Source organism: Pseudonocardia sp. NPDC046786, from assembly GCF_040645415.1.
Taxonomy (GTDB): domain Bacteria; phylum Actinomycetota; class Actinomycetes; order Mycobacteriales; family Pseudonocardiaceae; genus Pseudonocardia; species Pseudonocardia kongjuensis.
The window spans coordinates 1-51046 of record NZ_JBEYYF010000034.1; the positions used below are offsets into that span (position 1 = coordinate 1).

Sequence of the window (51046 nt, forward strand, 5' to 3'; positions counted from 1 at the left end):
GGGTCTCCCCCACCTCGCGCGCGGCTGGGCTCGCGGGGCGCGCGGGGGCCCCCGCCCCCGGCGCCCCCGGGGCCCCCCCCGCCACCGGGCCCCGCCTCGTCGGTGGTCCGGGCGGTCAGGCCGGCCCGGACGGTCAGGGTGCGGGCGGCGGGTCCACCGGGGCCGGATCGACCGGGGCCGCCGGATCGACCGGGGCCTCGCCCGGCCCCGCCCCGCCGGTCGCCGCGTCCGCCGGCGCGGTCAGCTCGGCCTCCCCGTTGACCAGCAGGTCGACCAGCGTGAGCCCGCCGTTCAGGGTGAGCAGCACGACCAGCACGACCACCGACCCGGCCACCGCCGCGGTCAGGCCGCGCTGCGCGGACCCGGCCGTGGTCAACCGGCCGCGGTTGGTCTCGACCACCCAGGCGCGCGCGGCGAACAGGGCCAGCATCACGCCGAACGCGATCCAGGTCAGGACGAATCCGTTCACGGTGCGGGCACCTCCTCCGCGCCCGGTGCGGGCGCCGGCGCGGGCGCGCCCGGCAGCGGGGCCGGCTCGTTCCGGACCAGGATCGCGTTGAAGCCGTTCTCGTAGGTCGCGCGGTACTGGCCGGACGCGATCAGCTGCTCGCGGATCGCCAGCGTCCAGCCCTCCGGCTCCTCGTTCAGCACGGTGCCCTGCTTCTCGATCGACTGGTAGAACAGCAGCGTGTCCGGCTGCACCAGGTCGATGCAGCGGAACGGATCGGCGGCCAGGATCGCGCAGCCGTCCCCGCCGGAGGCCATGTTGTTGTGCTCCCCGACGCCCTCCACCGCGTACGGGCCGACCGTCGACAGCGGTTGCACCGTCGAGCCGGGTGCCGCCTCGGCGTAGGCCTGCCGGGTCATCTGGACGTCCTCGGTGGTGACGTCGAGATAGGCGTCGTTGCCGCCGCGGATCAGGATCAGCAGCGGGAACAGCAGCACCATGCCCGCCGCGAGCGCGTACTCGCGCCTGCGGTCCACCCTGGCGAACGCGCGCAGCGCGTCCACCGACAGGATCGTCAGGATCGGCAGGCCGTAGAGGATGACCCGGAACAGCAGCTCGCCGCCGTAGCTCTGCACGACGGCCATCGCCATCGGGATGCCGGCCAGCGCGATCGGCACCAGGTCGCGGCGCCGCTTCCAGTACACCCAGGCACCGGCGATCGCGAGCAGCCAGGTCAGGCCCGGCATGATCGCGCGCAGCAGCTTGACCGCCAGCTGGCCCTGGTCACCCTGCAGCCGCTCGAAGAAGCCGGCCTCGATCGCGCCGGCGTCGCCGGACGCACCGGTGATCATCGTGATCTGGGTGAGCCAGAAGTCCCGGGCGGAGATCAGCACGAACACGATCACCGCGAACGTCGCGACGAGCACCAGGCCGCGGCCGCGGAACCGGCCGACGATCGCGAGCACCACCAGCTGGCCGATGATCGCGAACGGGGTGAGCTGGTGCGTCGGGGCCAGCGCGATCAGGCACAGCGACGCGCAGAAGTAGATCAGCAGCAGCTGCCGGGCGGGCAGCGTCGGCGCGTTCGGCGGCGTCATCGCGCTGATCAGCCAGCGCCGCCACCGGGGCAGCGGGGTCGCCCCCCGGTGCGGCCGTGGCCAGGGCGTCGTGCCCGCGTTGTCGACCCGGCGGGTCGCCAGCGGGCCGAGCGCGAAGGTCAGCACGGTCAGCAGCAGCACGATCGCGGTGGCCTGCGGCGAGAAGTAGTCCTGCTCGATCCAGTTCAGCCCGACGAACAGCCAGGCCGCGACCCACGGCGCGCGGGTGCCGCCGAGCATCGAGCGGGCGAGCGCGTAGACGCCGATCGCCCACACCGCGACGACCGCCGGCGGGTACCAGCGCAGGATGACGTCGAGCTGGTCGGCGCCCGCGGCGTCCCGGAACCAGGCCCACTGGGCGAAGAACGCGGGCCAGTAGAACCGGGCGTCCACGCCGGTCGGCGGCACGCCGTTGCCGGCGACCGCGTCGACGAAGCCGGAGATCAGCCAGGCGGTGGTGAACCGGGCCTGCGGCTGGACGACCGACGGCATCCCGGTCGTGCACAGGATGAGCACGGCGGTGGCCGCGCCGAGCATCGGGATCCGCGGCCGGGGCGACCACAGCTCGACCACGCAGCAGGCCACCGCCAGCACGACGGCGACCCAGCCGAACGGGCTGAGCACCGCGGCCAGGCCCCAGCCGTCCATGTCGGAGAGGTCGGTGGTCGCCGCGGCCAGCGGCAGCATCAGCACCGCGAGGATCGCGAGCACCGGTGCGCCCCACACCCACAGCGGCGACAGCGGCTCCGACGGGCCGGGCGCCGGTGGCGGCGGGGGCGGCGGGCCGTCGCCGGCGGGGCGCGGGACCGGCCCGCGGACCGCGGTCGTCGGCGAGTCGGGTCCGGGTGCGCGCAGGTACTGGGTCCGCTCGCTCGGGCTCGCCTCGGCGGACCGGGCCGACGCGGCCACGGTCGCCTCGGCTCCGGCGCCCCGGGACCGGGCCGACGGGTCGGGTTCGCCCGTCCGGCGGGTCTCCGACGTCACGACTTCACCTCCGAGGTGCTCCGGCGGTTCCACGCCGGGACGAATCTGAGCGCGAGGGCGCACAGCAGCTGCGCACCGACGTATCCCAGGACCATCGGCAGCATCATCATGCTGACGGATACGGTGCCCGCTTCGGGAAGCGGGACCAGTCCGGCGAACACGACGACCATGCCGGTGTTCAAGAGCTGAATCTTCGCGTAGCCCATGCCGTCGCCGTCGGCCTGCCTGCGGGCCAGCTCGAAGACGACGATCAGCCGGAACAGCAGGCCGACCATCAGCACGGCCAGCGCAGGGGCGCCCGCGGCGTAGCCCTCGCCGAGCAGCGAGAGCACCGGATAGCCGAGCGCGGCGCCGAGCCCGAGGACCGGGACGAACAGGATGATCATCCGGCGGCGGGCGAGCCGGGCGAACTCCTCGGCCCGGTGCGGCTCGCGGGCGGTCTGCACGGCCAGTGAGTTCGTGAAGAACGTCGCCGCCAGGTCGATCACGGTGACCGCCTGCCAGCAGATGAAGAAGACCGCGCCGACCTCGTTGCCCATCCGGATGTTCGCGAACAGCGGCACCTGGTTGTAGAGCAGGGCGTTGCCGCACTGGGCGAGCGCGGTCGGCGCGAGGAAGGCGATCGCCTCGGCCCGGCTCGGGACGATCCCCGGCCCACCGGCCGCGGCGAAGCGCCGGGTCATGTACCAGAGCATCGCGGTGCCGGCGGCCACCCACAGCATCACCGGGATCGCCCAGGACAGCACCATCGCCTGCGAGTGCAGCGAGGCGCCGAGGGCGAGCAGCAGCACGATCCGGACGACCGCGAAGGTGCCGTTGCGCCAGACCGCGACCCACGGTTTCCCGATCGCGACCATCACGAAGTCGTGTACGACGAACACGCCCCAGCCGGCGCAGGTGAGCACCAGCACGAGCAGGCCGAGCCCGATGCTGCCGCCGCCGGCGGTCTCCGCGATCCGCGGCACGATCACGCCGTAGACCAGGCCGATCAGCCCGGACAGCGGCATGATCAGCAGCAGCGCGCCGAAGGTCAGCCGGACCGACTTGCGCCCGGCGCCGGGCAGCCAGCGCATCAGGCCCAGGCCCAGGTTGAGCTGGGCGATCCCGCCGATCAGCTGGAACGCGGAGACGAACTCCGACGCCCGGCCGACCTCGGCCTGCGGCATGATCCGGGCCGCGATCAGCACGCCGAGCAGGCCGGCGACCGAGCCGAACGCCGAGCACAGGGTCAGCGCGATGCCGTCGCCGATGCCGCCGTTGCGGGAGTGGCCGCCGGGGCCGTCACCGTCCCCGTCCCCGCCGTCGCCCGGGCCGCCGGTGCGGTCGGTGGGCGGCGGGGGCGGGTTCTCCCCCGGGCCGCGCAGGCCGACCACCGGCAGGTACTCGGTGCGCTGCTCGGCGAGCTGGCGGGAGCGCACGCGGGCGTGCGCGATCTCCAGCCGCTGGGTGGGCGCGTCCGGCCCGGTGTCCGGTCCCGGCGGCGTGCCGGCCCCGGGACCGCGGTCGGCGTGCCGGCCGGTGGGCGGTGCTGCCGGGGGTACTGCCGGGGGGGCTGCCGGCGGCGGTGCTGCCGAGGGTGCTGCCGAGGGGGGCGCCGGGGGCAGGGCGGCCGTCGCCGGGTCGGCGTAGGGATCGCGGGTGTCGACACCGGACCGGGTACGACGGGCGGGCAGCGCCCGGGTCCCGTCGCCGTCCGGCGCCTGCGGGCCGGGGGGCTGGCCGGGACCGGGGGCGCCCGCACCGCGGCGGGAGCGCGCCGGCCCGACCTGGCTCACTGTGCGACCACCGCGTGCCGGAGCAGGAACGGGACGCTGATCAGGGTGACGATGAACAGGGCGACGCCGGGGTACCAGAGCCCGAGGCTCACCATGAGCTGGCCGCCGATCAGGGTGACCGCGGTGCCGACGCCGAGGGTGAGCAGCCACACGTGTGCCGCGGGGGCCCGGCGGAGGAAGCCCGCGGCGGCCCAGCCCGGGCCGAGCAGCAGGAAACCGATGGTGACGAGCAGCCGGAACTCGCCGAGCGCGCCCCCGCTGACGTCCAGCAGGTTCAGCACGCACGCGACGACGCCGGCCAGCACCAGCAGGATCGCCACGTAACGACGCGCGGTCCTGGCCCGGGTCAGCTCTGCTGCGGACGGCACGCTCACCGCGGTACTCCCCTTCTTCCGATCACCGGCGCCCGTCCGATCGGACGGGCGCCGGTGGCTGTCTCGGCGACCCCGGGGGTCGCGGTGGGTCGGTCAGGACGCCTCTTCACCCCATGCGTACCGCACGCCGACCTGGTCGGGACGCCCGGTCCCGTCCTGGGCGGACGCGGTCGCGGCACGGGGGGACGCGGCGGCGGCGCCTGCGCTCCCGACCTCCTGACCACGGCGGTCGTGCCCGGCGGACTGCGGGGCCTGCTGCGGCCGGTACGGCGGCACGGCCGGCACGTCCCCCGCCGGACGGCGCGGAGCCGGGCGCGGACGCTCCGCCGGAGCGGTGGACGGGCCGCTGCCGGAGACGGACGGTGCCGGGTTGATCCCGCCCGTCCGGTTCACCGGGAGGGTGCCGCGGTCCGCGCCGGGCGCCACGACGGCGGCCGGGGCCGGCGCGGTGGCCCGGTCCTCCCGGGAGGCCCGGCGGCGCTCGGCGGCCAGCGTGCGCAGCACCCGGGTGCCGTCGGCGAAGGTCCGCAGGTTCGTCTCGCCGAACATCCGCTCCCGCTCCACCGAGGGGACCTCGGTGATGCTGAAGCCGGCCGCGGCGACCCGGCAGTTGAGGACGGTCTCGATCTCGAACCCGTCGCCCCAGTACATCCCGCCGTCCGGGTGCGGCGGCATGTCCACCGCGGGCAGGTCGAGCACCGGCAGGATGTCCGCCCAGAACGCGTTGTAGCCGTAGCAGAGGTCGGTGTAGCGGGTGCCGAACAGCGTGTTCGCGACCAGGTTCAGCCCGGCGTTGCCGCTCTTGCGCAGCAGCGTGATGTCGTCGCTGCCACCGCCCTTGGTGAAGCGGCTGCCCTTGGCGAAGTCGGCCCCCTCGACCAGCGCCCGGACGAACCGCGGGATCTCCTGGGGATCGGCCGAGCCGTCGGCGTCGAACATGACCAGGACGTCGCCGGTCGCGGCGGCGAACCCGCAGGCCATCGCGTTGCCCTTGCCCTTGCGGGTCTGGCGCACGATGCGCACGCCGGGCAGCACGCGCTGCGCGGTCTCGACGGTGCCGTCCTTCGAGTTGCCGTCGACGACGATCACCTCGTGCACGGCGGGCCGCACCGCGGCGATGGCCGGCAGCACGACCTCCAGGTTGCGGGCCTCGTTGCGGGTCGGCACGATCACCGACACTCTCGGTTCACCCGGACGGCGTGGTCCGTGGTCAGGGCGCTGGTTCACCGGTCTCTCCCCCGAATCGATCGGTAGTGGGCGCACGCGGATGGCGAGCTTGCTCTCTGTGCCCGACGGCGACGACGGCGCCGGAACCTGTCGCCCCCACAACGGGGGGCATACGGCTTATCTCCGCCGCCGACGCTCGCGTTACGTGACCTCGACCGCATCGGGTATCACCCGGGCGGAGCAACCCCTTGCTGGTAACGCCGGTTCCGCAGCTGCGAGACCACGCGAGCACGCCTCGAATACTACGGACGGTGCACCGTTCGGTGGGCCGCGGGACCGCCCGAACAGCCCCTGGGCGGGCGGCACGCACCGAATTTCCGACGAGCGGCGAGCCGATCACGACGAACGGAGGAATCCTGGATCGACCTTCGTCCACCGGTCCCGGCCGCCCGGACCGCGGGCGGGTGTCCGGCCGCCGCCGGGGAGCGCCGGGAGCGGGAGGGGTAGCGTCACGTGCCGCCCGCACGACACTCCCGACCCCACGAGGTACCCGATGAGGCCCGGCGGCTTCCTGCCCAGCGTGTCCGTCTGCATCCCGGTCTACAACGGCGAGGCGTTCCTGGCGGAGACCATCCGCAGCATCCTGGAGCAGACGCTGGGGGACTTCGAGCTGGTCGTCCTCGACAACAACAGCACCGACGCGACCTGGCAGATCGCCACGTCGTTCCGGGACCGGCGGATCCGGGTCGAGCACAACCGGGAGACGCTGCCGCAGGGCGACAACTGGAACCGCGCCGTGCACCTGTGCCGGGCGCCACTGGTGAAGCTGGTGTGCGCCGACGACCTGCTGCACCCGCGCTGCCTGGAGCTCCAGGTGCCGCCGATGCGCGACGACCCCTCGCTGGCCGTGGTCGCCGCGCGCCGGCACATGATCGACGAGCAGAGCCGGGTGCTGGTGCCGCGGCGCGGTCTCGGCGGCGGGCTGGTCGGCCTGCACTCGGGTAGCGAGGTCGCCCGCCGGGTGATCCGCAACGGGGCGAACCCGATCGGCGAGCCGGGCAACGTGCTGTTCCGCCGCGAGCAGTTCGTGACGGCCGGCGGCTGGCGCGGCGACCGCCGGTTCATCATGGACCTCGATCTCTGGATGCGGCTGCTCCAGTACGGCGACTTCCTCGGCCTGCCGGAGACCCTGGCCGCGTTCCGGATCTCCCGCGGCTCGGTCTCGGCCGAGTTCGAGCAGCAGATCTCCGACGAGCAGCAGCTGCTGCTCGACGAGCTGGGCGGCTCCGGCGCGTTCGACGTGCGGCCGCTGGACGTGCGGATCGGCCGGCTGGCGCTGCCGCTGGGCCGGGCCCGCCGCAAGGCCCTGTTCAAGGTCTCCCGGATCGCCGCCCGCAAGGACGACCGGGTGCTGGCCGAGCAGCAGGAGGCGCACGAGGCGGAGGCCCGCTAGGACCCGCCGGGTTCGCGCCGGTCGCTGCGCGACGACCGAGGGGCCGTGGCCCGGTGCGTGTGCACCGGACCACGGCCCCTCGTCGTCGGACGGGAACGGACTGCTCAGCCGCGCTGCTCCTGGGAGCCGTTCGGCAGCGGCGTGCTGTCCAGGCCGGGCACCTCACGCGAGCTCTCCAGCTGCGCGGGCGCCGAGCCGCCGCCGTTGCCACCGGCCGGGGTGCGGTCCCCCACCGGCGGCACCTCCTTCTGCGCGGCCGCGGTGGCCTCGGCGACCTGGCGGGCGATCTCCGGGTCGGTGGAGGTGTCGAACCAGTCCTTCAGCGCCTCGTCGTCGTCGGCCGGCCGGGAGACCGTGCCGTCGTCGGGGCTGGGGGTGAACCGGTAGACGCCGTCCTCCCCGGGGGCACCGAGCATCCGGGTGAAGCCCTCCAGGGCCTTCCCGAAGTCCGACGGCACCACCCAGAGCTTGCTGGCGTCGCCCTTGGCCATCTCGGGCAGCGTCTGCAGGTACTCGTAGGCGAGCAGCTCGGGCGTCGGGCGCCCGGCCTTGATCGCGGCGAACTTCTTCTCGATCGCCTTCGACTCGCCCTGCGCCTCGAGGTACAGCGCGGCCCGGCGACCCTGCGCGCGCAGGATCTCGGACTGCCGCTCGGCCTCGGCGGAGAGGATGGCCGCCTGCTTGGCGCCCTCCGCGGTGAGGATCTGCGACTGCTTGTTGCCCTCGGCGCTGCGGATGGCCGACTCGCGCTGGCCCTCCGCGGTGAGGATCATGGCCCGCTTCTCGCGGTCCGCCTTCATCTGCTGTTCCATCGAGTTCTGGATCGACGGCGGCGGGTCGATCGCCTTGATCTCGACCCGGGCGACCCGGATGCCCCAGCGCTCGGTGGCCTCGTCCAGCTCCCCGCGCAGCGCCGTGTTGATCCGGTCCCGCGAGGTCAGCGTCTGCTCCAGGGTCATCCCGCCGACGACGTTGCGCAGCGTCGTGGTGGTGATCTGCTCCACGCCGGCGATGTAGTTCGCGATCTCGTAGACCGCCGCCTTGGCGTCGTTGACCTTGAAGTAGACGACCGTGTCGATGTTGACCGTCAGGTTGTCCTGCGTGATGACCGGCTGCGGCGGGAAGGACACGACCTGCTCACGCAGGTCCACCCGCTCCCGGGTCCGGTCGACGAACGGCACGAGGATCGCCGGGCCACCCTCGCGGGTGCTGTGGTAGCGCCCGAGTCGCTCGATGATGTACGCCCACTCCTGCGGGACGATGACGATCGACTTCACGACGACGGTCACGACCAGCACCAGCAGTACTGCTGCGATGATCAAACCGGCATCCATCCGGTCTCCCCTCGATGCGCGCCGGACAACCGGCGCTCATGTCCGCCCCGGAGTCCCCGGGGCTGCTCGCCGGTGCCCTTCCGCCGCGCGGCGGTTCAGGGCTCCGGCAGTTCGTCCCGGCCGGTGACGAGCACCGCCGCGCCGGTGACCTGCAGGACGGTGACGCTGGCGCCCGCCTCGATGACCTCGTGGCCGTCGAAGGAGCGGGCCGACCAGAGTTCCTTGCCGATCCGCACCTGGCCACGCTGACCGTCCACCCGTTCGACGACCTGGGCCGCCGATCCGATGAACCGGTCCTGGTGGCTCTCCAGGGTGCCCATCCGTTCCTGCAGTTTCCGCTTCGCGGCCGGTCGCACGGCCAGTAACAACAGCACGGACACGATCGCGAACACGCCTGCGCTCCCGACCGCGCCCAGTCCGAGCGCGGCACCTCCGGCCGCGGCGAGCGCGCCTCCGCCGAGCATCACCAGGAACAGCTCGCCGGACACGAACTCGGCCCCGACCAGTACCGCCCCGATGAGCAGCCAGATCAGTGCCGTCATGCCCCCAGGGTGCCAGAACCGGACATACCGCGACGTCGATTCGCGCCGAACACCGCCTGCGGTGGCCTGATCGTTATTGCACCGCAGGGTTTCGGCGGCGTTTCAGCCCTGGTCGTCCGGTTCCCCCGACCCGGCGGCGGTGACGAAGTCGATCAGCCGCTCGACGGCGCCGATCATCGGCGTCTCGAGGTCGCGGTAGCTGCGGACGGCGCCGAGCACCCGGCGGGCGCCGTCGGCGGGTTCGCCCCAGCCGAGCCGGGCGCAGATCCCGGTCTTCCAGTCGGTGCCGCGCGGGATCGTCGGCCACTCCCGGATGCCGACCACCGAGGGCTTCACGGCCTGCCACACGTCGACGTAGGGATGGCCGGTGACCAGCACGTCGTGCTGCGCGCGCGGGGTCGCCCGGTAGGCGTCGCGGGCCTGCCGGGTCTCCTTGGAGCCGTCCACGAGGTGATCGACCAGGATGCCGAGGCGCCGGTGCGGCGCCGGGTCGAACCCGCGGACGGCGGCGGCCAGGTCGTCGACGCCGTGCAGCGGTTCGACGACGATGCCCTCCACCCGCAGGTCGTGCCCCCACACGCGTTCCACCAGCTCGGCGTCGTGCAGGCCCTCGACCCAGATCCGGGCGGCCCGGGCGGTGCGCGCCGTCAGGTTCGCGACGTGCACCGAGCCGGACGCGGACAGCGTGCGCCCGGCCGGCCGGGCGGCGGGCCGGACCAGGGTGGCCGGTGCGCCCTCGTGCAGGAACGCGGCCGGGCGGAGCGGGAACACCCGGCGCCCGCCGAACCGGTCCTCCAGGGTCACCTCGGAGCCGGAGATCGAGACCACCGCGCCGCAGAACCCGCTCGCCGGGTCCTCCACGACGAGCCCCGGCTCGGCCGGCACCTCGGGGACCTGCCTGCGTCGGACGGTCCGGGTGCCGGCGGCGTCGAACATGCCGCGGTAGTCGTGGGTCCGGCTCATGGGGTCGAGTATCGGACGGCCGCCCGCGGTGACCGCGGCGCGACACGCCCACCCGGCCGTGGTGACACCGTGCAGGCGGCGCGACACGCAGCGTCACCCACGTGCCGGGGTGTGCGGACGGTGATCGACGGTTAGCCTGACCGCCGTGTCCTGTGCCTCCGCGACCCTGGCCGTGTGGGCCTCGGCCTGGCTGGCCGGGGCCGCGGCTCCCGATGACGTCCTCGACGCGCTCGCCCCGTGGTCCGACGCGCACGACGTGCTGGCCGCCGACTCCGCGTCGTCCGCGCTCACCGGCATGCCCGCGCCGGGCGAGCGGCCCACCTCGCTCGCGCTGCTGCTGGCCGCCGTGCGCCGCGGCGGTCCGCGCGGGCACGCCCGGCTGGTGCTCGCCGCGCCCGGGGACGTCCGCGGGCTGCCCGGTCCGGGCGGGTTCTCCCGGGAGGCGACGACCACCGGTGAGGGCGTGCTGTTCACCGACGCCGGCTTCGGCGTGGTCCCCTCGCCGATCGCCGACGGCGTGGTCCGCTGGACCGTCTACGCGGTGCCCGACAGCGGACCGGTGCCCGAGTACGTCGCCCTGAACGAGGCCGAGCGCGAGCTGCGCGGGCAGGTCCGCAACGCCGCCGCGGCGATCGCCGATCTCGGCGTGGCCCGGCACCGCCCGGGGGTGCGCGAGGAGATCGCGGCGTCGCTGCGCCGGCGCCCGCGGGCGCTGTGGCCGGACGGCATGCCGCCGCAGGCGCTGCGGGTGCTGCAGCAGGCCGACGAGGTCGACGCCATCCTTTCCGCGGCCGCCGGCGACGATCCGGGCGGCGCGCTGTCGGCGTCCGCGGCGGTGGCCCGCTCGGACGCGCTGCGGCCGATCGCCACCGCGGTGCGGGTGGCCCGCCGGGCCGCGGTCGGCGAGGCGGTGCGGGTGCTCGTCTCGGTCCCGCGGACCTGAGCGGGCGGATCGCTCACCGGCGCGCGCGGCCGAACCGGTGCCGCACGAACGCGGCACTCACCCGGTGTCCAGGTTCTCCAGCAGGGCACGGGCCGCGGGGCCGGCCGGTCCCCCGGCGCGCCAGGCCGAGCCGGAGCCCCCGCACGCCTATCTGGGCGACGACCTGCTGCTCTCCGACGTCGAGGGCGCCGGGCTCGACCGGGTGGCCGCCCGTACCGGCCCGATGGTGGTCACCGGCACCCGGCATCTCGGCGGGGCCGCCGGCCGGGCGGCCGTGGTGCCCGATTCGGTGCCGGGCCGGGACGCGTCGTACCTGGTGGGTGCACTCGCGCCGTTCGGGTCCGGAACCGGGCCGGAGGTGGTCGGTGCCGGGCCCGCCCGGAGTGAGGTGGACGGGGTGCCGGCGGGGTTCGCCCGGCACGCGACGGGCAGGCACCCGTCGTTCCGGTTCGGACCGACGGCTCCCGGGACCGATGGTAGCGTTTCTGGATAGTCTCACTATCCATCGGAGGAGTCATGTCCGTCGCAGCTCCCGGCCGGCTCGCGCTCGCGGTCGTCTGGTTCGCGCTGTCCGCGGCCGGCCTCGTCGGCACCTGGGCGTTCAACATCGCGTTCTTCGCCGATCCGGGCGGCCTCAGCTATCTCGAGGGCTGGTTCGCGAACGCGGCGAGCTCGTCGGCGGCGGTGGACGTGATCGTCGTCGCGCTCGCGGCCTGTGTGTTCATGATGGCCGAGGGCGCCCGGCTCGGCTGGATCCGCTGGGTCTGGGTGCTGGTGCCGCTGAGCTTCGCGATCGCGATCGCGTTCACCTTCCCGCTGTTCCTCGGGCTGCGTGAGCTGGCGCTGCGCCGCCGGGCCGGGACGCGCGACACCCGTCCGGCCGGCGCGACCCCGGCCCGGGGGTCATCCGCCGCGTAGCGCGGCGACCAGCGCCGCCAGGTCGTCGGCGTGCAGCCGGCGCTCCGCGGCGCCGGACTCCAGCTCGCGGATCCGGTCCCGCGCGGCCCGTTCGGCGCCGGCGAGCGCGTCCCGCTCGCGACCCGCCTGCTCGGCCGCCGCCGCGTGGCGGTCGCGATCGGCCGTAGCCGCCTGCGCGGCCTCGGCCAGCCGGTCCCGCTCCGCGGTGATCGTCGCCAGCTCCTCCGCGTGGCGGTCCCGCTCGGCGGCCGACCGCTCCCCCGCGGCGCGCAGCCGGTCCCGCTCGGCACGCAGCTCGTCGCGTTCGGCGGCCGCGGCCGCCGCGGTGTCGCGCCAGGTGTCCCGGTCCTCGCGCACCGCGCCGGACTCCGCCCGGGCCACGGCGAGCGCATCGCGCAGCACGGCCGTCTCGGCGCGTGCCCCGTCGCGCTCGCGTTCCCCCGCGGCGGCACGGTCGGCGGCCGCGTCCCGCTCCTGCCCGGCCCGGGCCGCGTCGAGCGCCGCCTGCTCCCGGTCCCGCTGCGCGGCGGCCGCCTCGGCCCGGGCCGCATCCGCGTCGGTGATCGCCCGGTCCCGCGCGGCGACCGCGTCGGCCGCCTCCTGCCGGGCCGCACCCCATCCCTCGGTGGCCTGCAGCGCGGTGGCCGCGGCCTCCTCCGCGCGGGTCACCGCCTCGGCGCGCTCCCGGCGGGCGGTGGCGGCGACCTTCTCTGCCTCCCGCGCGCGGCCCAGCGCCGCGTCCCGCGCGGTCTCGGCCTCCTGGCGGGCCCGGTCGGCCTCGGCCGCCGCGGTGCGGGCCCGCTCGGTGGCGGCGAGCGCGTCGCGCTGCACCTCGTCGAGCCGGTCCTGCACGGCGGTCAGCGCCGCGGCGAGCTCGGCGACCGGCCCGGCGACCGCGGCGACCTGCTCGCGGAGCCGGTCGGCGTCCAGCGCGAACGCCCCGGCCCCGGTGTCCAGGCCGAGCGCGCCCAGCGCCTCCCGCTCGGCCCGCGCCATCTGCGAGCAGGTGCGCCCGCCCTCCCAGCGGGTGTCCCGGCAGAACGACCGGGGGCGGCCGCCCTGCGGCCCGGGAGGCGGCAGCTCGGCCCGGCAGCGGCTGTATGCGCAGCGTACGGCGGTGTCAACCACGCCGAACACCGTATCAGTTCGTTGCTTACAAACTCAGTAACCGGTTCTCGGTTACGAGAAACTGATCCATCGACCAACAGAACCATCGTTTCGTTGGTGTGTTCGTCCGGAAACCTCCGCGCCCCCCGACGCGGCGCGGACTTGACTGTGCCGTCGCGGCCGGGTGTCGGATGGGGCACGACCGACAGCGGCGAGCGAACGGAGCGAACGCATGACCGACACCCCCGGCGGGCCACCACCCCTGATCGACATCGAGGACTTCTTCGCCGATCCGGCGTTCGCCGTGCCGACGGTCTCGCCGGACGGCACCCGGATCGCCTACCTGGCCCCGGCGCACGGCCGTCGCAACGTCTGGGTACGCGGGATCGACGAGACCCACGACGACGCCGTCTGCGTGACGCACGACAGCCGGCGCGGGATCACCACCTACCACTGGACCGACGACCCGCGCTGGCTGCTCTACCTGCAGGACACCGACGGCAACGAGGACTGGCACCTGCACCGCGTCGATCTCGACGCCCCGGACGAGCCCGCGGTCGACCTGACCCCGATGGCCCCCGGTTCACGGGTGGCCGGCGTGGACCCGCTGCCCGCGGTGCCCGGCAGCGTGCTGGTCGTCATGAACGAGCGCCCGCTGTACTTCGACATGTTCCGGATCGACGTCGCGACCGGCGCGACGACCCTCGTCCACGAGCAGGACGATCCGGCCGCGACCCTGCACCTCGACGATGGGGGTGAGCCCGTCTTCCACACCACGCTGGCGGACGACGGCACGCTCGAGGTGTCGGCGTGGGACGCGGCGACCGGGCAGAAGCGGCTGCTGCACCGTATGGGTGGAGCGCAGCACCCGATGGGCATCCAGCCCCAGCAGGTCACCGCGGACGGGAAGGGGTTGCTCGTCGGTTCCTACCAGGGCTCCGACGACCTGCGCCTGGTCCGGATCGACCGGGAGACCGGCGAGGAGAGCGTCGTCGCTGCCGTGCCGGGCCGGAGCCTCGACATCACCGGACTGATGATGCCCGGTGTCCTTCCGCCGGCCGTGTACACGCGCCGCCGCACGGGCGAGGTGCTCGCGGCCAGGTTCGTCGGTGACCGCCCGCACGTCGAGGTCGTCGACCCGGGCTTCGCCGAGGTGTACGCCGCGCTGGCCGCGCTGTCCGACGGCGTGCTCGGGACGGTCTCCTCCGACGACGCCGGTCGCCGCTGGATCGCCACCTTCGTGCACGACCGCGATCCTGGCGTGGCCTGGCTCTACGACCACGCCACCGGGGAGAGCCGCGAGCTGTTCCGGCCCTACCCGCAGCTCGATCCGGCGGCGCTGGCCCCGATGACGCCGGTCGCCTTCCCGGCCCGCGACGGCCTGCCGCTGCACGGTTTCCTCACGCTGCCGGTCGGGATCGAACCGCGCGGGCTGCCGCTGGTGCTGCAGGTGCACGGTGGCCCCTGGTTCAACGACGTCTGGGGCTACAACTCGGCCGCCCAGTTCCTCGCCAACCGGGGCCTCGCCGTCCTGCAGGTCAACTTCCGCGGCTCCACCGGCTACGGGCGCCGGCACGTCACCGCCGCCATCGGCGAGTTCGCCGGGGCCATGCACGACGACCTGATCGACGCCGTCGACTGGGCGATCGAGCAGGGCTACGCCGATCCGGCGCGGATCGGCATCCACGGCGGCTCCTACGGCGGCTACGCCGCGCTCGTCGGGGTCACCGTCACACCCGACCGCTTCGCCGCGGCGGTGGACTACGTCGGCATCTCCGACCTGGCGAACTTCATGCGGACGCTGCCGCCGTTCACCCGCGCGTTCACCGTGAACAACTGGTTCCGCTACGTCGGTGACCCGGACGACCCGGCCGCCGAGGCCGACATGCTGGCCCGCTCCCCCATCACGATGGTCGACCGGATCCGGACGCCGCTGCTGGTCGCGCAGGGCGCCAACGACGCCCGCGTCGTGCAGGCCGAGTCGGACAACATCGTCGGGTCGCTGCGGGAACGCGGCGTGCCCGTCGAGTACCTGCTCGCCGAGGACGAGGGGCACGGCTTCGAGAACCCGGAGAACCGGACCCGGCTCTTCCGCGCGATGGAGCGGCACTTCGCCGAGCACCTCGGCGCCCGCAGCGCCGACCGGCCGGGCTGAACCTGGCTGCGCTGCGCTGGTCAGGGGCAGTCGCCCGGGCCGCCGGACGCCGCGTCGATCACACCGTCCAGCACGTCCCGGGAGACGTGCAGGTCGCGGATCGACCGGTCGATCCGGTCGCGCTCGGCCCGCAACGTCTCGGTCAGCCGGGCGGTCGCGCCGGCGCTCGGCCCGCCGTCGTCGTCGCGCATGCAGGGCAGCAGCCCGGCGATCCGGCGGCTGCCCAGCCCGGCCGCGTACAGCTCCTGGATGCGGAGAACCCGGTCGACCGCGGCGCCCGGATAATCACGGTGCCCGCCCGCGGTCCGGGCCGGGGCGAGCAGTCCCTGCTCCTCGTAGTAGCGCAGCGACCGTTCGCTGACGCCCGTCCGCCGGGCCAGCTCGCCGATCCGCATCGCGTCCCCCTCCGGGCTTGAACCTCACACCGGTGTCAGGCCCCACCATCCCGCCATGACCGACGCCACCGTCCCCTTCCGCTATTCCCCGATCGTCGACCGACCGCCGCTGAGCTGGCCCGGCGGCGCCCGGGTCGCCGTGCACGTCGGGCTCAACATCGAGTACTTCGTGCCGGGGCTGCCCTCCACCAGCATCTGGCCGGGCACCGCCGACCTGGTGCCGGACGCGCTCAACCACGGCTGGCGCGACTACGGCGCCCGGGTCGGGATCTGGCGCACGATCGACGTGCTCGACCGGCACGGTGTCCGGCCGAGTGCCCTGCTGAACTCGCTGGTCGTCGAGCACAACCCACAGATCGTCGCGGCCGGCCGGGACCGTGGCTGGGCCTGGCTGGCGCACGGGAGCACCAACTCGGCGTTGCACACCGGGCTGGACGCCGACACCGAACGGGCGGTGCTCCGGGAGATCGTCGACACGATCGAGGGCGGCACCGGGACCCGCCCGCGCGGATGGATGGGACCGGGTCTGACCGAGACCGCGCGGACCCCGGAGCTGCTCGCCGAGCTCGGGTTCGATCACGTGCTCGACTGGACCAACGACGACCAGCCCTACCCGCTGACCGTCCCCGGGATGCTCAGCGTGCCCTACACCCTGGAGCTCAACGACCTGCTGCTGTTCGCCCGCGGCAGCACCGGGCCGGAGTTCGTGCGGATGGTGCGCGACCAGTACGAGCAGCTGCGCGCCGACGCCGCGGACGGATCCGGGCGGGTGCTCGCGCTCGCGCTGCACCCGTTCGTCATCGGGCAGGCGTTCCGGACCCGCTACCTCGACGAGGTGCTCGGCTGGCTCACCGCCCAGCCGGACGCCTGGATGACCACCACCGACGCCATCGCCGACCACTACCGGGCGGTGGGATGATCGGCCCGAGTTGGAGGTGGGCCGGTGGCACGCTCGGCGGTGGTGATCGGGCACGACCACGTCGCCGGGCTCGGGCTGCTGGAGCCGGTGCTCACCGCGCACGGGTACCGGCCGGAGTGGCTGACGGTCGTCCCGGCCGACCGGTACACCACCCCGGACGTCGACGTCACCTTCCCCGACCCGCGGTCCCGGGATCTCGTGGTGACCCTCGGCGCACCGTCGCCCCGGGGCCGGATCCGCGGCTGGGCGGCGGCCGAGACCCGCTTCCTGCGGCGCGCGCACGACACCCGGGTGCCGGTGCTGGCGATCTGCTTCGGCGCCCAGCTGCTCGCCGAGGCACTCGGCGGCCACACCCTCCGCTGGGCCGGACCCGGATCGGCTGGCAGTCCGTCCGGCCGCTCCGCGACGCCGTCCCGGCGGGCCCGTGGTTCCGGTGGAACGCCGAGCAGCTCGTACCGCCGCCCGGCGCGACCATCCTGGCCGACGGCGACGACGGCTGCGCGGGTTTCCGGCTCGGTCGCAACGCCGGGCTGCAGTTCCATCCCGAGATGGATCCCGCGCCGCCGGGCGGACCGGTCAGGACCCGCTGATCTCGACCGGCACCGCCCCGGCCGGGCGCGGCTCGTCGCCGCGCCGCAGCGCCTCGGCGACCTCGTCGCGGACCCGGCCGCTCTCCGCCCAGCCGGTGACCTCCCAGGCGTGGATCAGCGGCGCCGCCCGGTTCTCCCGGGCCTCCACCACCCACGGCCGACCGGTCATCGCCCGCCAGGCGATCAGCACCCCGATCAGCAGGAACTGCAAGCCGAGCAGGATCCCGGGGATCACCACGAAGATCGCCAGGAACAGCGCGGCACCGATCGCGGCCGCGATCAGCACCCACCACAGGACCTTGACCAGCATCGCGCCGGCGCCGCCGGCCCCGGCCAGCAGCGCGCCCGCACCGCCGGCGGCCCCGCCGCCGCCACCACCGCGGTTGCCGCCACCGCTGCCGCCCCGGTTGCCGCCGCCGATCCCACCGCGGTTGCCGCCGCCGGAGGAGCCGCGGTCGCCGCCCCCGACGGATCCGCCGGAGCCACCCCAGCCACCGCCCCAGCCACCGCTGCTGCGGCCGGTCGGGATGATGATCGGCGTCGAGCGGCGGCGCGGCCGGTGCCAGTGGCTGTCGACGTCGCGGTACCGGGCGGGCGGCTCGCGGCGGACCGTGTGGTCGGGCACCGGCCGGTCCCGCACCACCCGCGGACGCTCCGCTCCGGGCTCCTCCGCGGCGGCGTCGCCGGTCGCGGGCCGGGCGGCCGGCTCGAAGAAGCGGTCGCCGCCGCCGAGTCCGAACCGGAACCCGCGGTAGCGCGGCGGACCGAGCAGGAACTTGCGCCCGACCACCCACTTCATGCCGTCAGGCGCGCTGACGTACCGTTCCCGCACCCGCTCCCCCTCCGCTCACGAGCCCGTCATGAGGACCACATGATGCCCGGTCGGACACCGTTGCACGGCGTGCAGTCCCTGCAGCCACAGGACGCCGACGCAATCCTCGACGATCTCGCCGACAACGGCGTGGCCGCCCCCGGCGACCAGAGCGAGCTCGCCGCCGTCGTGCAGTCCGCCGCCGCGGACCACGATCTCGCGCTGTCCGTGGTCGTGGTCCCGCAGGCGGACAGCCAGGCAGAGCTGGTCCAGCTGGCCCAGACCGTCCGGTCCGAGCGCGGCGGGACCGTCCTGGTGCTCAGCCCGGAGTACACCGCGGCCGCCAGCGACAGTTATGACGACGTCGACGCCTACATCGACGGCCTGCCCGGCAGCGACGTCGCCGCGGCCGAGCAGTTCGTCGGCGAGCTCACCGATCCCGGCCCGCCGTGGCTGGGCATCGGGATCGTCGCGGTGCTGCTGGTCGCCCTCGTCGCGGGCGGCGGGCGGTGGTGGGAGCTGCGGCGCAGGCGCCGCCGGGACGCCGCCGCGCTCGCCGCGGAGGGTGAGCGGCTGCGCGCGGAGGTCGCCGAGATGGCCGACGAGATGCTGTCCATCGAATCCCGCACCGCGCTGCTCGAGGACACCGGACTGGGCACCGAGTACAGCACCGTCGCCGTCGAGTACCGGGACGTGGTGCACCAGGTGGAACGCGATCCGCGCGACCGCCGGGTGGCGAACGCGCTCGCCACCCGGGTGCGCGCGCTGCACGACCGGGTCCAGGCGCTGGACCTCGCGACCCGCCCCTGACCGACGCGGCTCGACCGGCCGACCCAGCGCCACCCGACCCGGCGCCACCGACCGGATCTCACCGGCCCGGCGCCAACCGGGCCGGCCCGACCCGTCCGGCTCCGGATCGCGCCCGGCCCTCACCCGCCCCCGACGCCCAGCTCGTGCAGCGCGAGCGCCAGCACCAGCGCGCTGTGCCGCTCCGCGGCGTGCACGTCACCCACCAGCCCGGCGATCCGGTCGAGCCGGACGTGCAGCGTCTGCCGCCGGATCCCCAGCCCGTCCGCCGCCCGGACCTTCGACGACGAGTGCGCGAGATAGCAGCGCAACGTCCCCACCAGGTCCGAGCCGGTCTCCCGGTCGTGCGCCACCAGCGGCCCGATCTCCTCCTCGACCAGGCGCGCGGCCAGCGGCTCCGGGCCCAGACCGGTCAGCAGGGCGGGCGCGGTCAGCCGGGCGGCGGGCAGCACCCGCTCGGTCAGCCCGAGGGTGTCCGCGAGGTCGAGGGCCTGCCGGGCCCTGGCCAGCGACTGCCCGGCCAGGTCCAGCCGGGGCACCACCGGGCCCGCCACCACCCGCACCGATCCGGCCGACGCCGGATCGGCGACCTCCACCGCGGCGAGCACCGCCCGGGCCGCGGCGGTGGCCGCGGACGTCCGCGCGACGACGACCACGCCGTCGCCGTTCGCGGCGACCAGCGCCGTCCCCGCGGCGAGCGTCCCGCCCGCCGCGCGGGCGGCCGTCACCGGATCGGCGCCGCGCAGGGCCAGGCAGGTGTAGCGGGCCTGCACCGGGAACGACAGCCCGAGCATCCGGGCCCGGCCGACCAGCTCGCCCGGGCCGTCGAAGTCGCCGGCCAGCAGGTCCTCGACGAGCAGCCTGCGCCGGTCGTCGAGATCGCCGGACGCCGCCGAGCGCAGCAGGGCCAGCTCCAGTGCCTCGGCGCCGAAGGTGCACGCGGCGACCACGGCCGGATCGTCGGCGCGGGCCGGCGCGAGCACCGACAGGTGCCCCCAGTGCCGGTCCAGCAGCACGATGTCGCGGCGTGCGGCCGGCCGGCCGCGGCGCCGGTCGCCCGCCGGGAGCCCGGCCGAGGCGACCAGCGCACCCTCTCCCGTCGTCAGCACGACCGGCGCCCCGGTCAGCCCGGCGAGCACCGCCGCCAGCTCCTGCGGTCCCGCACCGCCGAGCAGCGCGTCGGTCAGCTGCTCGCGCACGTCCCGGTCCCGGCGCACCCCGGCCCGCTCCCGCTCCAGCAGCGCGCGCTGGACCTGCTCGGTGACCTCGACGAACGGGACGATCTCGCGGAGCACCAGCAGCGGCAGCCCGTGCCTGCGGGCCGCGTCGACCATCGCCGCGGTCGGCTCCGGGTAGGTCCAGCCCACCTCCAGCGCCAGTGCCGCGGCCCCGCGCTCGGCCAGCTCGGTGACGTAGGCGGTCTCGCCGACCGGCCCGCGCCCGGCCACGCCGAGCCCGGTCGTCAGCAGCAGCTCACCGCCCTTGAGCAGCAGCGCGGCCTCGGCGAGCTCGCTGGTGTGCACCCAGCGGACCGGCCGGTCCAGCCAGTCGGCGCCGACGACCACCTCCGGCGCGGCCCGCGCGACGGCGTCGAGCTCGAGCACCTCCCGCAGGGTCAACGTCATCCGCCGAGCGCACCACCGGCCGGACGTCCTGTCCAGTCACCATCGCCGCAACATGACGTTACGACCGTGGTGCATGCCGGGCTCCCGGTCCCAGGATGGGCACCGAACGTCGAGCAGGACCCGATCGGAGCCCGCGATGAAACCACCACACTTCGAGTACCGGCGGCCCAGCACCGTCCCCGAGGCACTCGCCGACCTGGCCGCCCCCGGGGCCCGGGTGCTGGCCGGCGGGCAGAGCCTGCTGCCGCTGCTCAACCAGCGGCTGGTCGACGTCGGGCGGCTGGTGGACGTCAACCGGATCACCGGGCTGGACCGGCTGACCGTCGACGACGACCGGCTGCACGTCGGCGCGACGGTCCGGCAGGCCACCGCACTGCGCTCCCCCGTCGTCGCGGCCGCCGCCCCGCTGCTGGTCGCGGCGCTCGCCCGCACCGGGCACCCGCAGGTGCGCAGCCGCGGCACCGTCCTCGGGTCGCTGTGCCATCACGACCCGGCCGCCGAGCTGCCCGCCGTGGCGCTCGCCCTGGACGCCGGGATCGTGGTCGCCGACGGGCCGACCGTCCCGGCCGCGGAGTTCTTCGGCGCGGCCTTCGAGACCGCCGTCCCGGCCGGCGGACTGGCGGTCGCCGTGACCTTCCCGGTCGCCCCGCCCGGCACCCGGGCCGGGTTCGCCGAGATCGGCCGCAAGGCCAAGGACCTGCCGCTGGTCGCGGTGGGGGCGCAGATCACCGTCGCGGACGGCCGGATCGTCGCGGCCCGGGTGGCCGCGACCGGCCTCGCCGCGCACCCGCAGCGGATGACCGCCACCGAGCAGGCGCTGCTCGGCAACCCGGCCGACGGGCCGGCGATCGCGGCCGCCGCCCGCGCCGCCACCGGGGAGATCGATCCCGACCTCACGCTCCGGGCGAGCGCCGGATACCGCAGGCGGGTGCTGCCCGCCGTGGTGCGGCGCGCCCTGGACGACGCGCTGCCCACCGCCGGGGCGGTGGCGGCATGAGCGAGCTCCTGCCGGTCGTGCTCACCGTCAACGGGGTCCCGCACACCGCCGCCGTCCCGCCGCGGCTGCTGCTCGCCGACCTCCTGCGCGAGCACCTCGGCCTCACCGGCACCCATCTCGGCTGCGGCCACGGCACCTGCGGGTCCTGCACCGTGGTGCTCGACGGCGAGCCGGTCCGCTCCTGCCTGATGCTCGCCGTCCAGGCCGACGGCAGCTCGGTCACCACCGTCGAGGGCGTCGCGGGCGACGGTCCGATCACGCCGGTCCAGCAGGCCATCAACGACAACCACGGCATGCAGTGCGGCTTCTGCACCCCCGGCGTCGTGTGCTCGCTGACCGCCCTGCTCGACGCCGATCCGGCACCGTCCGACGAGGCGATCACCGACACCCTCGACGGCCACCTCTGCCGGTGCACCGGCTACCAGAACATCGTGAAGGCGGCCCGCCAGGCGGCCGGCCGCCCCGTCCCGGAGGTCGCCCCGTGACCGTCACCCCCACCGGTGCACGCCCGGCCTACGTCGGCGGGTCCGTCAAGCGGCGCGAGGACCCGCGGCTGCTCCGCGGCCGCGGCCGCTACGTCGCCGACATCCGCCCCGCCGGAACCGTGCACATGGCGATCGTCCGCTCCCCGCACGCGCACGCCCGGATCGTCGGCGTCGACGCCTCGCGCGCGTTGGCGACTCCGGGCGTGCTCGCGGTGCTGACCTGGGACGACATCGCCGACCAGGCCGGTCCGATCCCGTGCATCGATCTGTACCCGGACTCGCTGCCGACCCTGCAGACCGCGCTCGCCGACGGCGTCGTGCGCTACGTCGGCCAGCCGGTCGCCGCGCTCGTCGCCACCGACGAGTACCTCGCCGAGGACGCGCTGGACGGCGTCGAGGTGACCTACCAGCGGCTGCCCGCCGTCGTCGATCTCGACGAGGCCGTCGCCGGGCACACCCTGCTCTATCCCGAGCACGGCACCAACGTGGTCACCACGATCGCCCAGGACGTCGGCGGCGACGCCGCCGTCGACGCCGCCTTCGCCGCGGCCGACCACGTCTACACCGAGACGTTCACCGTGCACCGCTACGTCCCCGCGCCGATGGAGACCCGCGGCGTCGTCGCCGAGATCGACCCGGTCACCGAGCGGCTCACGCTCATCACCTCCACCCAGTTCCCGCACCTGGTCCGCGGTTTCCTGTCCGGGGTGCTCGGGCTGCCGGAGAGCCGGATCCGGGTGATCGCCCCGGACGTCGGCGGCGGCTTCGGCGCCAAGTGCGAGTTCTACTGCGAGGAGATCCTGGCGCCGCTGTTCGCGATGCGGCTGCGCCGGCCGGTCAAGTGGATCGAGGACCGGCGCGAGCACATGGTCGCCAGCTCGCACGCCCGCGAGCAGAAGCACAGCGTGCGGGTCGCGGTGTCCGCGGACGGCACCGTCACCGCCGTCGACGCCCGGTCGTGGACCAGCAACGGCGCCGCCTGCTGCACGCTCGCCACCACCCCGGCGTCGATCAGCTCGGCGATGCTGCGCGGGCCCTACCGGATCCCGGTCTACCGGGCCCGGGCGCACTGCGTGACGACCAACAAGACCCCGCTGGCCGTCTACCGCGGCGCCGGTCACCCGCAGGCGGTGCTGGTGATGGAACGGATGATGGACATCATCGCCGCCGACCTGGGCCGGGACCGGGTCGAACTGCGGCTGCAGAACATGATCACCCCGGCCGAGCTGCCGAACGACCGCGGCACCGCGATCGTGCTGGCCGGGCAGGTCGTCTACGACACCGGTGACTACGGCGCGGTGCTGCGCCGGGCCGCCGGGATGATCGGGCTGACCCCGGACTGGGCGGCCGAGCAGCAGCGCGAACGCGCACGCGGCCGGTACCTCGGGATCGGCGTGGCCTCGCTGGTCGAGGAGACCGCGATCGGCCCCTACGAGTCCGCCGTCGTCCGGGTCGACGGCGCCGGGAAGGTCACCGTGCTGACCGGTTCCAGCCCGCACGGGCAGGGGCACGTCACGACGTTCAGCCAGCTGGTCGCCGACGAGCTCGACATCGACCTGGAGGACGTCACGGTGCTGCACGGCGACACCGACGTCGTCGCCGAGGGGGTCGGCACGTTCGCCTCCCGGTCCGCCGCGATCGGCGGGGCCGCCGCCCGGTCGGCCGCCGCCACCGTCAAGGAGAAGGCGCTCACCCTGGCGTCGCACCTGCTGGAGATCGACCCGGCGGACCTGGAGTGGCGCGACGGCGCCGCCGTCGTCCGCGGGGCGTCCCGGTCGATGTCGCTGGCCGAGCTGGCCGGTGCCGCGACCGCCTGGAACGCGCCGCTGCCCGGCGGTCTGGACTGGAACCTGGAGGCCACCCACCGCCACCAGGCGCCCGGGATCGCGTTCTCGCACGCCACGCACGCGGCGAAGGTCGCGGTGGACGTCACGACCGGCGAGATCGACGTGCTCGACTACGTCGTCGTGCACGACTGCGGCACCGTGATCAACCCGAGCATCGTCGAGGGCCAGGTGCACGGCGGCGTCGTGCAGGGCCTGGGCGGGACGCTGTTCGAGGAGGTGCCTTACGCCGCGGACGGCACCCCGCTGGCCCGCAACCTGGCCGACTACCTGCTGCCGACGGTCAGCGACGTGCCGGTGATCCGGACCGACTCCGCCGAGTCGCCGACCCCGCTCAACCCCTACGGCATGAAGGGGGCCGGTGAGGGCGGCGCCACCGGGGCACCCGGTGCGCTGGTCAACGCGCTGGCCGACGCGCTGGCGCCGTTCGGCGTGCACCTCACCTCGGACGGGCCGTGGACGCCGGACCGGGTGCTCGCGCTGATCCCGGAGGAGCAGGCGTGAGCGTCACCGTGCTCACCGGGGGGACGGTCGTCCCGGTGGACCCGCAGCGCCGGGTGCTCACCGAGGGCGCGGTCGCGTTCGCCGGGCCGGGCCCCGGGCCGGCGGACGGCACGATCCTGGCGGTCGGCCCGCCGGCCGAGGTGCTGGCCGCGTACCCGGACGCCGACGTCGTCGACTGCCGCGGGTCGCTCGTCCTGCCCGGGTTCGTCAACACCCACACCCACCTGTTCCAGACGCTGCTCAAGGGCCTGGGCGACGACCGGGTGCTCTCCGACTGGTTCACCGCGATGACCGGGCCGTCCGCGGTCGCGCTGACCGAGGACGACGTGTACGTCGGTGCGCTGCACGGCTGCACCGAGGCACTGACCACCGGGACGACCACGCTGCTCGACTTCATGTACGTCCATCCCCGGCCGGGGCTGGCGGACGCGGTGGCGCACGCGATGTACGACACCGGGATCCGCGGGATCGTCGGGCGCGGCTACACCACCACCGGCACCGACGTCGGGGTGCCGCCGGAGCTGATCGAGCCGCTCGACACGGCGCTGGCCGACGCGGAGCGGCTGATCGGTACCTGGAACCGTCCCGGCAGCCGGGTGCGGGCCGGGCTGGCACCGTGCATGAGCTGGACCGTCGACGCCGCGACGCTGCGGGAGACCCGTGCGCTCGCCGACCGCACCGATGCGCTGGTCACGATGCATCTCGCCGAGTCGCCGTTCGACGTCGAGGAGTCGCAGCGGCGCTTCGGCATGCGGGACGTCCCGTTCGCCGCCGAGACCGGCCTGCTCGGTCCCGACCTGGTCGCCGCGCACTGCGTGCAGTGCGACGACACCGACCTGGACCTGCTCGCCGCCTCCGGCACCGCGGTGTCGCACAACCCGTGCTCGAACCTCTACCTCGGCTCCGGTTTCGCCCCGGTCCCGGCGATGCACCGGCGCGGCATCACGGTCGGCCTCGCCTCGGACGGGCCGGCGTCGAGCTCGAACCACTCGATGCTGCAGGCCGTCAAGTTCGCGGCGCTGCTGCACAAGGGCGTGCACCGGGACCCGGAGATCATGACCGCGGAGAAGGCGCTGGAGATGGCGACCGTCGACGGGGCCGCCGCGCTCGGGATGGCCGACCGGATCGGCTCGCTGGAACCCGGGAAACGTGCCGACGTGATCGTGCTGGACCTGTCGAACCTCTGCGTGACACCGGTGCACGCCGCGGTGTCCGCGCTGGTCTACAGCCAGCGCGGCGACGAGGTGGACCGGGTGTACGTCGACGGGGAGCCGGTCGTCGCCGGTGGCCGGCCGGTGCGGGTGGACGCCCGCACGGTGCGGGAGCGGTCGGCGGCGGCCGCCGCCGGGCTGGCGGAACGGGCCGGCACGGCCCGGCTCGGCTCCCGGCCGTGGCGCTCGGTCGTCACCCGGTGACAGGCCCGGTGACAGCACAGCCGGGAGTTCTGCGGATCGACGAAAATCACGGCTCGACGCCGTCGCGTCCCAGGTGACCTGACACCCGATCGGTGTAGGTTCCCCCGGCGGTCGCGCTCGCCCGATGGGCAGCCCCGACGGGTGCGGACACACCCGCCGAGGTTCCTGCGACTGCCGACCTCAGGAGTCGACATGCACCAGGGTACTGCTGTGCTGCCCGGACGCTCCGGCGTCCGGCACGGAACGGACCCGATCGGGTCGCCGGGTCGACGCCGGGCGGTCACGGCGCCACCGGTGGCGTCGTGACCTGGCGTCGCGCGCTGGCCGGGGGTGCCGCCGCCCTCATGATCGGGGCCGGGACGGTCGGGTTCGGCACCACGGAGGCTGCGGCACAGGAGGATCCGCCGCCGATCAGCTCGCAGGAGCAGGCCGTCGCCGCGGTCACCGCGGGCCGGGCACAGGTCGCCGCCGGGCAGGACCAGCTCACCGCGGGTCAGGCGCAGCTCACCGCCGGTCAGGCGCAGCTCACCGCCGGTCAGGCGCAGATCACCGCCGGTCAGGCGCAGATCACCGCCGGTCTCGACTGGCTGGCGGCCCATCCACCGGCCCCCGGCGTCCCACCGGGCCCCGGCCCGGACCCGGAGCCCGAACCGGAGCCGGGGCCCGGACCGGATCCCGGCGCGAGCACCGCCGCCGCTCGGCACGGCTGGGGCACCCCGATCCCGCTGGGCAGCGACGAGTTCGACTACACCGGCCCGCCCTCCCCGGAGAAGTGGGTCGCCGCGGCCGAGTGCTGGCCCGGCCACGACGGCAACGGCCGCCGCTGCGCGGGCCGGTCCACCGTCCGGGACGGCAGGCTGATCCAGACCGGCCTCGCGAACGGCGACACCGGATGGCTCGGGTCCCGGCTCGACCAGCGGTACGGCCGCTGGGAGATGCGGGTGCGCTCCAGTGACACCGGCACCGCCGCGCACCGCTACCACCCGGTGCTGATCATCTGGCCGTCGTCGAACCGGTGGCCCCAGGACGGCGAGTACGACTTCCTGGAGAACGGCTCCCCCGGCGCCCCGTGCGCCGAGGCGTTCATCCACTACCCGCACGAGCCGGGCCCGGTGCAGCAGGAGTTCGCCCGCGAGTCCGACTGCGGCGCGCCGCTGTCGGAGTGGCACAACGTCGCCGTCGAATGGACCCCGCAGCACGTGCGCGGCTTCATCGACGGCGTGGAGTGGTTCCGCTTCTCCGGCGGGGCCGGGCCGGGCCGGTCGGACATCCAGGGCATGCCGTCCGGTGCGCTGAAGATCCAGCTCGACGGCTTCCACGGCACCGGCCCGTACCGGCCGGCGCAGCTCGAGGTGGACTGGGTCCGCAGCTACGCGCTGGACGGGTGAGCGCTCAGGACGCGTCCGGGGCTCGAAGCGACCGGACGCGCACCGCGATCCGCTCGGCCACCGACCGGGCCCCGCCGGCGGCGACCCCCCGGGAGCAGCACCACGAACTCCTCGCCGCCGAACCGGGCGGCGAGGCCGTCGGACGGCGGGAGCGCGTCGCGCAGCGCGACCGCGACCGCGCGCAGGGCCTCGTCGGTGAACACGCGAACCGGACCTCGGCCCCGGGCGCGGACGGTGGGCCCGCCGTGTCGGTACGCCGTGCCGGTCCGGGTCTCCGGCACGATCGGCGGCGATGAGCGATCCCGCCGCACTCGTGCTCGCCGCACTCCGCGGGCGCACCGACCCGCCACCGCCGGGCCCGGAAGCCGGCACCCACCGGCCCGGCACCGACCGGGCCGCCGACCGGCCGGGCGCCGACTGGCCCGGTGTCGACGATCCGGCCGCGCTGCGCGCGCTCGTCGCCCGCTGGCTGGCCGGGTACGGCACCGCGCAGACCCGGCGTACCTACGCCTACGCGCTCGGCCTGCCGCCCGGCTGGGCCGACGCCGTCACCGGTGCCGGGCCGCGGACACCGGCCCGGCCCGACAGCACCGCTCCCCCGCCGGCCCGTCGCGGACGGCTGCACCACCTGGCGTTCTTCCGCTGGTGTGCGGGCCACGCGCTGGACCCGCGGCAGGTGACCGCCGCGCACGTGACCACCTGGCTGCACACGCTCGACGCGGCGGGTGCCGGCAAGCGCACCCGGGCCAGGATGCTGTCGACGGTGTCGGCGTTCTACGCGTTCCTGGCCGAGCACGGCGTCGTCGACGGGAACCCGGCGGCCCTGCACCGCGGGCGGCTCGGCCTGACCGGCACTTCCCGCGACCCGTCCCCGACGATCCGGCTGACCGCCGCCCAGGTCCGGGCACTGTGGACGTCCGCGGCGGCGCTGCCCAACCGGACCCGGCACCGCGAGCTCTACGCCCGCCGGGCGGTCGCGTTCGTCGCGCTGCTCAGCCTGGGCCTGCGGATCTCCGAGATCACCGGCCTGGACCGGGACGACCTGGTGGTCTCCGGCGGCGAGCGGGTGCTGCGGGTGCGCGGCAAGGGCGGCACCGTGCGTGAGGTGTTCCCCGGCGACGCCTGCGTGGACGCACTCACCGGGTACCTGCTGCTGCGCGACCGCGAGTACGGCGCCGCGCTGCCGGTGCGCGGCGGCGGGGCGGGGCGCTCGGCGATGCTGGCGACCCGCGACGGCGGCCGCTGCTCCCGGCACGATCTCTACCTGCTGCTGCGCCGGATCGCCCGCAACGGCGGCCCGGAGCTCGCCGACGTCGCGGACCGGGTGCACCCGCACGCCCTGCGGCACGCCTACGTGACCCTCGCACTGGAGGCCGGCGCACCGATCCAGCACGTGCAGGCCGACGTCGGGCACGCGAGCATCGCCACCACCCGGCACTACGACCGGTCGCTGCGCTCCCGCGCGGGCAGCGCGGCCGACCTGGTCACCGGCCTCGTCACCGATCCGGGGACGGACCGGTGACGAGCCGGGGACGAGGCGGGGACCGGAGCGGTCAGGCCCGCTCGGAGGGCTCCAGCTCGCGCACCTCACCGCTGCGCAGCTTCGCCCGGAACGCCCGGACCTCGCGCTTCACCACCGGTGCCAGCAGGTACAGCCCGGCGATGTTGAACAGGGCCAGCAGGAACAGCACCGCGTCGACGAAGTCGACGACCGCGCCCAGGGTCAGCACCGAGCCGATCACCGCGAACGCGCAGTAGATCGTGAAGTAGATCCGCTCGCTCAGCAGGCTGCGCCCGAACAGGTGCGACCACGCCTTCTGCCCGTAGTAGCCCCAGGTGATCATCGTGGAGACCGCGAACAGCATCACGGCCAGCGCCAGCACCCAGGGGAACCAGGGCAGCACCGAGGCGAACGCGTCGGAGGTGACGGTGACCCCGTCGGCCACCTCGGACCCGCCGGAGAGGTACGCCTCCTCCCGGGCGGTCGCGTAGAACTGGGTGCTCGCCATGGTGATCGCGAGCGCCGTCATGGTGCAGATGATCACGGTGTCGATGAACGGCTCCAGCAGCGCGACGTAGCCCTCGGTGACCGGGTCCTTCGTCTTCACCGCGGAGTGCGCGATCGGCGCCGACCCGAGACCGGCCTCGTTGGAGAACGCGGCCCGCTGGAAGCCGACGATCAGCGCGCCGAGCGCACCGCCCGCGACGCCCTCCGGGGTGAACGCGCCGGACACGATCATGCCGACCGCGTTCGGGATCTCGGCGACGTTCACCGCGATCACCACCAGGCAGGCCAGGCAGTACATGATCGCCATCGCGGGCACCAGCCGGGAGGTGACCCGGCCGATGGACTTGATCCCGCCGATCACGACGGCGCCGACCACCGCGGCCAGGATCAGGCCGAAGACCAGGGCGGCACCGGCGCTGCCGAGCATGCCGTCGTCGCCGCCGGTCACGTCGCGCAGCTGGGCGTAGGTCTGGTTGGCCTGGAACATGTTCCCGCCGGCCACACCGAAGAGCAGGATGGTCACGGCGGCACCGCCGGCCAGCGCCGAGCCGACGATCCTCCCGAACCGGTTCGGGATCCGCTCGGCGACACCGCGCCGCAGGTAGTGCATGGGTCCGCCGGACACGGTGCCGTCGGCGTGCGTCTCCCGGTACTTGACACCCAGGGTGCACTCGACGAACTTCGTGACCATCCCGAGCAGCCCGGCGATGATCATCCAGAATGTGGCGCCGGGGCCGCCGAGGGTCACCGCGAGGCCGACGCCCGCGATGTTGCCCAGGCCCACCGTGCCGGACATCGCCGATGTCAGCGCCTGGAAGTGGCTGACCTCCCCCGGCTCGTCCTTGCGGGTGTACTTCCCGAGCACGATCGTGATCGCCAGCGACCAGGACCGGAACTGGATGAACCCGAAGTACAGGGTGAAGATCACCCCGGCGAGCACCAGCCAGGCGACGATCAGCGGGAACGCGGCCCCGAACAGCGAGACCTCGAAGAACACGATGCTGGACAGGGTCGAGGCGACCGGATCGAAGACCGAGTTGATGGCGTCCTCGACCGCGCCGAGCAGCCCGGGTTGCGAGGGCGCGGCGAGAGCGTCGGGGACCGGCGGGCTCGTGGCCCCGTCGTGGGGAGGCGACATGGTCGCACAGCCCACCGAACATCCGGACAAATCTCAACTTCGGGGCGAAACGGGTTGTCGGAGTCACACCGCGCCGCCGCCTTGACCTCGACCGCACTTCAGTTACCAGCCTGGATCGCGGAAGGGAGCACACATGGACGTCACACCATCCGTCACCACCTTCGACCGGGCCTACCGGGACGGCGATCCGCCCTGGGTGATCGGCGGGCCGCAACCGGCCGTCGTCGCGCTCGCCGATGCCGGGCTGATCACCGGCCGCACCCTCGACCTGGGCTGTGGGGCGGGCGAGCACACGATCCTGCTGGCCCGCCGCGGGCTCGACGTACTCGGCGCGGATGCGTCCGCGAGCGCCGTGGAACGCGCCACCGCGCGGGCCGCCGCGGCCGGGGTGGACGCCCGGTTCACCGTCGCCGACGCGCTCGACCCGGCAGGGCTGGGCACCTTCGACACGGTCCTGGACAGCGCCCTGTTCCACGTCTTCGATCCCGGCGACCAGCTCCGCTACGCCCGGGGACTGGCCGGCCTGGTGCGCCCCGGCGGCGTCGTGCACCTGCTCGCGCTGGCCCGGGCCGGGGACGGCCCCGAGTTCGGCCCGGTGATCGACGAGTCGGAGATCCGGACCGCGTTCGGCGGGCCGGACTGGACCGTCGAGGCCGTGCAGCGGACGACCTACCGGGGCGTCGTCACCGGCGCGCTCGCGCCGTCCATCGGCAGGCCCGCCGGCACCCGGGTGGACGAGCCGGCGCACCTGGCCCGGATCCGCCGCAGCTGATCCCGATCGGCGCCCGGCCCGCCCCGGCTCAGGCCGGCCGGGCCGGGCGACGCTGGGGCACGCAGCAGTCCACCGCGCACGGGGCGCCGTTCGCGGTGCACCCGGCGGCCGGGACGCTGCCGAGCCGGCGCGGGGCGGCCGCGTGCGCGTGCTCGGCGACCAGCTCGATCACCATGTCGGCGAACCGCGGGTCCGGCCCGGCGGTCGCCGCCCTGGCGAACCCCATGCCGTGCCCGGCGGCCCGCTCGGCGGCCTCGTTGTCCAGGTCCCAGATGACCTCGACGTGATCGGACACGAACCCCACCGGCGCGACGACGACCGCCGGCACGCCCTTGGCGTGCAGGTCGTCGATGTGGTCGACCACGTCCGGCTCCAGCCACGGCACCTGCGGCGGGCCGGAGCGGGACTGCCAGACGACGTCGAAGTCCTCGATGCCGAGCTCCGCGGCAACCAGCGCGGACGCCTCGGCGACCTGTCGGGAGTACCGGTGCCCGCCCTCCGCCGGGGTCCCGGCGGCGGCGTCGGCGGCGTTCGGGACCGAGTGCGCGGTGAACACCAGCCGCGCCCCGGCGCGCTGCCCGGCGGGCAGCCGGTCCAGCGCCGCCCGGACGGCGTCGGCGTTGGCGCGTACGAACTCCGGATGGTCGTGGAAGTGCCGCAGCTTCACCAGCTCCGGCGCCGACGGCCCGACCGCGTCCCGGGCGCGGGCGATGTCCTCATGGTACTGCCGGCACGCCGAGTAGCCGCCGTAGGCGCTGGTGGCGAACACCAGCGCCCGCCGGACGCCGTCCCGGGCCATGTCCCGCACGGTGTCCTCGGCGAACGGGTGCCAGTTGCGGTTGCCGAAGTAGACCGGCAACGGGGTGCGGGCCGCGATCGCCGCGACCAGCTCCCGGTTGCGGGCGTTGATCGGGGAGACCCCGCCGAAGTGCTGGTAGTGCTCCTCCACCGCGTCCAGGCGTTCCGGGGGCACCCCGCGGCCCCGGGTCACGTTCTCCAGGAACGGCCGGACCTCGTCGGGGGCCTCCGGGCCGCCGAAGGAGAGCACCAGGACGGCGTCGGGATCGGGGCAGCCCCGTTCGTGGCGGGGCTGTTCGTGGCGGGGCTGTTCGGGCACCCCCCGATTAGACACCCACCGCGTGCACGCCGCCGTCCGCCATGACCATCGAGCCGGTGGTCGTGGGCAGCCAGTCGGACAGCACCGCGCACACGGTCTTCGCCACCGGCACCGGGTCGTTCATGTCCCAGCCCAGCGGCGCCCGCTTGTCCCACACGTCCTCGAACGCGCCGAAGCCCGGGATGGACTTGGCGGCCATCGTCTTCACCGGGCCGGCCGCGACCAGGTTGACCCGGATGCCGTCAGGCCCCAGGTCGCGGGCCAGGTAGCGGGTGACCGACTCGAGGGCCGACTTCGCGACGCCCATCCAGTCGTAGGCCGGCCACGCCTGCCGGTTGTCGAAGTCCATCCCGACGATCGAGCTGCCCGGCCCGAGCAGCGGCTTGCAGGCCACCGCCAGCGACTTCAGCGAGTAGGCGCTGACCTGGATGGTGGTGGCCACGTCCGCCCACTCGGCCTTCAGGAAGGCGCCCTCACCGAGCGCCCCGGGCGGGGCGAAGCCGATCGAGTGCAGCACGCCGTCCAGGCGCGGCTCGTCGCCCAGGTGCGGGCTGATCCGCTCGACCAGGGTGGCGAGCTGCTCGGAGTCCGACACGTCCAGCTCGACGACCGGGGCCGGCTTCGGCAGCCGCTGGGCGATCCGCTCGACCAGCCGCATCCGGCCGAAGCCGGTGAGCACCACCTCGGCACCCTGTTCCTGGGCGATCTTGGCGGAGTGGAAGGCCAGCGAGGCGTCGGTGATCACCCCGGTGATCAGCAGCCGCTTGCCGTCGAGCAGTCCCATGACGTCCTTTCGGGGGGTGTGCTTCTAGTGGCCCATGCCGAGGCCGCCGTCGACCGGGACGACCGCCCCGGTGACGTACCCGGCGCCGGGCGAGGCGAGGAAGGTGACGACGGAGGCGACCTCGTCCGGGTCTGCGTAGCGGGCCAGCGGGATGGTGCCGAGGATCTCGGCGCGGCGCTTCTCGCCGAGCGCCCGGGTCATGTCGGTGTCGACGAAGCCGGGGGCGACCACGTTCGCGGTGATCCCGCGGCTGCCGAGCTCGCGGGCGACCGAGCGGGCCAGCCCGACCAGCCCGGACTTCGACGCGGCGTAGTTGACCTGCCCCGCGGAGCCGGACAGCCCGACCACCGACGACACGAAGACCATCCGGCCGCCCTTCGCCCTCAGCATCCCGCGCGAGGCGCGCTTGGCGACCCGGTAGGCCGCGGTCAGGTTGGCGTCGACGACCGTGGTGAACGACTCCTCGCTCATCCGCATGAGCAGGCCGTCGTCGGTGATCCCGGCGTTGGAGACCAGCACCTCGACCGGGCCGTGCGCGGCCTCGGCCTCGGTGAAGGCGGCGTCCACCGAGTCGGCGTCGGTCACGTCGCAGTGCACCGGCAGCAGATCGTCGGGCAGACCGTCCTTCCCGGAGCGGTAGGTCACCGCCACCTGGTCGCCCTGGGCCGCGAACGCCGTCGCGATCGCCAGGCCGATGCCGCGGTTTCCTCCGGTCACGAGCACGCTGCGTCCCACGGGGGGTGAACCTAACGCACTACCGACCGGTACCGCGGACCCCGCGTGGGGACGAAGCTCACGGCAGCCGCCTGCCGAGCAGGATCCCGGCGGCCAGCCCGCCGATCAGCAGCGCGAAACCGCCGATCAGCCACGGCCGGCTGGCATCGACCTCGCGCTCCTCGTAGCCGAGCTCCTCGGACAGGTCGGAGTACACCGCGCGCAGCTCGGACTCGGTGGCGGCGGTGAAGAACCGCCCGCCGGAGAGCTGCGCGATGCGCTCCATCGAGGCGTCGTCGACGGCGACCGGGGTCCGGCCGCCGTCCAGCTCGATCGTGCCGTAGCTGGTGCCGAACGAGATCGTGGAGACCGGGATGCCGCGCTCGGCGGCCTCCGACGCGGCGGTGAAGGAGCCGCGCGGCTCGTTCTCGCCGTCCGGCCCGGGCACCGTCTGGGTGCCGTCGGAGAGCAGCACGATCCGGGCCGGCGGCGGCACGCCCTCGGCGTCCGGGCCGCCCTGCAGCGACCGGGAGAACGTGTCGATCGCCTGCATCGCGGTGAAGATCGCCTCACCGGTCGCGGTCGACTCGGCGAGCTGCAGGTTGTCGACGCCGTTCTTCACCGCGGGCCGCTCGGTGGTCGGCGAGACCAGCACCGCGGCGGTCCCGGCGAACGAGACCAGCCCCAGGTTGACGCCGGGGGTCAGCTGGTCGGCGAACTGCTTGGCCGCCGACTGCGCGGCGGCCAGCCGGGTCGGGGCCACGTCGGTCGCCTTCATCGACAGCGAGACGTCGATCACCAGCATCACCGTGGCCCGGTTGCGCGGGACCTTCGCCATCGCCTGCGGCCCGGCCAGCGCGACGGTCAGCACGGCCAGCGCGGTGATCATCGCGATCGCCGGGACGTGCCGCCAGCGCCCGGGGCGACGCGGCGCGACGGTCTCCAGCAGCTCCAGGTTGGTGAACCGGACGACGTCGCGGCGGCGCCGGCGCAGCAGCCACACGTACCCGGCGGCCAGCGCAGCGACGATCAGCAGCCCGAGCAGCCACCAGGGTGTCGCGAACCTCATGCCGGCGCCCTCCCGGCGCCCGCCCAGGCGTGCCTGCGGGCCACGGCGAAGCGGACGATGTCGGCCACCCAGTCCCGGTCGGTGCGCAGCGTGAGGTGCGCGGCGCCGCAGCGGCGCAGCACGTCGGCGACCCGGTCCCGGTGCGCGGAGGCGGCGGCGGCGAACTCCCGGCGCAACAGCGGTGTGGTGGCGACCTCGCGCTGCCGGCCGGTCTCCGGATCGGCCAGCACGACGGTGCCGACGTCGGGCAGCTCCAGCTCGCGCGGATCGACGACCTCGATCGCGAGCAGGTCGTGCCGGCCGGACAGGGCGCGCAGCGACCGCTCCCACACCGGCTCGCCGAGGAAGTCCGAGAGCACCGCGACCAGGCCGCGGCGGCGCGGCGGGCGGCGCAGCTGGTCCAGCACGGCGCCGAGATCGCCGCGCACGCCGTCCGGGGCGGTCGGCGTGGTCGCGACCCGCCGGACCAGCCCGCGGGCGTGCACCAGGCCGCCGCGCGCGGGCAGCCGCACGATCTCCGCGCCGTTGCCGACGACGGCCCCGAGCCGGTTCCCGCCGCCGGCGGTCAGCTGGGCGACGGCGGTCAGCGCGGCCAGCACCAGGTGCCGCTTGTCGGTGTCGGCGGTCCCGAAGTCGAGGCTGCGGGACAGGTCGACGGCCGCCCAGGTCTCCAGCTCGCGATCGGCGACGGTGTCCCGCACGTGCGGCGCGGTGGTGCGGGCGGTCACCGACCAGTCCATCCGGCGGACGTCGTCGCCGGGCTGGTAGGGCCGCGCCTCCCCCGGCTCCCCGCCGGGCCCCGGCAGCAGGCCGGTGTGGTTGCCCTGCAGCAGCCCGTCCAGCCGGCGGCGGACGGTCAGCTCCAGGGTGCGCAGCGACGCCTCCAGCCGGGCCTGCCCGCCGTCCGGGCCTGCCGTCACGCCGGACCCTGCCCCGCCCCGCCGGGGCGCGCGCTGACCTGCGGCAACGGCACGGTCTGCAGCACCCGGGAGACGATGTGGTCGACCGGGACCTGATCGGCGACGGCGTCGTAGGACAACACCAGCCGGTGCCGCAGCACGTCCGGCGCGACCTCCAGCACGTCCTGCGGGAGCACGTAGTCGCGGCCGCGGACCAGGGCCAGCGCCCGGGCACCGGAGACGATGCCGAGCGAGGCGCGCGGCGAGGCGCCGTAGGCGATCCAGGACGCGACATCCGACAGGCCGTGCTCGTCCGGCAGCCGGGTCGCGACGACCAGGCGCACCACGTAGTCGACCAGCGCGTGGTGCACGAACACGTCGGCGGCGGTGCGCTGCAGGCGGACCAGCTCGGCCGGGGTGAGCACCTGGGTTCCGGTCGGCGGCTCGGAGCCCATCCGGTAGATGATCTCCCGCTCCTCCTCGACGCCCGGGTAGGAGATCATCAGCTTGAACAGGAAGCGGTCGCGCTGCGCCTCGGGCAGCGGGTAGACACCCTCGTTCTCGATCGGGTTCTGGGTGGCCAGCACCAGGAACGGATCGGGCATCGGGTGGTCCCGCCCGGCCAGCGAGAGCTTCCGCTCGGCCATCACCTCGAGCATCGCGGACTGCACCTTCGCGGGCGCCCGGTTGATCTCGTCGGCGAGCACGAAGTTGGCGACGACCGGGCCGAGCTCGACGTCGAACTCCTCGCGCCCCTGCCGGTAGATCCGGGTGCCGAGGATGTCGGCGGGCACCAGGTCCGGGGTGAACTGCAGGCGGGAGAAGCTGCCGCCGACGACGCGGGCGAAGGTCTCCACGGCGAGCGTCTTGGCCACTCCGGGGACGCCCTCGAGCAGCAGGTGCCCCCTGGCGAGCAGGCCGACCAGCATCCGCTCGACGAGCCGGTCCTGGCCGACGATCACCCGCTTGACCTCGAGCACCGCGCGCTCGAGCCGCTCGGCGTCGCGCGCGGGTGTGCTCGGGGGGCCGGACGCGGGGAGGTCGTTCGACGGACTCGTGCTCACCCTGGCATTCGATCGCGGTGCCCGTGTGACGCCGGTGAAGGAGCCACCCGACCGGACTTCCCACATCCTATAGGATTATCGGAGCCACAGTCTCCGATCCGTTCGACGATGGGACCGCGATGACGCGCCTGTTCAACGACCCCGATGACTTCGGCGCCGAGATGACGGCGGGCTTCGCCGCCGCGTCGGCCCGGTGGGTGCGCGCCCACCCGGGCGGCGTCGTGCGCTCCACCGCCGATCCCGGACCGACCGTCTCGCTGGTGGTCGGCGGCGGCTCCGGGCACTATCCGGCGTTCGCCGGGCTGGTCGGGCCGGGACTGGCGCACGGCGCCGCGATGGGCAGCATCTTCGCCTCGCCGTCCACCCAGCAGGTGCACTCGATCGCCGCCGAGGCCGACCAGGGCCGCGGGGTGCTGCTGTCCTACGGCAACTACGCGGGCGACGTGCTCAACTTCGACGCCGCCCAGGAGCGGCTGCGCGCCGAGGGCGTGGACTGCCGGACCGTGGTCGTCACCGACGACGTGTGGAGCGCCGGGTCCGACCGGCGCGCCGACCGCCGCGGCATCGCGGGCGACCTCACCGTCTTCAAGGTCGCCGGCGCGGCCTGCGCCGCCGGCCACGATCTCGACGACGTCGAGCGGGTCGCCCGGCTGGCCAACGACCGGACCCGCTCGCTGGGCGTCGCCTTCGGCGGCTGCACGCTGCCCGGCGCCGGCGAGCCGCTGTTCCGGGTGCCGGAGAACCGGATGGCGGTCGGGCTCGGCATCCACGGCGAGCCCGGCATCGACGAGACCGACGTCCCGACCGCCGCCGCGCTCGCCGAGCTGCTGGTCTCCACGCTGCTCGCGGAGATCCCGGACGGCGCGGGCAGCCGGGTCGTGCCGATCCTCAACGGGCTCGGCTCGGTGAAGTACGAGGAGCTGTTCGTCGTCTACGGCACCGTGCACCGGCTGCTCGCCGAGGCCGGCCTGGACGTCGTCGATCCGGAGGTCGGCGAGTTCTGCACCAGCTTCGACATGGCGGGCGCCTCGCTCACTCTGCTGTGGCCCGACGACGAGCTGGAGCGGCTCTGGACCGCCCCCTGCGACACCCCGGCGTTCCGCCGCGGCCGGGTCGACGGGCAGCGGACCCGGTCCGCCGCCGCGCCGGCCGCCCCCTCGGCGGCCACCACGATCGTCGAGGGCAGCCCGGGATCGCGCGCCTGCGGCGGGCGGATCGCGGCCGCACTCGCCGACGTCGCCACGGAGCTCGGCGCGCACGCCGACGAGCTCGGCAGGCTGGACCGGATCGCCGGGGACGGTGACCACGGCATCGGCATGCAGCGCGGCGGCCGGGCCGCCCGGGACGCCGCGGCCGACGCGGCGGATCGCGGGGCGGGCGCCGGGACCGTGCTGCGCCGGGCCGCCGACGCCTGGGGCGACCGGGCCGGCGGCACCTCCGGCGCGATCTGGGCGGCCGCGCTGGACGCGCTCGGCGGCGCGCTGGGCGACGGGGCCGCACCGGACGCGCGGATCGTCGCCGACGCGGCCCGGGCCGCCGAGCAGGCCGTCGAGAAGTCCGGCGGGGCCGCGGTCGGGGACAAGACGATGGTCGACGCGATCGTCCCGTTCACCGCCACCCTGGACGAGCGGGTGGCCGCCGGGGACGGACTGGCCGCCGCTTGGGCGGCCGCCGCGGACGCCGCGACCGCGGCCGCCGAGGGGACCCGCGAGCTGCGCGCCCGGCTGGGCCGGGCACGATCGCACGGGGACCGCAGCATCGGCACCCCCGATCCGGGGGCGGTCTCGTTCGCACTGGTCGTGCGGACCGTCGGGCACCGGTTGCGGGAGGAACCCACGTGCTGATCGGCATCAGCTTCAAGACCTGGTTCTCGCACGCGCGCACCCTGGACTGGCTGCGCGCGGTCGCGGCGACCGCCCGCGGGCACGACGCCGTCGTCTCCGGTGCGCTCCGGCTGTTCGCGATGCCGCAGTACCCGACCATCCCGGCCGCCGTCGGGATCGCCGCCCCGGCCGGGATCGCGATCGGCGCCCAGGACATCGCCGAGCACGACGACGGCCCGTGGACCGGCGAGGTCACCGGACCGGTGCTGGCCGAGGTCGGCGCGACGATGGCCGAGGTCGGGCACGCCGAGCGGCGCCTGCACTTCGGCGAGACCGGCGCCGTGGTCGCTGCGAAGACGCTCGCCGCGCTGCGCAACGGGCTGACCCCGGTGCTGTGCGTCGGCGAGGCCGGGCGGGGCTCCCCGGAGCGGGCCGCGGACGCCGTGCGGGCCCAGGTCGACGACGCACTCGCCCCGGCCCGCACGGCCGGGATCACCGGGCCGCTGGTGGTGGCCTACGAGCCGGCGTGGGCGATCGGCGCCCCGGAACCGGCACCGCCGGCGCACGTTCGGGCGGTGGGATCGGCACTGCGCGAGCACCTGGCCGGCCAGCCGGACGCCCGGGTGATCTACGGCGGCAGCGCGGGCCCCGGCCTGCTCCCGCAGATCGCCGACGGCGTCGACGGGATGTTCCTCGGCCGGTTCGCGCACGACCCGGCGGCGGTCGGCACCATCCTGGACGAGGTGCTGGCCCTCGGCCCGGCCGCGGCGCGGGCCCGATGAGCGCCAACCCGGGTCTGCGCGGCGGGATCGAGCGCCGCGGCCTGCGCGACCACGTCTACGAGCGGATCCTGGAGCTGCTGCTCAGCGGCGGGCTGGAGCCCGGCGCCCGGCTCGGGATCGACACGATCGCCCGCGATCTGGACGTCTCCCCCACCCCGGTGCGGGAGGCGATGGTCCAGCTGGAACGCACCGGCCTGGTCACCCGGGAGGCGCTGAAGGGCTACCGGGTCGCGCCACCGCTGGGCGCGGACCAGCTCGCCGAGCTCTTCGACGCCCGGCTGATGCTGGAGACGACGGCGACCCGGATGGCCGCCCCGGCCGGTCCCGAGCTGCTCGCCGAGCTGCGCCGCGCGCAGCAGCAGCACGCCCGGATCGGCGAGCGGGTGGCCGAGGCGCTCGACGCCGGCCGGGTCGACCTGCCGCTGACCGCCGAGTACTTCGCCGCCGACACCGGCTTCCACGCCGTGCTGCTGCACCACTGCGGGAACCGCTACCTGCTCGACATGTCCGAGACGCTCGGCGCCCAGCTGCACCGGATGCGGCAGACCGCGCTGCGCGGCGTGCCCGACGTCGAGGAGGCCGTCGCCGAGCACGCCGCGGTGGTCGAGGCGTTCGCCTCCGGGGAGATCGACGCGCCGGTCGCGGCGATGACCCGGCACCTGCAGAACGTCCGCGAGCGGTCGCTGCGGCTCGAACGCGGGGACTGAGCGCCGGCCGCCCGGGTCCGTCGCACGATTGACGGTGGCTACCAATCCTATAGGATCTCTGAAAGAGACTCGCACCATCGCGACCGAGGAGCCGCCGTGACCGCTCGCCCCGATCTCACCGCCGACACCTGGCCGATCGCCGTGTGCATGCACGGCTTCGCCCCGGTCGGCCGGGACGGGATCGCCCTGCACGACGCCCCGGCCGATCGCTGGGACGCGCTGTTCGCCGAGGTGGCCTCGCTCGGCTTCACCGAGCTCGAGCTGGCCGACTCGCACATCCGCCCGGCCGACCTGGAACCGGGCCGCCGGGCCGAGCTGCTCTCGATCGCCGCGGAGCACGGCGTGTCGATCATCTCGGTGCACGTGCAGCGGCAGAGCGTGCTGCAGCCGGGCCGGGAGGACCGCAATCTCGACTACGCGCACCGCACCATCGACGCCGCCGCCGAGATGGGTATGAGCGTGTTCTCCACCGGCCTGCACCATCCGTTCTCCGAGGCCCAGAAGCGGGCGCTGTGGTTCTGGACCGCGCCCGGCTGGAAGGACCCGGACGACGCCGACACCCGCGCGTTCGCCGTCGACCGGCTGCGCGAGCTCGGCAAGCACGCCCAGGACGCCGGGCTGCCGATGGCACTGGAGATGTACGAGGACACCTACCTGGGCACCGCCGACTCCGCCGTGCAGCTGATCCAGGAGATCGGCCTGGACAACGTCGGCCTCAATCCCGACATCGGCAACCTCGTGCGGCTGCACCGGCCGATCGAGGACTGGCGGGAGATGCACGCCAGGACGCTGCCCTACGCCAACTACTGGCACGTCAAGAACTACACCCGCGACGAGGCGGGCGACGGCTCCTGGTTCAGCTCCACGCCGACCTCGATGGAGCTCGGGCTCATCAACTACCGGCAGGTCGTGCGGGACGCTGTCGAGCTCGGCTTCCGCGGCCCGTTCCTGATGGAGCAGTACGGCGGCGACTCGCTCGGCGTCTGCGCCACCAACCGCGACTACCTGCGCACCCTGCTCCCCCGTCCCTGAGGAGACCCAGCATGACTCTCACCGGAACCCACGCGGTGATCGGCAGCGGCTACATGGGTGGCGGGATCGCCCAGGTACTGGCGCTGGCCGGCGCGCACGTCCGGATCGCCGACGTCGACCCGGCGACCACCACCGCCAACCGGGAGCGGCTGATCGCCGAGGCGAAGCAGTTCGCCGCCGACCGGCTGTTCCCCGCGCACGCACCGGACACGATCGCCGAGCGGGTGACCGTCGCCGCGTCCTACGAGGAGGCCGTCGAGGGCGCGACGTTCGTCGAGGAGGCGGTGCCGGAGCGGATCGAGATCAAGCACGACGTGCTGCGCCGGGTCTCCGCGGCGGCCGCACCGGAGACCGTGATCGGCTCCAACACCTCGACCATCCTGATCGGTCGGATCGCCGAGGCGGTGCAGCACCCGGAGCGGTTCCTCGGCGTGCACTTCTCCAATCCGGCGCCGTTCATCCCCGGCGTCGAGGTGATCGCGCACGCCGGCACCGACGAGTCGATCGTCCCCGGCGTCGAGGAGATCGTCCGGGCGACCGGCAAGCACCCGGCCCGGATCTCCGACGCCGACGGCTTCGTGCTCAACCGGCTGCAGTACGCGCTGTTCGAGGAGGCGTCGAAGCTGGTCGCCGAGGGCGTCGCGAACGCCGAGGACGTCGACACCATCGTCCGCACCACGTTCGGTTTCCGGCTGCCGTTCTTCGGCCCGTTCGCGATCGCCGACATGGCCGGGCTGGACGTCTACAAGTTCTGCTTCGAGTCGCTGCAGGGCCGCTGGCCGGAGCGCTTCGCCACCCCGCCCGCGCTCGCCGAGCACGTCGAGAACGGCCGGCTGGGCACCAAGTCCGGCGGCGGGTTCCTCGACGTCCCGGCCGACCAGGTGCCGGAGCTGGTCGCCTACCGCAACCGCGCCTACGTGCGGATGCAGCAGCTGCTCGACGAGCTGGGCCCGCCCCCGGTCCAGGAGGCCGGCCGGTGAGTGCGCCGTTCCCCGCGGAGCGCACCGTCGTCCTCACCGGCGCCGGGTCCCCGCGGGGGATCGGCCGCGCCACCGCGTTCCACCTGGCCGGGCTCGGCTGGAACGTCGGGCTGATCGACGTCGACGGCGACGCGGCCGTCGCGACCGCCGCCGAGGTGGCCGCCGCGCACGGCGTGCGCGCCGCCGGGATCGGTGCCGACGTGGCCGACCGGGCCGCCGCGGTGGCCGCCGTCGACGCACTGGAGGACGACCTGCCGCAGCTGGTCGCGCTGGTCGCGTTCGCCGGGGTGTCCTCGCCGGTGCCCTACCTGGAGGTCGACGAGGCGGAGTGGCGCCGGGTCGTCTCGGTCAACCTGGAGGGCACCCACTGGGTCACCCAACGGGTGGCCCGGTCGCTGGTCGGGCACGGCGTCGGCCGGATCGTCGGGGTGTCGTCGGTGTCGGCGCAGCGCGGCGGCGGCACCTACTCGAAGACGCCCTACTCCGCGGCCAAGGCCGGGATCGTCGGTCTGGTCCGCTCGGTCGCCCGCGAGCTGGGCCCGCACGGGGTGACCGCGAACGCGATCTCGCCGGGCCCGATCGACACCGACATCATGGGCGGCACGCTCGGCGAGGAACGCAAGGCCGCGATGGCGGCCGACGGCGTGCTCCCGCGGATCGGCACCCCGCGCGACGTCGCGGCCGCAGCCGCTTACCTGATCAGCGCGGACGCCGGGTTCGTGACCGGCCAGACGCTCAACGTCGACGGCGGCCTGTACATGCACTGACGATCTGCGTGGACGACCCCACCGGCACCCGGTCCGCGGCCGGTCGTCCGCGGCAGCAGCGCACCGGCCGGTGCAGCGGCGTTCAGGCCAGCGCGTGCAGCAGCGCCGCGATCAGCGCGGTCCGGTGCACCATCCCGGAGGCCAGCGCGTGCTCGTGCCGGGCGTGCGCACCGGCGCCGAGCGCCCCGAGCCCGTCGAGCACGGCGATCCCCCGGGCCGCGAGGAAGTTCGCGTCGCTCGCCCCGCCCACGGCGATCTCGGCCAGGTCGGTGCCGATCCCGGCGGCCGCGGTCCGGGCGATCCCGTAGAGCTCCACGGTGGCGGGTGTCCGCTCCATCACCGGACGGTTCCACTCGCCGGTGACCCGCAGCGCCGCCTCCGGGTGGTGGCCGCGCAGCCCGGCCAGGACGCCGTCGATCCGGGCGGCCTCGGCGTCGTCGGACACCCGGACGTCGATCTCGCACCAGGCGTGCCCGGCGGTCACGTTGGAGCGGGTGCCGCCACCGACCACACCGACGTTCACGCTGGTCCCGGCGTCCAGATCGCGGGCGGCGTGCAGCGCCAGCACCGCGCGGGCCAGCTCGTCGACCGCGCTCGTCCCGGCCGTCGGGTCCAGTCCGGCGTGCGCCTCGACGCCGTCGACGTCGAGCCGGAACATCCCGACGCCCTTGCGCGCGGTCTTCACCTCCCCGTCCGGCCCCGCCGCCTCGAACACCAGACCGGCCCGGGCGTCCTCGGCGACCCGCTCGATCACCGGGCGGGAAACCGGCGAGCCGATCTCCTCGTCACCGGTGAGCAGCAGCCGCAGCGGCGGCAGCGCGAGCCCCTCGACGCGGGCGAGCCGGACCGCCCACAGCGCCTGGACCAGCCCGGCCTTCATGTCGAACACGCCCGGCCCGGTGATCCGGTCGCCGTCCACCGCGAACGGCATGGTGTCCAGCGTGCCGAGCGGCCACACCGTGTCGTAGTGGGCGAGCAGCAGCACCGGGGGTGCGGTCGATCCGCCGGTACCGCCGTACTCCAGCACCCGCACGTCGCCGTACCGGCCGCCGGGCACCAGCGACGACGACGCAGCCGGACCCAGCCGGTCCCCGACCAGCCCGTCCAGCCAGGACAGTCCCTTCTCCAGGGCGGGCCGGTCGTCGCTCGGGGTCTCGATCTCGACGTACCCGCGCAGGTCCTCGATCATCGCCGGCAACGCGGCCCCGGCCGCCCCCGTCAGGCTCATGACTGTCCCCTCCCGCTCGTGCTGACACGGTAGGCCCAGCCCGCCGGGCGACTGACGGGGTGCCTCCCGTCTGCAAGGATCGGGCTCATGGCGGTGCAGACCACGGCGCGAACCACGGCGCGGACGACGGTGCGATGGAACGAGCTGGGGACCTCCGGCCGGATCGCGGTGGTGATCGCGGCGACGCTCCAGCTGGGGCTGCTGGGGGCTGCCTGGGCGGACCTGGCGCGGCGCTCGCCGTCCGAGGTGAACGGACCGCGCTGGGCGTGGGCGCTGGCGTCGCTGGTGAACTTCGCCGGCCCGATCACCTACTTCGCGCGCGGCCGGAAACGCTGACTCCCCCCGGGCCCCGCTCACTGCGCCGGCGGGTCCTGCTCGACGAACCGCAGCGTCATCGCCAGGTAGTCGCGCAGCGACACGGTCCCCGGTGCCCGCCGGAACCGGCCCCAGATCGCGTTGGCCGCGGCCGGGCTCAGCGCGCGCGAGTGCGCGACGGTCGCGCGCACCTCCGCCTCGGCGATGTCGCGGCCGGCCAGCGCCGCGAACGCGGCCACCAGCCCGGCCGCCCGGTCGTCGTCCATGCGTCCCAGCAGAGCACGGACCACCGACAGTGACCGGCGGGCTACCCCAGCAGCAGGAAGACGATCGCCGCGACGCCGATCACGACGATCACCCCGCGCAGCACCGCGGGCGGCAGCCGCCTGCCCACCTTCGCCCCCAGCAGGCCACCGACGATCGAGCTCGCCGCGATGATCCCGACGACCGTCCAGTCGACCGGTGCCACCACCGCGTAGATCACGCCCGCGACCAGGTTCACCACCGCGGCGAGGGTGTTCTTGAACGCGTTGAGCCGCTGCAGCGGGTCCGACAGCAGCAGCCCCAGCAGCCCGACCAGCATGATCCCCTGCGCCGCGGTGAAGTAGCCGCCGTAGATCCCGACCGCGAAGACCGCCAGGTACACCAGCGGCCCGGATGCCCGGGACGGGCCGGCGCGCTCCTTGAGCCGCCGGGAGAGCAGCGGCTGGACCGCCACCAGCAGCACCGAGAGCCCCACCAGCACCGGCACGATCGTCTCGAACGCGTCCGGCGGCAGTGAGAGCAGCAGCGCGGCACCGCTGATCGCCCCCAGGAACGACGCCACCGCGTAGCCGGCGAGCCTGCGCCCGTGCCCGGCCAGCTCCCTGCGGTATCCGACGGCGCCGGTGATCGTGCCGGAGATCAGGCCGATCGCGTTCGACGTCGTCGCCGTCACCGGCGGGTACCCGAGCGCGACGAGCACCGGGAAGGTCACCAGGGTCCCGGAGCCGACCACGGTGTTGATCAGTCCGGCCCACAGCCCGGCCAGCGCGATGACCGCGACCTCCCACCCCTGCACCCGGAGCACTCTAGGTGCCGCGCCGGCGGACCGGGCGGGTCGGCGCTGCGTAGGCCTTACGCCACGTGCGTAGGCGGTTCCACGCGTTGCGTGTCATGATCAACAGGTGTCGTCGACGATCTCCGAGGACCCTCGCTGGGCGGCCCCTCCCCGGCCGCCCGGACGCACCCTCGACCGGGCACGGATCGTCGCGACCGCACTGGAGATCGCCGACGCCGGGGGGCTCGACGCCGTCTCGATGCCCCGGCTCGCCCGCGAGCTGGGGTCCGCCCCGATGTCGCTGTACCGGCACGTGCCCGGCAAGGAAGCGCTGGTCGCCCTGATCCTGGAGTCGGCGCTCGGTGATCCGCCGGACCTGACCGGCTGCCCGGTACGGCTCGGGCTGGAGATCTGGGCGACGGCGCTGCGCGAGGTGCTCGCCGAGCATCCGTGGGCGGTGCGGCTGATGGCCGGGCCGCGGCAGGCCGGGCCGACCGAGTGCCGGTGGGCGGAGACGCTGCTCGCGCACGTCGTCGGGGCCGGCCGTCCGCTGGGGACAGCGGTGGAGGTGCTGCACCTGGTGCACGGCTACGTCCGCGGGGCGGCCGCGCTGGCCGGTGACCGGCTGCCGACCGTCGCGGACCTGGAGCGGTCCGGCCGGGCGGACGAGCTCCCGCTGCTGGCCCGGCTGCTGGGTGGCGCGGTGGTCCGCGGCCCGGGCGGCGGGGAGCCGCTGTTCGAGAGCGGGCTGCGGCGGGTGCTCGACGCCGCCCTCTAGTCCCCGGCGACGGTGCCACCCGCATCAGCGCGTCGTACATCGTGACGATCAGCACCCGGTCGGTCCGCTCCGGTGACGGCGCAACGGCGTGCAGCCCGGCGACGGCCGCCTGCAGCGCGAACCGTCCGTGCCCGGCGTCCGGACGCAGCGCCGCCGTCGCCAGGGTGAGTCCCTCGGCGATCATCCGGCGGTCCCAGCCGGAGCGGTCCTGGTCGTCGAGCAGCACCAGCTCACCGCCGCCGTCGGTGCGGGCCGCGGCGCGTGCCTCGGTGAGCAGGAGCAGCCCGAGCAGCGCCCGCGGCTCCGGCTCGCCGGGCAGCAGCCGGACCAGCATCCGGGCCAGCCCGAACGCCCGCCCGGTCAGGTCGGTGCTGGTCAGGGTGGGCCGGAGCCGACGTGCCCGGCCGTGTAGAGCAGGTGGACGACGGTCAGCACGGTGTCCAGGCGGGCCGGCAGCTCGTCGTCGTCCGGTATCCGGAACGGGATCCGGGCCGAGGCGATCTTGCGTTTGGCCCGGGTGATCCGCGCCGCGACGCCGGCCTCCCCGGCGAGCAGCACCGAGGCGATCGCGGCGGTGTCGACGCCGCACAGCAGGCGCAGGGTCAGCGCCATCTGTGACTCGCGGGCCGGCGCCGGGTGGCAGCAGGTGAACACCAGCCGCAGCGGATCGGCGGGCTCGGGCCCGACGTCCTGCCCGGGTCGGGCCCCGCCGGGCTCGATGAGCAGCGGGAACCGGCGGCGCAGTGCCGTCTCGCGTCGCAGCCGGGTCGAGCGCGATCCGGTCGGGTCGTGATGGTGAGTCAGCCGGTGGGGTTGTCCGGGACACCGTCCGCCCAGGCACCCAGGGCGCGGACGAACGCGTCCTGCGTGCACTCCTCGGCGAGATCGAGATCGCGGGTGGTGCGGGCGGTCGCGGCGACCACCACCGGCCACCCCTCCCGGTACGCACGGCGCAGCGCCGCATCCGGCCCGCTCCCGGCAGCCCCGGCCCCGGCCCCGCTCAGGGGGTCGCCGCGTCGTCGTCGCCGGTGTCGAGCACCGGCCGCACCTCGACGGTGCCGGCCGGGCAGATCGCGGCGAGCCGCAACGCGACGTCGAGATCGGCCGCCTCGATCACGTAGAAGCCGCCGAGCGCCTCCTTGGTGTCGGCGAACGGCCCGTCGGTCACCATCGGCGTCGCACCGTTCCCGCGTCGCACCGTGGTGGCCGACGACGAGCGTTCCAGCGCCTCGCCGCCGACCACGCTCGCCCCGGCGGCGCGCACCGCGCCCATGAACTCGTGGTGCAGCCGCATCTCGTCGGCCATCCCCTGCTCGTCGACGCCGTCGTACCAGTCCTCGGAGTCGAACATCAGGAACACGTACCGGGCCATCGTGGCTCCCCTCGGGTGTACGGCTCCGCCGGCCGGTCCGGCGCCGCCACCCACCTGACGAACGGGGCGCGCCGGGATCGACACCATCTTCGCATCCGTTGTGTGATCCGGCTCTCATCCGTCGCGCCATCCACACGCGACGACGGGCTGCCGGACCGGTTCGACGCGGCCGCGGGCACGCTCCGCGGCAGGTCGGTCACCCGTCGCCGTACCCAGTGATCAGTACCCGGTGATCAGCCCGCCCGGGTGCCGGGCCGGTCGACGCCGCCCGCCCGGTCAGGGGCCGGACCGACCCGGTCCGGCGGGCCACCGAGCTCCCGGCGCGGCCAGTCCGCGAGATCACGCAGGAGCTGCCGGTCGTGCGTCGCGACGACGACCGTGGCACCCGTGTCGCGCAGCGCCCCGGTCAGCTCGTCGACCAGCGTCGCGGACAGGTGGTTGGTCGGCTCGTCGAGGAGGATCACCCCGGGCCGCCCGGCGAGGGCCAGCGCCAGGTCGAGGCGGCGGCGCTGCCCCTGTGACATCCGGCCGACCGGCACCGCCGTCGCCTCCCGGTCCAGCAGCCCGAGCGACCCGAGCGGCACCGCATCGGCGTCGGTGAGCAGGCCCCGGTCGACCAGCCGTCCGACGTGCCGGGTGTGCACCTCCCGGGCGGTCAACCCCGGGTCCCAGGCCGCGGTCTCCTGACCGAGGAGCGCGATCCGCGCGCCGGCCGCGGTCCACACGTGGCCGCGGTCCGGGGCGAGGACGCCGGCCAGGACGGCGAGCAGCGTCGACTTCCCGGCGCCGTTGGGTCCGGTCACCAGCAGCCGGTCGCCGCCGTCGAGGTCGAGCCGGTCCGGCCCGTCCAGCCGCCCGTCGACGGCAACCCCGTGCGCCCGCAGCTGTGGTGCCCCGCGACGGACGCCGGGCTCCGGCCACCGCAACGAGGGCGGTGGCGCCGGCACGTCGAGCCGGTGCGCATCGAGCGCCTCCTGCTGCCGTTTCAGTGCCTGCACGACGCCCGGCGCCCGGGACTGCCGCTGGTGCTTCCCGGTCCCCTTCTCCGGACGCCAGCCGGTGCTGAGCCGGTCCCGGGCACGGGCGACGGCGTCGGCCAGCCTGCGGTGCTCGGCCCGCTGGTCGTCGTGGTCCCGGGCCCAGCGGTCCCGTTCCCGACGCCGGGCGTCCTGCCAGGCGTCGTAGCCGCCGGCGTAGAGCCGGGGCAGGCCGTCGCGGGTCGGATCGAGATCGAGGAACCGGTCGGCGACCGCACGCAGCAGGGCCCGGTCGTGGCTGACGACGGCGAGCCCGCCGGGATGCTCGCGCAGCGTCGCGGTGAGGAAGTCGAGCCCTGCGGCGTCGAGATGGTTGGTCGGCTCGTCGAGCAGCAGAACGTCGTGCCGGGCACCGAGCAGGCACGCCAGCCGGACCCGGTAGCGCTGCCCGACCGAGAGCGTGGCCAGCTCGCGGTCGCGGTCGGTGCAGGCGGCGAGGGCGGCCAGCGCGATGTCGAGCCGGCGCTCGGCGTCCCACGCGTCGAGCCGGGTGGCGGTGTCCAACGCGGCCGCGTACCGGTCGTCGGCGCCGGTGACGCCCTCGACCAGCCCGCGTGTTGCCGAGTCCAGCGCGCGCAGTGCGCGCTGCGGCGCCAGCAGCGCCTGCGCGGTCAGCGTGCCCACCGTCTCGCCGGGACGGGCGGACAGCTCCTGCCGGGCGAGCCCGAGGGTGCCGGTGCGGTGCACGCGTCCCTCGTCCGGTGTGACGATGCCGGCCAGGACGTGCAGCAGCGTCGTCTTGCCGCGCCCGTTCTCACCGACGACGGCGATCCGGGACCGCGCGGAGACGGTGACCGAGAGGCGGTGCAGGATGCGCCGCGCCCCGCGGGTCACGGAGACGCTGTCGGCGCGTAGGTGCGCGGTGCCGCCAGCAGTGCCGTCAGCGGCGTCGGTAGCGGCGGAGTCGGCCGGGTAGGCGGCGGCGAGATCAGGGTGTTCGGGGTGGTGGTTCACGAAGTGCTCCGCAGCTTGCAGTGGAGCCGGGCAGCACAAGATCGCCGCCCGGCGGGGAACCGGAACGGCGGACGCGATCAGAAGGAGAGGTGAGGCGCCGCCGTCAGCGGGCGTTGCGGACCTTCTGCGACCAAATACCTCGTGCCATGGGGTCGACGCTAGCAACGGACCGCACTCCGGACGAGCGGATATGTCCCACAGGACCGGCACCGGCGCAGCGGTCCCGCCGGCGGCGCCGGCGGTCGCGTCAGCCGCACCGGCCGCGGCCGGTCATGTCGTGCGGCCGCGCCGGCGACGCCGACCGCTGCCCGCGCTCATGCAGCCGCGCAGGCGGCTCTCCCACAGCCCGCGTTCGTGCGGCCGTGCCGGGCGCGGCGTTCGGGAACCACGGCCCGGACGTGCCGTCGTCGACCCGTGACGGCATATCCGGCACCGTCCACGAGAGCCGGCCGTGAGCCGCTCCGGCCCGCTCGCGTGGCACGCTCCGCGGAAGCGTCGCTCTCCGGCGGACTCTCGAAGCCGTCGGCTCTGCCGCCCGAGTCGATCGGCAGCCACGCAGGTGGGCATGTCGGCGCCACTCCGGTGCCTCCCTCGGTGCGTTCCCAGGGCACCTTCCCGCGGTGCCTTCCCGCGGTGCTGGCTCAGAACGGCGGCACGTCATCGCCACCGTCCCCTGTGGTCTCGCTCCGCCCACTGTCGCCGGACCGTTCCGCCTCCCCGTCACCGGTGGTCGCGGTCCGCGAAGTGCTGCTGCGCAGTGTCGTGCCCGTGTCGCCGAGGTGGGGTCGGTAGTCGTGTGGGTGGGTGGTCTCCCGGTGCCCGCACGGGCTGATCCAGGTCAGTGAGCCGTCGGCTGCGGCGAGGACCTGCCAGCCGGGTGCGTCCTTGAGCTTGTGGTGGTGCAGGCACAGGCCGTGCAGGTTCGTGGTGTCGGTCGTGCCGCCCTGGGCCCAGGGGACGAAGTGGTCGAGATCGCGGATCGGTCGGCTGCACAGTGGTCCGCGGCAGAGGCCGTCGCGGGCTCGTATGAGGTCGGCCATGTCCTCGGGTGGGGTGTAGGTGCTGCGGCCGCGGTCGCGGACCGCTCCGGACAGCGGGTCGATCACCAGCCGGGTCCATGTGCCGCCGGCGGCCAGGGCGCGTGCGGTGGTGGCGGGGATCGGGCCGTGTCCGACCAGTTCGCCGGGGCGGTCGTCGCCGAGCAGCGTGTCGAGGGAGACGACGACCTGGATCAGCGGTTTGCGTCCGACCGCCGTGCCTGGATCGGGGCGTGCCGCCAGCACGGCGGCGACGATCTCGGCGAGTATCTCGGCCGGGGGGCTGACGTATCCGGCGGCGCCGGCGACCTGATCGACCCGCCCGATGCCCCCACCGGCCCCGGCTGCCCCAGCCGCTCCGGCGTCCTGCCCGGCCGTTCCGGTTGCACCGGCGGTCCGGACAGCACCGGCCGTGTCGGCGGCACCTGCTGTGCTGGTGGTGTCGGCCGGGTGGGGTGCCAGGATCTGGGTGACGGCCGCCCGGATGGTCTCCACGTCGGTGACCGTCACCGTGCCCTGCAGCAGTTGATGCGCCAGATCGACCCGCCGCTGGTCCAGTGTCCGCGGGTCATCAGCACCCAACGATCGGG

General features: G+C 74.8%; 49 protein-coding genes and 3 pseudogenes. 23 read left to right on the forward strand and 29 right to left on the reverse strand.

Features of this window, described 5'->3' with window-relative positions; translation table 11 throughout:
* Window positions 1-133: 133 nt before the first annotated feature.
* The 5 genes from ABZ881_RS28110 to ABZ881_RS28130 form a co-directional block, all read right to left on the reverse strand.
* Complete coding sequence (locus ABZ881_RS28110; protein WP_358488693.1) at window positions 134-469, reverse strand: hypothetical protein; 336 nt, start codon at window positions 467-469, stop codon at window positions 134-136.
* Window positions 466-2529, reverse strand: a complete 2064-nt coding sequence (locus tag ABZ881_RS28115) for a hypothetical protein (RefSeq protein ID WP_358488694.1) — start codon at window positions 2527-2529, stop codon at window positions 466-468. Before ABZ881_RS28115 ends, ABZ881_RS28110 begins: the two co-directional genes overlap by 4 nt.
* Complete coding sequence (locus ABZ881_RS28120; protein ID WP_358488695.1) at window positions 2526-4304, reverse strand: hypothetical protein; 1779 nt, start codon at window positions 4302-4304, stop codon at window positions 2526-2528. Before ABZ881_RS28120 ends, ABZ881_RS28115 begins: the two co-directional genes overlap by 4 nt.
* On the reverse strand, window positions 4301-4678 hold the full coding sequence (locus ABZ881_RS28125; RefSeq protein WP_344017431.1) for a hypothetical protein: 378 nt from the start codon (window positions 4676-4678) through the stop codon (window positions 4301-4303). The genes ABZ881_RS28120 and ABZ881_RS28125 overlap by 4 nt, the downstream gene beginning before the upstream one ends.
* A gap of 93 nt (window positions 4679-4771) precedes the next feature.
* Entirely contained in the window at window positions 4772-5851 is a 1080-nt protein-coding gene (locus ABZ881_RS28130) for a glycosyltransferase family 2 protein (protein ID WP_358488696.1), read from the reverse strand.
* Window positions 5852-6398: 547 nt separating this feature from the next.
* Here ABZ881_RS28130 and ABZ881_RS28135 point away from each other — a divergent pair.
* Complete coding sequence (locus ABZ881_RS28135; RefSeq protein WP_344017429.1) at window positions 6399-7298, forward strand: glycosyltransferase; 900 nt, start codon at window positions 6399-6401, stop codon at window positions 7296-7298.
* Between the two features lie 104 nt (window positions 7299-7402).
* On the opposite strand, the gene ABZ881_RS28140 is transcribed toward ABZ881_RS28135, so the two are convergent.
* The 3 genes from ABZ881_RS28140 to ABZ881_RS28150 all read right to left on the reverse strand — a co-directional run bounded on the left by ABZ881_RS28140 (window position 7403) and on the right by ABZ881_RS28150 (window position 10137).
* Complete coding sequence (locus ABZ881_RS28140) at window positions 7403-8632, reverse strand: SPFH domain-containing protein (RefSeq protein ID WP_344017428.1); 1230 nt, start codon at window positions 8630-8632, stop codon at window positions 7403-7405.
* A gap of 95 nt (window positions 8633-8727) precedes the next feature.
* Complete coding sequence (locus tag ABZ881_RS28145; RefSeq protein ID WP_344017427.1) at window positions 8728-9174, reverse strand: NfeD family protein; 447 nt, start codon at window positions 9172-9174, stop codon at window positions 8728-8730.
* A 102-nt stretch (window positions 9175-9276) separates the two neighbouring features.
* Window positions 9277-10137: a DUF3097 domain-containing protein gene (locus ABZ881_RS28150; protein ID WP_358488697.1), complete on the reverse strand. Its 861-nt coding sequence runs from the start codon at window positions 10135-10137 to the stop codon at window positions 9277-9279.
* A 145-nt stretch (window positions 10138-10282) separates the two neighbouring features.
* On the opposite strand from ABZ881_RS28150, the gene ABZ881_RS28155 reads away from it, so the two are divergent.
* From ABZ881_RS28155 to ABZ881_RS28165, 3 genes are all read left to right on the forward strand, one after another.
* Complete coding sequence (locus tag ABZ881_RS28155) at window positions 10283-11080, forward strand: hypothetical protein (protein ID WP_358488698.1); 798 nt, start codon at window positions 10283-10285, stop codon at window positions 11078-11080.
* 64 nt (window positions 11081-11144) lie between these two features.
* Window positions 11145-11573 carry a hypothetical protein gene (locus ABZ881_RS28160; RefSeq protein ID WP_358488699.1) on the forward strand — a complete coding sequence of 143 codons (429 nt, stop codon included), beginning with the start codon at window positions 11145-11147 and terminating at the stop codon, window positions 11571-11573.
* Window positions 11574-11596: 23 nt separating this feature from the next.
* Window positions 11597-11998: a DUF2834 domain-containing protein gene (locus tag ABZ881_RS28165; RefSeq protein ID WP_358488700.1), complete on the forward strand. Its 402-nt coding sequence runs from the start codon at window positions 11597-11599 to the stop codon at window positions 11996-11998.
* On the opposite strand, the gene ABZ881_RS28170 is transcribed toward ABZ881_RS28165, so the two are convergent.
* Window positions 11984-13126 carry a response regulator receiver protein gene (locus ABZ881_RS28170; protein ID WP_358488701.1) on the reverse strand — a complete coding sequence of 381 codons (1143 nt, stop codon included), beginning with the start codon at window positions 13124-13126 and terminating at the stop codon, window positions 11984-11986. The two genes, ABZ881_RS28165 and ABZ881_RS28170, sit on opposite strands and share 15 nt — an antisense overlap.
* A gap of 211 nt (window positions 13127-13337) precedes the next feature.
* Between ABZ881_RS28170 and ABZ881_RS28175 the strand changes: the two genes are divergently transcribed.
* On the forward strand, window positions 13338-15260 hold the full coding sequence (locus ABZ881_RS28175; RefSeq protein WP_358488702.1) for a S9 family peptidase: 1923 nt from the start codon (window positions 13338-13340) through the stop codon (window positions 15258-15260).
* A gap of 20 nt (window positions 15261-15280) precedes the next feature.
* Here ABZ881_RS28175 and ABZ881_RS28180 read toward each other — a convergent pair whose 3' ends face one another.
* On the reverse strand, window positions 15281-15655 hold the full coding sequence (locus ABZ881_RS28180; protein WP_358488703.1) for a MerR family transcriptional regulator: 375 nt from the start codon (window positions 15653-15655) through the stop codon (window positions 15281-15283).
* A 55-nt stretch (window positions 15656-15710) separates the two neighbouring features.
* Between ABZ881_RS28180 and ABZ881_RS28185 the strand changes: the two genes are divergently transcribed.
* Together ABZ881_RS28185 and ABZ881_RS28190 are read left to right on the forward strand one after the other, a co-directional pair.
* Window positions 15711-16574 (forward strand): polysaccharide deacetylase family protein, encoded by an 864-nt coding sequence (locus ABZ881_RS28185; RefSeq protein ID WP_358488704.1) that lies wholly within the window; start codon window positions 15711-15713, stop codon window positions 16572-16574.
* A 201-nt stretch (window positions 16575-16775) separates the two neighbouring features.
* Window positions 16776-16922, forward strand: a pseudogene (locus ABZ881_RS28190) (gamma-glutamyl-gamma-aminobutyrate hydrolase family protein); the annotation flags it as partial.
* 228 nt (window positions 16923-17150) lie between these two features.
* On the opposite strand, the gene ABZ881_RS28195 reads toward ABZ881_RS28190, so the two are convergent.
* Complete coding sequence (locus ABZ881_RS28195; protein WP_358488739.1) at window positions 17151-17963, reverse strand: hypothetical protein; 813 nt, start codon at window positions 17961-17963, stop codon at window positions 17151-17153.
* A 102-nt stretch (window positions 17964-18065) separates the two neighbouring features.
* Between ABZ881_RS28195 and ABZ881_RS28200 the strand changes: the two genes are divergently transcribed.
* Window positions 18066-18785, forward strand: coding sequence for a DUF6676 family protein (locus ABZ881_RS28200; RefSeq protein ID WP_358488736.1), 720 nt, complete (start codon window positions 18066-18068; stop codon window positions 18783-18785).
* Window positions 18786-18904: 119 nt separating this feature from the next.
* On the opposite strand, the gene ABZ881_RS28205 is transcribed toward ABZ881_RS28200, so the two are convergent.
* Window positions 18905-20407: a PucR family transcriptional regulator gene (locus ABZ881_RS28205; RefSeq protein WP_358488705.1), complete on the reverse strand. Its 1503-nt coding sequence runs from the start codon at window positions 20405-20407 to the stop codon at window positions 18905-18907.
* 136 nt (window positions 20408-20543) lie between these two features.
* Here ABZ881_RS28205 and ABZ881_RS28210 point away from each other — a divergent pair, with 136 nt between their 5' ends.
* The 5 genes from ABZ881_RS28210 (at window position 20544) to ABZ881_RS28230 (ending at window position 27040) form a co-directional block, all read left to right on the forward strand.
* Window positions 20544-21404 carry an FAD binding domain-containing protein gene (locus ABZ881_RS28210; RefSeq protein ID WP_358488706.1) on the forward strand — a complete coding sequence of 287 codons (861 nt, stop codon included), beginning with the start codon at window positions 20544-20546 and terminating at the stop codon, window positions 21402-21404.
* Window positions 21401-21889, forward strand: a complete 489-nt coding sequence (locus ABZ881_RS28215) for a (2Fe-2S)-binding protein (protein ID WP_344017412.1) — start codon at window positions 21401-21403, stop codon at window positions 21887-21889. Before ABZ881_RS28210 ends, ABZ881_RS28215 begins: the two co-directional genes overlap by 4 nt.
* Window positions 21886-24237: a xanthine dehydrogenase family protein molybdopterin-binding subunit gene (locus tag ABZ881_RS28220; protein WP_358488707.1), complete on the forward strand. Its 2352-nt coding sequence runs from the start codon at window positions 21886-21888 to the stop codon at window positions 24235-24237. The genes ABZ881_RS28215 and ABZ881_RS28220 overlap by 4 nt, the downstream gene beginning before the upstream one ends.
* Window positions 24234-25652 (forward strand): amidohydrolase, encoded by a 1419-nt coding sequence (locus ABZ881_RS28225; RefSeq protein WP_358488708.1) that lies wholly within the window; start codon window positions 24234-24236, stop codon window positions 25650-25652. Before ABZ881_RS28220 ends, ABZ881_RS28225 begins: the two co-directional genes overlap by 4 nt.
* A 302-nt stretch (window positions 25653-25954) precedes the next feature.
* The gene (locus ABZ881_RS28230) at window positions 25955-27040 is read left to right on the forward strand and encodes a glycoside hydrolase family 16 protein (protein ID WP_358488709.1); all 1086 of its coding nucleotides are present in this window, start codon (window positions 25955-25957) and stop codon (window positions 27038-27040) included.
* Between the two features lie 86 nt (window positions 27041-27126).
* Here the strand turns inward: ABZ881_RS28230 and ABZ881_RS28235 are convergent.
* Window positions 27127-27225 (reverse strand): annotated as a pseudogene (locus tag ABZ881_RS28235) (diguanylate cyclase); the annotation flags it as partial.
* 107 nt (window positions 27226-27332) lie between these two features.
* Between ABZ881_RS28235 and ABZ881_RS28240 the strand changes: the two are divergent.
* Window positions 27333-28562 carry a tyrosine-type recombinase/integrase gene (locus ABZ881_RS28240; protein WP_358488710.1) on the forward strand — a complete coding sequence of 410 codons (1230 nt, stop codon included), beginning with the start codon at window positions 27333-27335 and terminating at the stop codon, window positions 28560-28562.
* Window positions 28563-28593: 31 nt separating this feature from the next.
* On the opposite strand, the gene ABZ881_RS28245 is transcribed toward ABZ881_RS28240, so the two are convergent.
* Window positions 28594-30186 carry an alanine/glycine:cation symporter family protein gene (locus ABZ881_RS28245; protein ID WP_358488711.1) on the reverse strand — a complete coding sequence of 531 codons (1593 nt, stop codon included), beginning with the start codon at window positions 30184-30186 and terminating at the stop codon, window positions 28594-28596.
* A gap of 133 nt (window positions 30187-30319) precedes the next feature.
* Here ABZ881_RS28245 and ABZ881_RS28250 point away from each other — a divergent pair, with 133 nt between their 5' ends.
* Window positions 30320-30958 (forward strand): class I SAM-dependent methyltransferase, encoded by a 639-nt coding sequence (locus ABZ881_RS28250; protein ID WP_358488712.1) that lies wholly within the window; start codon window positions 30320-30322, stop codon window positions 30956-30958.
* Window positions 30959-30986: 28 nt separating this feature from the next.
* Here the strand turns inward: ABZ881_RS28250 and ABZ881_RS28255 are convergent, their stop codons facing one another.
* Genes ABZ881_RS28255 through ABZ881_RS28280 form a run of 6 tightly spaced genes read right to left on the reverse strand, consistent with a single transcriptional unit; the run spans window position 30987 to window position 36605 of the window.
* Complete coding sequence (locus ABZ881_RS28255) at window positions 30987-32075, reverse strand: ferrochelatase (RefSeq protein ID WP_358488713.1); 1089 nt, start codon at window positions 32073-32075, stop codon at window positions 30987-30989.
* 7 nt (window positions 32076-32082) lie between these two features.
* The gene (gene fabI, locus ABZ881_RS28260) at window positions 32083-32859 is read right to left on the reverse strand and encodes an enoyl-ACP reductase FabI (protein ID WP_344017404.1); all 777 of its coding nucleotides are present in this window, start codon (window positions 32857-32859) and stop codon (window positions 32083-32085) included.
* Window positions 32860-32883: 24 nt separating this feature from the next.
* Window positions 32884-33594, reverse strand: coding sequence for a 3-oxoacyl-ACP reductase FabG (gene fabG, locus ABZ881_RS28265; RefSeq protein ID WP_344017403.1), 711 nt, complete (start codon window positions 33592-33594; stop codon window positions 32884-32886).
* 58 nt (window positions 33595-33652) lie between these two features.
* The gene (locus tag ABZ881_RS28270; protein WP_344017402.1) at window positions 33653-34642 is read right to left on the reverse strand and encodes a VWA domain-containing protein; all 990 of its coding nucleotides are present in this window, start codon (window positions 34640-34642) and stop codon (window positions 33653-33655) included.
* Window positions 34639-35562: a DUF58 domain-containing protein gene (locus tag ABZ881_RS28275; RefSeq protein ID WP_358488714.1), complete on the reverse strand. Its 924-nt coding sequence runs from the start codon at window positions 35560-35562 to the stop codon at window positions 34639-34641. Before ABZ881_RS28275 ends, ABZ881_RS28270 begins: the two co-directional genes overlap by 4 nt.
* Window positions 35559-36605 carry a MoxR family ATPase gene (locus tag ABZ881_RS28280; protein ID WP_358488715.1) on the reverse strand — a complete coding sequence of 349 codons (1047 nt, stop codon included), beginning with the start codon at window positions 36603-36605 and terminating at the stop codon, window positions 35559-35561. The genes ABZ881_RS28275 and ABZ881_RS28280 overlap by 4 nt, the downstream gene beginning before the upstream one ends.
* A gap of 119 nt (window positions 36606-36724) precedes the next feature.
* Between ABZ881_RS28280 and ABZ881_RS28285 the strand changes: the two genes are divergently transcribed.
* From ABZ881_RS28285 to ABZ881_RS28310, 6 genes are all read left to right on the forward strand, one after another.
* A complete protein-coding gene (locus ABZ881_RS28285) occupies window positions 36725-38449 on the forward strand; it encodes a dihydroxyacetone kinase family protein (protein WP_358488716.1) in 1725 nt (574 codons plus the stop codon).
* Window positions 38443-39210, forward strand: coding sequence for a triose-phosphate isomerase family protein (locus ABZ881_RS28290; protein WP_358488718.1), 768 nt, complete (start codon window positions 38443-38445; stop codon window positions 39208-39210). The genes ABZ881_RS28285 and ABZ881_RS28290 overlap by 7 nt, the downstream gene beginning before the upstream one ends.
* Window positions 39207-39917 (forward strand): GntR family transcriptional regulator, encoded by a 711-nt coding sequence (locus ABZ881_RS28295; RefSeq protein ID WP_358488719.1) that lies wholly within the window; start codon window positions 39207-39209, stop codon window positions 39915-39917. Before ABZ881_RS28290 ends, ABZ881_RS28295 begins: the two co-directional genes overlap by 4 nt.
* A gap of 96 nt (window positions 39918-40013) precedes the next feature.
* Window positions 40014-40949, forward strand: coding sequence for a sugar phosphate isomerase/epimerase family protein (locus ABZ881_RS28300; RefSeq protein ID WP_358488720.1), 936 nt, complete (start codon window positions 40014-40016; stop codon window positions 40947-40949).
* Window positions 40950-40960: 11 nt separating this feature from the next.
* Window positions 40961-41929, forward strand: a complete 969-nt coding sequence (locus ABZ881_RS28305; RefSeq protein WP_358488722.1) for a 3-hydroxyacyl-CoA dehydrogenase family protein — start codon at window positions 40961-40963, stop codon at window positions 41927-41929.
* The gene (locus tag ABZ881_RS28310) at window positions 41926-42696 is read left to right on the forward strand and encodes an SDR family oxidoreductase (protein ID WP_358488723.1); all 771 of its coding nucleotides are present in this window, start codon (window positions 41926-41928) and stop codon (window positions 42694-42696) included. The genes ABZ881_RS28305 and ABZ881_RS28310 overlap by 4 nt, the downstream gene beginning before the upstream one ends.
* Before the next feature lie 82 nt (window positions 42697-42778).
* Here ABZ881_RS28310 and ABZ881_RS28315 read toward each other — a convergent pair whose 3' ends face one another.
* Window positions 42779-43924: a M20/M25/M40 family metallo-hydrolase gene (locus tag ABZ881_RS28315; RefSeq protein WP_358488724.1), complete on the reverse strand. Its 1146-nt coding sequence runs from the start codon at window positions 43922-43924 to the stop codon at window positions 42779-42781.
* Window positions 43925-44011: 87 nt separating this feature from the next.
* Here ABZ881_RS28315 and ABZ881_RS28320 point away from each other — a divergent pair, with 87 nt between their 5' ends.
* A complete protein-coding gene (locus tag ABZ881_RS28320; protein WP_358488726.1) occupies window positions 44012-44260 on the forward strand; it encodes a PLDc N-terminal domain-containing protein in 249 nt (82 codons plus the stop codon).
* Between the two features lie 17 nt (window positions 44261-44277).
* Here ABZ881_RS28320 and ABZ881_RS28325 read toward each other — a convergent pair whose 3' ends face one another.
* Both ABZ881_RS28325 and ABZ881_RS28330 read right to left on the reverse strand, forming a co-directional pair.
* On the reverse strand, window positions 44278-44505 hold the full coding sequence (locus tag ABZ881_RS28325) for a hypothetical protein (protein ID WP_344017390.1): 228 nt from the start codon (window positions 44503-44505) through the stop codon (window positions 44278-44280).
* A 41-nt stretch (window positions 44506-44546) separates the two neighbouring features.
* A complete protein-coding gene (locus ABZ881_RS28330) occupies window positions 44547-45299 on the reverse strand; it encodes a sulfite exporter TauE/SafE family protein (RefSeq protein ID WP_358488727.1) in 753 nt (250 codons plus the stop codon).
* A 106-nt stretch (window positions 45300-45405) separates the two neighbouring features.
* Here ABZ881_RS28330 and ABZ881_RS28335 point away from each other — a divergent pair, with 106 nt between their 5' ends.
* The gene (locus tag ABZ881_RS28335; protein ID WP_358488728.1) at window positions 45406-46056 is read left to right on the forward strand and encodes a TetR/AcrR family transcriptional regulator; all 651 of its coding nucleotides are present in this window, start codon (window positions 45406-45408) and stop codon (window positions 46054-46056) included.
* Between the two features lie 208 nt (window positions 46057-46264).
* On the opposite strand, the pseudogene ABZ881_RS28340 reads toward ABZ881_RS28335, so the two are convergent.
* The 6 genes and pseudogenes from ABZ881_RS28340 to ABZ881_RS28365 all read right to left on the reverse strand — a co-directional run.
* Window positions 46265-46390, reverse strand: a pseudogene (locus tag ABZ881_RS28340) (DUF6596 domain-containing protein); the annotation flags it as partial.
* Between the two features lie 41 nt (window positions 46391-46431).
* Window positions 46432-46710 (reverse strand): hypothetical protein, encoded by a 279-nt coding sequence (locus ABZ881_RS28345; protein ID WP_358488730.1) that lies wholly within the window; start codon window positions 46708-46710, stop codon window positions 46432-46434.
* A gap of 146 nt (window positions 46711-46856) precedes the next feature.
* The gene (locus ABZ881_RS28350) at window positions 46857-46979 is read right to left on the reverse strand and encodes a hypothetical protein (RefSeq protein WP_358488731.1); all 123 of its coding nucleotides are present in this window, start codon (window positions 46977-46979) and stop codon (window positions 46857-46859) included.
* Window positions 46980-47056: 77 nt separating this feature from the next.
* Entirely contained in the window at window positions 47057-47428 is a 372-nt protein-coding gene (locus ABZ881_RS28355) for a YciI family protein (RefSeq protein WP_358488733.1), read from the reverse strand.
* A 233-nt stretch (window positions 47429-47661) separates the two neighbouring features.
* Entirely contained in the window at window positions 47662-49299 is a 1638-nt protein-coding gene (locus tag ABZ881_RS28360) for an ATP-binding cassette domain-containing protein (protein WP_358488737.1), read from the reverse strand.
* Between the two features lie 761 nt (window positions 49300-50060).
* Window positions 50061-51046, reverse strand: a 986-nt coding sequence (locus ABZ881_RS28365) for an HNH endonuclease signature motif containing protein (RefSeq protein ID WP_358488734.1), incomplete at its 5' end; no start/stop codon positions are given.

Bases quoted from the DNA above. Each gene is read 5' to 3' on its own strand.
- ABZ881_RS28240 (WP_358488710.1), top strand. From the start codon at position 27,333: ATGAGCGATCCCGCCGCACTCGTGCTCGCCGCACTCCGCGGGCGCACC.
- ABZ881_RS28145 (WP_344017427.1), bottom strand. From the start codon at position 9,174: ATGACGGCACTGATCTGGCTGCTCATCGGGGCGGTACTGGTCGGGGCC.
- ABZ881_RS28245 (WP_358488711.1), bottom strand. From the start codon at position 30,186: ATGTCGCCTCCCCACGACGGGGCCACGAGCCCGCCGGTCCCCGACGCT.
- fabI (WP_344017404.1), bottom strand. From the start codon at position 32,859: ATGGGACTGCTCGACGGCAAGCGGCTGCTGATCACCGGGGTGATCACC.
- ABZ881_RS28215 (WP_344017412.1), top strand. From the start codon at position 21,401: ATGAGCGAGCTCCTGCCGGTCGTGCTCACCGTCAACGGGGTCCCGCAC.
- ABZ881_RS28295 (WP_358488719.1), top strand. From the start codon at position 39,207: ATGAGCGCCAACCCGGGTCTGCGCGGCGGGATCGAGCGCCGCGGCCTG.
- ABZ881_RS28325 (WP_344017390.1), bottom strand. From the start codon at position 44,505: ATGGACGACGACCGGGCGGCCGGGCTGGTGGCCGCGTTCGCGGCGCTG.
- ABZ881_RS28165 (WP_358488700.1), top strand. From the start codon at position 11,597: ATGTCCGTCGCAGCTCCCGGCCGGCTCGCGCTCGCGGTCGTCTGGTTC.
- ABZ881_RS28305 (WP_358488722.1), top strand. From the start codon at position 40,961: ATGACTCTCACCGGAACCCACGCGGTGATCGGCAGCGGCTACATGGGT.
- ABZ881_RS28320 (WP_358488726.1), top strand. From the start codon at position 44,012: ATGGCGGTGCAGACCACGGCGCGAACCACGGCGCGGACGACGGTGCGA.
- ABZ881_RS28180 (WP_358488703.1), bottom strand. From the start codon at position 15,655: ATGCGGATCGGCGAGCTGGCCCGGCGGACGGGCGTCAGCGAACGGTCG.
- ABZ881_RS28195 (WP_358488739.1), bottom strand. From the start codon at position 17,963: ATGAAGTGGGTGGTCGGGCGCAAGTTCCTGCTCGGTCCGCCGCGCTAC.
- ABZ881_RS28205 (WP_358488705.1), bottom strand. From the start codon at position 20,407: ATGACGTTGACCCTGCGGGAGGTGCTCGAGCTCGACGCCGTCGCGCGG.
- ABZ881_RS28175 (WP_358488702.1), top strand. From the start codon at position 13,338: ATGACCGACACCCCCGGCGGGCCACCACCCCTGATCGACATCGAGGAC.
- ABZ881_RS28285 (WP_358488716.1), top strand. From the start codon at position 36,725: ATGACGCGCCTGTTCAACGACCCCGATGACTTCGGCGCCGAGATGACG.
- ABZ881_RS28250 (WP_358488712.1), top strand. From the start codon at position 30,320: ATGGACGTCACACCATCCGTCACCACCTTCGACCGGGCCTACCGGGAC.
- ABZ881_RS28210 (WP_358488706.1), top strand. From the start codon at position 20,544: ATGAAACCACCACACTTCGAGTACCGGCGGCCCAGCACCGTCCCCGAG.
- ABZ881_RS28140 (WP_344017428.1), bottom strand. From the start codon at position 8,632: ATGGATGCCGGTTTGATCATCGCAGCAGTACTGCTGGTGCTGGTCGTG.
- ABZ881_RS28185 (WP_358488704.1), top strand. From the start codon at position 15,711: ATGACCGACGCCACCGTCCCCTTCCGCTATTCCCCGATCGTCGACCGA.
- ABZ881_RS28150 (WP_358488697.1), bottom strand. From the start codon at position 10,137: ATGAGCCGGACCCACGACTACCGCGGCATGTTCGACGCCGCCGGCACC.
- ABZ881_RS28135 (WP_344017429.1), top strand. From the start codon at position 6,399: ATGAGGCCCGGCGGCTTCCTGCCCAGCGTGTCCGTCTGCATCCCGGTC.
- ABZ881_RS28355 (WP_358488733.1), bottom strand. From the start codon at position 47,428: ATGGCCCGGTACGTGTTCCTGATGTTCGACTCCGAGGACTGGTACGAC.
- ABZ881_RS28315 (WP_358488724.1), bottom strand. From the start codon at position 43,924: ATGAGCCTGACGGGGGCGGCCGGGGCCGCGTTGCCGGCGATGATCGAG.
- ABZ881_RS28270 (WP_344017402.1), bottom strand. From the start codon at position 34,642: ATGAGGTTCGCGACACCCTGGTGGCTGCTCGGGCTGCTGATCGTCGCT.